This window comes from Magnetococcales bacterium (assembly GCA_015232395.1).
GTDB lineage: Bacteria > Pseudomonadota > Magnetococcia > Magnetococcales > JADFZT01 > JADFZT01.
Map to the genome: position 1 here is coordinate 1 of JADFZT010000017.1, position 57,534 is coordinate 57,534.

Below are 57,534 nucleotides of genomic sequence, written 5' to 3' on the forward strand. Positions count from 1 at the left end.
GCCGAATATGGCCACCTCTATTGGGTGATGAAGGAGATCGCCCAAGCCCCCGATCTGGCACTTCAGGTGGTGGTGACGGCGGCCCATCTGGTGAATGAATTTGGTCTGACCTGGCAGCGGATCGAAGCCGACGGCTTTGAAATAGCCGCCCGAGTGGAGATGCTTTTGGGGAGCGATACGCCGGTGGGGGTGGCGAAATCCATGGGGGTGGGGTTGATTGGCTTTGCTGAGACCTTTGCGCGGCTTAAACCAGACCTGATCGTGGTGCTGGGGGATCGGTTTGAGCTGCTTTCAATCTGCCAGGCAGCCGTCCACGCAGGCATTCCCATCGCCCACATCCATGGGGGGGAGATCACCGAGGGGTTGATCGATGAGGCGGTGCGCCATTCGGTCAGTAAAATGTCCCATCTGCACTTTACCGCCGCCGAACCCTATCGCAGGCGGGTGATTCAGATGGGGGAGAATCCAGAGCGGGTGTTTAATGTGGGGGCACCAGGGCTTGATCATTTGACCAAAACCCCGCGTCTCTCTCGGGAGGAGTGGCAGGAGGCGACAGGGTTTAGGTTGGGAGAGGTCAATCTTCTCGTCACCTACCACCCCGTCACCCTGGAGAGTCGCTATCCGGGGGAGCCGTTTTCGGAACTGTTGCAGGCTCTGGACGGTTTTCCCCAGGCCAGGATCATCTTTACCAAAGCCAATGCCGATACCCAGGGGCGGATTATCAACCGCATGATCGATGACCATGTGGCGCGTCAGCCCGAACGGTGTGGGGCTTTCACCAGCTTGGGTACCAAACTCTATTTCAGCGCCCTGCCATTGATGGATGCCGTGGTGGGGAACTCCTCCAGCGGTTTGATCGAAGTGCCTTTTTTTAAAATTCCGACGATTAACCTGGGGGATCGGCAGAAGGGGCGGCTGAAAGCAGCTTCGGTGATCGATTGTCAGGAGAGCAGAGCCGATATCACCCGGGCGATAAAAAAAACCCTCTCCGCCGATTTTCGTAGGACGCTTGCATCTGTCACCTCTCCCTATGGAGTGGGGGAGGCGGCCCGGCGGATTGTGGAGATCATCCAGGCGACACCTCTGAAAAGCCTCACGGAAAAATCTTTTTATGCTCCAAAGGAATGGGGTGACGGGGAGGGGGGCTGATGGGAGCAGGGAGGCCAGATGGCACGCTACGGGTGGTTTTTATCGGCTGTGTTCAGAGTAGTCGGGTCGCATTGACTACGCTGTTGGCCATCCCCGAGGTCGAAGTGGTGGGTGTGATCACCCGGGGTGGCTCTGATTTTAATGCTGATTTTGACTCTTTGGCAGATCTGGCTGGGGAGGGTTCGGGAATTTCGCTCTTTATGGCGGATGAAGAGCCACGGAATGAAATGGCCGGATGGATCCGTGACCTGCACCCCGATATTGTCTACTGCATCGGTTGGTCGTGGTTGCTTCCAGGGGAGATCTTGGCGATTCCACCCAAGGGAGTGGTGGGGTATCATCCGGCAGCCTTGCCTCAAAACCGGGGACGCCATCCCATCATCTGGGCGTTGGCGTTGGGTCTTGATGAAACCGCCTCCAGCTTTTTTTTGATGGATGAAGGGGCGGATAGCGGCGATATCATCAGTCAGGAAAGGGTCACCATTGACCATGACGAGGATGCCGGAACCCTCTACGCCAAGTTGATGGCCTTGCTGCCAAATCAGATCACCACCTTCACTCACCAACTGATTTCCGGTAACTTGACCCCCCAGCCTCAGGATCACAGCCAGGCCAACCATTGGCGTAAGCGCTCTCCGGCGGATGGTGAGATCGATTGGCGCATGCCCGCTCAGGGGATCTACAACCTGGTGCGGGCTCTGACCCGTCCCTATCCGGGAGCCACTTGCCAGTGGCGGGGGCAGACGATCCAGGTGTGGCAGGTAGCGGTGGTGGCGGAAGCCCCAGTCAATATCGAGCCTGGAAAGGTGCTGGCCAGGGAGGGTGAGACCGTGACGGTCAAGTGCGGAGTGGGTGCGATCCGCATTTTGGAGCACACATTTCCGGAGATTCCGGATAGAGGAGAAGATTTGACATGCCGATCATTTTAGCGATAGCCCCCCATGCGGATGATGAAACCTTGGGGTGTGGCGGGACGTTGCTGCGTCATTTGCATGAAGGGGATGAAGTACACTGGCTGATCATGACCACCCCTGGCCAGGAGTTGAAGCTCTCTCCGGAGCGGATCAAGCGGCGTCAGGAGGAGATCCGGATGGTGGCCAACGACTACGGCTTTGCCGGGGTTCACGAGCTGCGTTTTCCGGCGATTCGTCTGGATCATTTGCCGATGTCTGATATCGTCGGTGCGCTCTCCAGTTTTTTTCAGACCATTGAGCCCAACACTCTCTATCTCCCCTATCACAACGACGTTCACTCCGACCATCGGGTGACTTTCGAAGCGAGTGCGGCGTGTGCCAAATGGTTTCGTCATCCTTCCATTCGTCGGATGCTTTCGTATGAGACGCCATCGGAAACGGGTTATGGGCTTCCAGGAAATGGGGCGGCTTTCCAACCCCACGTATGGGTGGATATCGATGCTTTTCTGGAGAAAAAAATTGCCATCCTCAATCGCTTTCAGGGAGAGATCGGTGAGTTTCCATTCCCCAGAAGCGAAGAGGTGGTGAGGTCATTGGCCAAACTGCGCGGCTCCGAGTCCGGCTGCCTCGCAGCAGAAGCATTCATGATGCTAAGAGAGTTTGTCTAAGAAAAAAAAAGTGGATACGGGTCCAGGGGGATTATCCCCCTGGCGGGGCCTGGGGCAGAGCCCCAGGATTTTGAATTTGACTTAAAACCAAAAAGTTACAGCCCCAACCCCGCAAAAAAGTCATTCCCCTTATCATCCACAATGATAAACGCCGGAAAATTTTCCACCTCGATCTGGTGCACCGCTTCCATCCCCAGCTCCGGCATATCGATCACCTTCACCTCCTTGATACAGTCCTGAGCCAGACGCGCTGCCGCCCCCCCGATGGAACCGAGATAAAACCCACCATTATCCTTACACGCTTCGGTCACCTGCTTGGAGCGATTCCCCTTGGCCAGCATCACAAAGGAGCCTCCCGCCTTCTGGAAGCTGTCCACATAGCTATCCATCCGCCCGGCAGTGGTGGGACCGAACGAACCTGACGGCATCCCATCCGGTTTTTTTGCAGGCCCCGCATAATAGACCATGTGATTCTGAAAATAGTCCGGCATGCCTTCGCCCCGGTCCAGGCGCTCTTGGATTTGGGCGTGGGCGATATCCCGTGCCACGACGATGGGGCCTGAGAGCATCACCCGGGTTTTGATGGGATATTTGGTGAGTTCCGCCCGAATTTCCGACATGGGCCGGTTGAGGTCGAGATGGACCACGTCCCCCCCATCTCCGGCGGGCTCCACTTCCGGCAGATATTTGGCCGGATCCCGCTCCAGGGCTTCCAGCCAGATACCCTCCTTGTTGATTTTGGCGGTGACGTTACGGTCGGCTGAGCAGGAGACGCCGATGCCTACCGGACACGATGCCCCATGGCGGGGAAGGCGGATGACCCGCACATCGTGGGCAAAGTAACGTCCGCCAAACTGCGCACCCAGCCCAAGTTCCCGCGTCATCTCCAGAATTTCTTCTTCCAGCACCTTATCCCGAAACCCTTGTCCCAGATCGTTGCCTTGGTCAGGCAGGGTATCCAGATAGCGGGCGGAGGCGAGCTTGACGGTTTTGAGGTTCATATCCGGCGAGGTGCCCCCGATCACCACGGCCAGGTGGTAGGGGGGGCAGGCGGCAGTGCCGAGGCTCAGGAGCTTTTCCTTGAGGAAGCTTTTCAGCTTGTCAGGGGTCAACAGCGCCTTGGTTTGTTGCATCAGGAAGGTTTTGTTGGCAGATCCTCCCCCCTTGGCCATGAACAGAAACTTGTAGCTGTCCCCATCCACCGAATCGATATCGATCTGGGCCGGGAGGTTGGTGCCGGTATTTTTTTCGGTATACATGGTGAGGGGGGCCACCTGGGAAAAGCGCAGGTTGGACTCGCTATAGGTTTTGAAAACTCCCCGGGCGATGGCCTCACGATCCCCGCCACCGGTCCACACCTGCTCCCCCTTTTTGGCGATCACTGTAGCGGTGCCGGTATCCTGGCAGCTGGGGAGCACCATGCCAGCGGCGATGTTGGCATTTTTAAGCAGCTCAAAGGCGACATACTTATCGTTGGAGGAGCTTTTGGGGTCGTCGAGGATATCCTTCAGCTGTTGCAGATGGCTGGGCCTGAGCAGGTGGGAGACATCCCGCATGGCGGTTTCAGCCAAGAGCGTCAACCCGGCCGGATCCACTTTGAGCATCTCCCGGCCTTCAAACTCTACCGTGGAGACGTGATCCCGGGTGAGGCAGCGATATTCGGTCTGGTCCGGACCCGGATCCAGAATGTCGGCATAACGAAATTCGGGCATGGCGGGTTATGTTCCTTCAGGTGCAGGTGTTAAGGCTGAAAAAAAGCCGAAGCCCCGAATCCTAAAGAACCGCGCCGCCGGATGCAAATTCCCCTGAAATAAGCTGTAAATTCCCTGAAAAGACAGGCCAGGAAAACAGCCTGAAAAGGGGGTGTATGTCAGGGAGCGATGGAGGCGACGACATAGTCGGGACGGATGCCCCGGATCCCACAGAGCGCTTCCAGTTGATCCTCTTGCCCTGCATAGACGCCGGAGAGAGTCAGGCACGTGGCAAAGCCCATGGCCGCTCCCCCCAAAATATCGGTATCCAGGGTGTCTCCCACCATGAGCGTCCGTTTCGGGGAAAAGCCGGGGGTGTGTTCCAAGGCCAGCTGGTAAATGGGTGAGAAGGGCTTGCCCAGGCCAATCAGTGGGAGATCAAAGCGATCCACCAGGCAGGCGGCGGTATACCCCGCCACCACTTCGATCCCGTCGGCACTGTTGGGGGCCACGAGATCGGGATTGGCCAGAAGAATGGGGCATTTTTTTTCGGCCAGCAGCGACTCCAGCTGCTGTTCCTGATCTTTGCCGTAATAGTCCCGGTTGGAGCAGAAGAGAATATATTCCGCCTCGGTGAGGCTTCGGGATGAGTCGGGATGGTTGACCATCAAATGGGTCGCGTCCGGGCCATAGGCATCCCGGCTGTCAGGAGAGCCCACCAAAAAATAGGGTTTATCCCGATAGGGGGAGGTGGCCACATAGGGCTTGACGGCCATTCCGGAGGTAATGATCATTTCAGCAGGTAGAGAAAATCCCAGTCCACTATATTTTTTTTCCAGACGGAGAGGGGCTTGAGAAGCGTTGTTGGAGACCACAAGAAAGGGTTTGCCGTTTTTTTGGAGTTGGGCAAGGCTCTCTGAGGCCCCTGGAATGGCTCCCGGACCACGGTTGAGCACCCCGAAGGCATCAAAAAGAATCAGGTCAAACTGTTGGCTGAGATCCAAAAAGCGATCCACCCGGGTCATCTGCCTCGCCTTCAAACTTTGGGAGAGAGTTGGATCAAGGGCACACATCGACTCACGGTAGCGGGCATAGTAGGGGGTCAGTTCGTTCTGATCCTGGATCCGGGGTTTGTTGGACATGAGATGCCAAAGCTCCATGGGGATAGGAAAAATCAGGGGTTGGGGACGAGTTGCTTTAGAAGATTCTAAAAATTTTTCAGTACCCTTCCTGAAGGCAACCTGCAAGGGGCTTCAGGGAGAGAAAGTAATAAATGGCACTTTTTTGCTTGTGCCACCATCAATAAATTTTTTATTATCCTAAACTTTATTGAGGTGGGTAAAAAAAAATTTTTCCCTGTCCATCAACACTGCTCAGTCCGGAGGGGACAATGAGTTTTTCAGATACACGTTTGAGGGTTTTTTATGCTGTTGCCAAAAATCTTTCCTTTACCCGGGCCGCTGAAGAGCTCTATCTCACCCAGCCCGCAGTTACTTTCCAGATCCGGCAGCTGGAAGAGCATTTTAACACCCGCCTTTTTGATCGACACCACAATCGAATCTCCCTGACCGAGGCAGGCGATACCGTCTATGGCTATGCTGAACGGATTTTAGAGCTTTACCGGGAGACTGAAAAGGCCATCAACGAGATGACCGGTGTCACCCGGGGGTTGATCAAGCTCGGAGCCTCCACCACCATCGGTGAATATCTGATGCCCCGGATTCTCAGTGGGTATCACGACTTGTTCCCCAACGTCCAGGTACGTCTGACCGTGCACAATACCCGCCTGGTGGTGCGTAAGCTGGAAGATGCCACCATCGATGCCGGTATGGTGGAAGGGCCGGTGAAAAACAAAAATATCACGGTGGCCCCGTGCCTGGAGGATGAACTCATGGTCATTTTGCCCGTGGGCCATCCCTTGAGCAAGCATGATGAAATACCCCCTGAAAGCCTCAAGGACTATCCCTTCGTCTCCCGGGAAGAGGGCTCCGGTACCCGAGCGGTGATTGCCGAGCTTCTGGGCAAGGGTGGGGTTGCCTATGATGATCTGGATACCATTTTGGAGATGGGCACAACAGAGTCGGTCAAGGGCGCTGTAGAAGGCGGTATGGGATATTCCATCGTCTCCAACGTCTCCTTGCGCAAAGAACTGGACATGAAGGTCCTGATAGCCAAGCGGATCAAGGGTGTCCCCATGAAACGGCGGATCAATTTCGTCTATCAAAAACAAAAATTCCGCTCCAAAGCGGTGGAAGAATTTCTCATCTACGCCAAATCCCAGTGCCGGGCCCAAGAAGAGGACTATTGATTCTTCCCTGGAGCCACTTTGCAAGCCATGCCCAACCTGGGGCTGGCTGCTGAAGTGTGCCTGTGACCAGCTGGTGCCCTGCTGGCTGACGCAAATTTCCTTGAAATGCTTAAACCTAAATCCGGCAATTGGGCGTACGTACATGCCCCAGCCTCTTGATCCACCAAGCAAATCGGGAGAAAGTCTTGTGACCAATCAGGTGACAGCGATTTCTCCCAATTCACTATGCGAACCAATATTCTGCACCAGCCACACACGCCCAGCTGCCGGATTTAGGTTAAAAGGTGGGCACCGCTGCTGTGCCCACCCTTTCCTCACATCAGATTCAAATCTCATTTCAGCTGACTTTACAGACACCTGCCAGGCAAGCGGGCTTCCACTGTCGTTCATCATCAAACGACGTTTCAGATAATATGGTCATTCCTCTTGGGAATGGCATGTTTGGATCGTCTTTTGGAAAAACTATAAGAAAAATCAATTTATTGGAGCTGCGCCCAAAACCCGCTGGAAAATAGAAAAGATAAAATCAAGACCTTGGGGCTGCTGTCCCATACCCGCTGGAGTTGGTAATACGAATTCTGGTTCAAACGATGAGCTTAAGGCCATTGTTTGATCTTCATTCAAAACCGAAAAATCTGCCACAGAGAACACAGAAACCACAGAGGAAAAGCATGAAAAAAAGCTGAATATTTCGAACACTACCGGGCACGCGTTTTGGCTCGATTTTGGTTTTCTCTGTGTTCTCCGTGTCCTCTGTGGCTAAACGTTTTTTTTGTTCGACTCACCTGTTGAACCGGAATTGGTATAAGGCAAAGTCAAAAGATAAGATCAAGACCTTGGGGCTGCGCCCCAAACCCGCTGGAGTTGGTAAGGCAAAGTCAAAAGATAAGATCAAAAGACAAACCGTGGGCTCTGCCCACACCCGGAAGGGAGATAATCTCCCTTCACCCCTATCAGTAAAATCAAAAGAAACAAAATAAAAAAAACCCCCGCTGATCATAGCCGGGGGTTTTTTGGTTCGGAATATAGCCCTGAAACTTAGTGGACCCTGGCCCAGATACGCCGCTTCAAAGCATAAAGCATCACAGTCAACACCAAGAGATAAAGCAACACCTTGGGAGCCAATGCCTTGCGCTCAACCTGAGCAGGCTCGGAAGCCCAAGCCAAAAAGGCCGTCACATCCCGGGACATCTGCTTCAACGAACTCTCACGACCATCCAGATATTCGATAGCCCCGTCAGTCATGGGCTGAGGCATGGCGAAAAAGTGACCGGGGAAATATTTGTTGAAATTTTCACCGTTGTTGATGCGATCAATCACATGCTGTACCTCCTCCGGATGGCTGGCATCCAGATGCAAGGCAACCGCGATTTTTTTGATCTCACTGTCAGAGAGGGTTTCATCCTCCATCGCCTCTTCAATCAAGGCGCTCTCTTCGTCGTTCAGATAGCCGGTGAGAATACCGTAGGTATAGTCCTCATAGCCCTTGCGAGCTTTGGTCATGAGGGAAAGATCCGGAGGAATCACACCAAAAGAGTCCTTGGCCGACTCGTCATCCATGGCCGAAACCATATAGTCGGTCTTGGTCATGCCCTGGGTTTCAGCCAGCTGTTTGACCTCGGTTTCGGAGTAGCCAAACTGCCGCAGATAGTCAAACTTGATGTATTTGATGGAGTGACACCCCATGCAAACTTCCACCGCCACCTGGGCACCCCTCTTCAAAGAGGCGTCGTCAAAGCGACCAAAAAGTCCATGGAACTCCCAGTTTTGCTGGGGAGGTGGAACAGCCCCCACTGAGGCTTGAGCCATCTGGGGAAGAAGCGCCACCATTAAGGCAGCCATGCCGATGATTCTCAAAAATTTCATTGTATCAACCTCCCATCAGATGCTTTTCGGCACGGGCCGGGGTTTTTCGATGTTGAAGAATGTGATGAACCAAAGGGCCACAAAGTAGCCGAAGTAGATGGCTGTGGCTGTCCGACCCACCACGATCAGAGGCAGGGCCCCGTCAAATCGAGCCGCATCAGCTGGGTTATATCCCACCCATCCCAGTACAAAACAGTTAGCCAGAAAGATCCAGAAAAGCTGCTTGCTCAAGGGACGGTAACGGAAGGAACGCACCGGAGAGCGATCCAGCCAGGGCAGGATGAAGAGGATGGCAATGGCACCCGCCATGGCAATCACACCCGCCAGCTTGCTGAAGGGGCCCAAAAAGTCGATAGAGCGCAGAATGGCGTAGAAAGGCAGGAAATACCATTCAGGCACAATGTGGGCCGGGGTCTGCATGGGGTTGGCCGGGATATAGTTGTCCGGCTCCAAAAAGGCGTTGGGGGCGTAAAAAACAAACCAGAGGTAGATGATCAGAAACACCCCCAGACCGAAAAGATCCTTGATGGTGAAATAGGGGTGGAAGGGAACGGAATCCTTCTCCTCATCGATGTCGATGCCCACCGGGTTGTTGGAGTGGACCGCATGCAACGCCCAGAGATGCAAAATCACCATGCCGAAGATCAAAAACGGTAACAGGAAGTGGAGTACGAAGAAGCGGTTCAGAGTGGGGTCTCCCACAGCAAATCCGCCCCAGACCCAAATCACCAGATCCTCACCCACCCATGGAATCGCACTCATCAGGTTGGTGATCACCGCAGCCCCCCAATAGGACATCTGACCCCAAGGCAGCACATAGCCCATGAAGGCCGTACCCATGAGCATGAAAAAGATGATGATGCCGATCCACCAGAGAATTTCCCGGGGAGCGCGGTAGGAGCCATAATACATCCCCCGAAGGATATGGATGTAAATGACAATGAAGAAAAAGCTGGCCCCGTTGGCGTGGGCATAACGTAGCAGCCAGCCGTAGTTCACATCCCGCATGATGTGCTCAACGGAATCGAAGGCCATGGCAGCATCGGGTTTGTAGTGCATGGCCAGGAAGAGGCCGGTGGCCAGCATGATGATCAGAACAAAGAGCGCCAGAGACCCGAAATTCCACCAATAGTTGAGGTTTTTCGGGGTCGGGTACTCCGTCGCCTGACTTTTGATCATTTCAGTGACGGGGAGACGGGCGTCCACCCAATCCATCATCGCTTTAAACACAGGTCAATCTCCTTCTTGTGGACATCTTCAACCGAACCGGAATCATGGATCAGACCATGGCCTTCCCGATTACGAGGGTGGTGTCATCCTTGAATTCGTGGTGGGGCACGTCCATGTTGCGGGGAGCTGGCCCCTGGCGGATGCGCCCGGAGGTATCGTAGTGGGAACCGTGACAGGGGCAGAGAAAACCACCAAAGTCGCCGGTGCCGATGGTTTGAGGAACGCACCCAAGATGGGGGCAGAGGGCGATCAGGACCAGATATTGAGATTTTTTAACCCGATCGGCATCCTTTTCAGGGTCGGGTAGGCTCGCGCCATCATCAGCTTTAGCCTGTTCAATCTGCTCCGGGGTGCGGTGGAGGATGAAAACCGGTTTACCCTGCCAGGGAACGGTGATCATCTGTCCTTCCTCCAAGGCGCTGACATCCACTTCGGTGGTAGCCTGTGCCAAGACATCCGCAGAGGGGCTCCAGGAGCGGATGAATGGCCAAGCCGCGCCCGCGACACCAGCAGCGCTGACGGCGCTGGTGGCGAGCAACAGGAAATCTCGACGATTTTCTTCCGGTTGGGTAACCATGTGCTTTTCTGACCTCGCAGGGGGGGGGTGAACGACCTTATCGTTTTCGAATGATCTTCAAGGGAAAATGTATAACAAATGATCTGCCAGTTTATTAGGATTTGATGATGTTAGAATATCCACTTTTGTAACGATTCCGTCAACCCATTCTCGTAACCGAATCGGAAAAGAAATGACGAAAGAATCCCCAGCCAACCCGCCGACGACCGGAGTCACTAAAAAAAACCCCGAAAAATTTCAGGTGATTCTCTATCAACCGGAGATTCCCCCCAACACCGGCAATATTTTGCGTCTCACCGCCGCCACCGGTAGCAGCCTGCACCTGGTGGGCCCCCTGGGGTTTCGCCTGGATGCCGCTGGAGTGCGTCGCGCCGGGATGGATTACCGGGCTTTGGCCGAGGTAACCCGCCACGCTGACTGGCCTGCTTATCTGAGCCATGAGAGCCATCATCCAGGTGGCTCTCTCTATGGTGTCAGCACCCATGGAGAGCGTCTCTTTACCGACTGCGACTTCCAGCCGGGGGATCGATTTTTGTTCGGCTCCGAAGGAGCGGGGCTGCCGGAGGCGCTCCGGGAAACCTGTCAGAAAGAAAATCGTCTGATTCGCCTGCCCATGCTCCCTGGTACCCGCAGTCTCAATATCGCCAACAGTGTGGCGGTCATTCTCTACGAGGCGCTGCGGCAAAACGGTTTTCCCAGCCTCCAGTAAGCCTTCGTTCCCAAGTTGGTTTCAGATTTGTGGCTCCAGGGTTGCTTTGTTAGGAGCCCGATGGGGTTCCCCACCAAAGCACCAGGGAAACCCCACCGAAGTGGATCTGAAAAATATGATCAGGAGGGGCTATTTGGCCTCTTTTTCCAGTCGGGCCAGCTCCCCATCGATCATTTTTTGGAAAATTTCCTTGGGTTGGGATCCTTCCACCATGAGACCGTTGATGAAGAAGGCCGGGGTGCCGGTGACGCCCAGACGTTGACCTTCCTCCATGTCCTTGGCCACACGGGCGGAATAGATGCCTTGATCCAGGCAGTTGTTGAAAGCCTCAATGTCGAGCTTCAGCTCTTTGGCATGTTCTTTCAGATTTTCCAGCTCCATGGCCTTCTGATTTTCAAAGAGGAGGTCATGGTAGGGCCAGAAAGCCCCTTGGTCAGCGGCACATTGTGAGGCTTCGCTCGCTTTGGGGGCTTTTTTGTGGAAGGGCAGGGGATAGTGGCGAAAAATCAGACGTATCTTGTCGCCATATTGTTTCGAAAGCTCCTCCAGAGCTGGCTGAACCCGCTGGCAGTAGGGGCACTCAAAATCGGAAAATTCGATAATGGTGATAGGCGCATCGGGGTTGCCTTTGGCCAGATCTTCAGGGCCTCGGACATGGAAGCGGTGGGGCTCGGGGGCGGTCAAGTCGATCTTGGCATCATACTTTCGGGCCAGCCCCATGAGATAATTGGCCAAGGCAGCCTCCGACTGCTGTTCTTGCAGATATTCCTGTACCCGCTTTTCCATGCCTTTGCCCTTGTTGGGCAGGCGCTTGCTGTTTTTCTTGATGAAGGCGGAGACGTCGGCTTCACTGACCTGGGGGGTTTTTTTGGTGACCTTTTCTTCAAGAAGCTGGTCAACGCTCAACCCTTCGGCATCCGCTTCCAGGGTGAGGAGGCGATCTTCAACCATGACTTGAATTTGTTCCAGGCGCAGGGTGTAGAGCTGCTCTTGAATCTTTTGCAGTTTGCCCGCCAGGGATTTGTCCACTTCAGGCAGGGTTACCTTCCAGCTGCCGATGGAGGCGACGGCTGCCTTCTCTTCCGCCTGCCCGGGGGCAGCCAGTAAAAACAGACCTAAAAAGAGGATTGCCGTTCGTTTGATCACCCGAGTCTCCTTAAAACTACAATTGATAGATAGCTTGTGCCCGATTGCGAAACGCCGCCACCATCTGTTTGGAGGCTTGGGCAAACAGAGGGCCCAAGGTGACGTTCATCAGGGTGTTTGAAAACAGAAAATCGATGGTAAAATCGACCCGGGCTCCACCACCGCTCACCGGGCTGAAGGTCCAGACACTCTCCAGTCGTTTGAACGGGCCGGAACGGTGTTTGATTTCAACTTTTCGTCCGGGTTCCAGATAGTCAATGGTGTGAAAGGTTTGCCGGATGCCTTTGAAGGAGACGGTCATTTCCGACAAAAACTGTGTTTCGGTCTCCTCGCTCTTGGTGGCGTGAACGCACCAAGGTAAAAATTTTGGATAACTATCCATATCCACCACCAGGTCATACATCTGCTGGGGGGAATGGGGGACGGTAGCGGAGGCGGATATTTTGGGCATGAATCTCGACAAGGATGAAGATATTATTTGTAGATGACGTGAGCCCGTTTACGGAAGGCATCCAGCATCTGTTTGGATATGACCGTAAAGACCGGCCCCAGGACCATCTCCTTCAGGCGACTTTGAAACTTGAAGCGAATGAAAAATTCCACCCGTGAGCCTTTGCTGTCCGGCTTGAAGGCCCAGGTGCTGGTCAAATATTTGAACGGGCCGGAGCGCAGGGAGATATCGATCCGGCTTCCGGGGACGATTTTGTCCACGGTCTGAAAGGTTTCCCGCATCCCCTTGAAGGCCACGGTCATTTCAGCGGTAAACCCGTCCTCTTTTCGGTCGAAAACCCGGGATCCCACGCACCAGGGAAGGAACTGGGGATATTTTTCCACGTCTGCCACCAGGTCATACATCTGGGCGGCGGTGAAAGGGACTTTTTCGCTGATACGAAGCTGAGCCATATTGGGGTACCGCTGCTGTTGGCTGCTGTCAGAAATTGCCAGAGGTTCCTGAAAGGCAGGAATCGGCTGACCGAGTTGTCATTATCGATAAATTCAAATAGTCTAAAATTCGTGCCCTGGCAATGGACGCCGGTTGGAAAAAAGGAGATTTTCAACTCTTCCTCCATCAGGCAACTATGGGCTCAGTGATGTTGAGCCATTTCGTTTCTTTTTTCAAGGCGAGAGAGAACCATGACGATCCGTATCGGAATTAATGGGGCTGGACGAATCGGGCGGGCCATCTTGAGGGCTTCTCGAATGGATCCTCTTTTTGCCGATCTGGCCATCGTCGCCATCAACGATCCCGCCCCCAGGGAGGTGCTGGCCCATCTGATCAAACATGATTCGGTGATGGGGGCATTTCCAGGGGATCCAGTGCTTCTGGAGGAGGGGCTGCAACTGGCAGACCAAAATATCCTCCTCACCCATGCCCGGGAGCCGGGGGAGATCAACTGGGGGCGTGTCGGGGCCGATTATGTCATCGAGGCTTCCGGTCGATTCACCAGGCGGGATGCCGCTGAAAATCATTTTAAGGGAGGCGCCCGGCGGGTGGTGATTACCGCCCCTGCCAAGGGGGAGGTCAAGACCCTCGTCATGGGGGTCAACGAAGAGGAGTATGATCCCCGGCACCACACCATCGTTTCCAACGCCTCTTGCACCACCAACTGTCTGGCGCCCATGGCCCGGGTGGTGATGGAACGGTTTGGTCTGGAGCGTGGCTTGATGACCACCGTCCATGCGGTCACCAACGACCAGCGGCTCCTGGATGCTCCCCACACCGACCTGCGTCGTGCCCGGGCTGCCGGGGTTTCCATCATTCCCACCAGTACCGGGGCTGCTGCGGCCATTGGTTTGGTGATCCCCGCCTTGACCGGTCGTTTTGATGGTCTCTCGGTACGGGTGCCCACCCCCAATGTGTCCCTGGTGGATGCGGTTATGGAGTTGGGGCGTGATGTGAGCGTTGATGAACTGAACCAAGCTTTCCGGGAGGCTCAAAATCGCTATCTTGGCTATTGCGACGAACCTCTTGTTTCGGTGGATTATCAGGGTAATCCTCACTCCGGGGTGGTGGATGGTGATTCCACTCGGGCCATTGGCTCCACGGTCAAGGTGCTCACCTGGTATGACAACGAATGGGGTTATGCCAACCGGGTTCTCGACCTCATCCGTCACATGGATCGGGCTGCGATCTGACTGTCCCTGTCAGGGAAGCGCCCCCAGGGGGTCAAATACGAGTTGTCCAAGCTCAACATTCAGCCCTGGGATGGCTAAAACCAATAGGTATTCCCCTGGCCAACATTCACTCCCCTGACATTATAATAGGCTGCCGTGAATCGTCACCCTTCCAAACAGTCCCAAACCCCACCCCACCAATCCAGCGCCCTGGCGGCCAATCTTCTGGAGACCGCCGTGGAGCGGGTCACCATCGACCCTCGCCAGGAGACCCTGCGCCTGGTGGTGCGGGAGTATGCCGGTATTCTCAATGTTTTGGATCGGCTGCTGCTGGAGATCAATCACCCCTATCGCAACTGGCGGCTTATTTTGCCGGAGCTGCGGGGGTTCGTGCTCAAAAATGCCTCCCGCTTCGTCAACCACGAGCAGGGGCCTGAATGTTTTTCCCTCTTTTTTGATCTTTTTCAACAAGCCTGGTCGGTGCCGGGGCGGGATGGCCCTTCGTCAGCGGCCCTGGAGGGAGTTACAGCGGTACTCGATAAATGGACCAGCCAGCTGCAGCCTTGGCTGCTGCATCGCTACATGCCGGTTTATAACCGAATCTTCAGTGTGTTGTCCCAGCTTCCCCCCACCCACCTGCTGCATCTTTCCCAGAGTCGCCATCCCCTGAAACGAACCCTCTCCCAGGTTTTGGCCAAATGGACCAAATCGGGGGAAGAGAATGGGCTTGACCCTCAGTCGGTGAAAGCGCTTTTTGTCCAATCCCTGCGGGTGACCTACCGCCACTGGCTGGAGCAGACCGATCCGATTGTATATGCCTGTCCTCATGGAGAGGAGGCCTTCGAGGTGATCTCCCATGGGACTCTTGGCGCTTCGTTGCAAGTGGTGGAGGAGATTGCCGAGGTAGCTGCCCCGGGGATTGGAGAGCTGACCCGTTTAAGCCAGCTTCCTTCATTTCTCGATATTGTCCGAGGCTATCGATTGGCGGCTGAGCGGTTGGGGCAGCAGACCAATGGCGAAGGTTCCGCCGCCCAGTGGCGGGAGTTGGAAAGTCGTAAATTACGCTTCATGTTTCACATCATGGAGACCGATGGCCTGGTGTTGATCCATGAGGAGACCCTGCGGGAGATCAATCGCAGCCTGGTGCATTTGGTACAGCTTAAACAGGGATTCGAGGAGATCGAGGCCTTTTTGCTCAGGACCTTCGAATTTTTAAACGCCAACGTGGTGAAATATCCCCACACCGCGCTCCAGTGCATCGAGGTGTTGGGGCGGGAGGTGTTTGATCGCAACAACAGCCTTTTGGTGGAAGCCTTTCTGGGGCAGGTGGTGGGGTTTGGATTTCAATACCGGTTGGTCAAGGGGGTGGGGGAGGATTGGCAGCCTATCTGTAATCCGGCCCATCTTTATAACATTCGGGTGTGGTTGAACCTGATCACCCTGAACCCCAAATGGTGCTCCACGCTGATTTCGGCCCTGATCATCAATCTGCGCCTGAGTGGCACCCTCATTCGGGATACGGACCTGTTCCAAAAAGAGGTCACCCGGCTGCTCAACTCCAATCACCAGCCGGTCTACAACCTGGTCAAGCAGTTTACCCGCATTCTGCCGGTCTATTTTAACGAGATCGGTGCCGAAGGGGAGCTGCGGGATGTCTCTACCGAGCTGGATGAAATCTGGAAGCGTCATGACCGGGTGATCCACTTTTTGCGCAAGCAGTGCCATGTGGAGTCCACCAACCTGATTGTGGAGATGGTTCGGGCGATTCTCCACTATTGGCGCACTGGGGAGACCCGGGGATTGACTCCTTTTTTAGTGGAGTCGGTGTTGAAGGAGGCCCGGGGGGAGGGACCCTGTTTTGATGATGTCCACCGGGTGATGGTGCGGCTTTTCGAAGTGGCCGGGATCAAACAGGAAGAGACGCTGCTCAACACCCCTTTGGCGGAGATTGAGGGGTGGATCATGTCCCAGGAGGAGGTGCCCGAAACCGAACGCCGACGGGTCTTTCTCCTGATTCGCCTCTACCAGTTGTTAAATCTCAAATATAATCTGGGCCACCACGGCATTTTGGAGCATCTGCGCTGGGTCAAGGGGCAGGGGTTTGCCGGGCTTTCCTCCCTGATCAAGTCCTTGGAACGGGGCGATTCGGGCTATAGCCTGTTGCGGGCGCTGCTCAAGGCTCTGGAGGCGTTGAAGGAGATCATCCATTCCGACGAGGTGTTTCCAGCTCGGGAGGAAATTTATCAGAAGCGCCATATTGCTGTGGATATTCCCTCGGTTTATGGGCGTTACCAGGAAAAAAAATTCGATGCCCTGTCGTTGACCTTCCGTCTGGAAAATCTTGCCCGGGTCCAACTGGAGGGGCTGGTTACCAAAATTCCCGATGGTTTTATCACCCAGGCGGCCTTTTATAAAGTAGCTAAATATCTGGGGATTTTCATGCGGGCGCTGGCGTTGGACGGCATCGCCTCCCGACGCTTGCGCAATCTCCAGGCGGTGCTGGAACGCTCCCTGGAGCTGAATCAATTTTCCTACCACCAGTATGTGGATATTTTTCGGGGCTTTTCCCAGGGGGTGAAAAATATCATCTCCACCTATTATGTCAGCCACCACCGGGACAACCTGGCCCGTATCGTTCCCGGCTTTACCGAGGAGACGCTGCTACCCAAATATCAGGCGATGTGGGATGGGGAGGATGGCAATGCTTCCCTTGAGCGGATCAGTGAAACCTTCATGCGGGATCTGATTGCCGAAACCCTGGGGCTGCAACCCTTTGATAACTTTATCACCCGTATTTTTCAGACCCTCTCCCAGCAGGAGGAGGGCCAGCTGCCCGCCCGGCTCCTGGATCAGCTGATGACTTATGATCCGGCCAAGCTTTTTTGCTCGTTGCAGCAGCCGGACAAGCGCACCCGCAATGTGATTCATCTGGGCTACAAGGGGTACAATCTGGAACAGCTTCTGGCGTTTGGTGCGCCGGTGCCCGCCGGGGTGGTGGTCACCACGGAATATTTCCGCTGCCAGGAGGTGATTCGTACCCATGAGCCCGCCAAAGCCGATTTTTTGGAGCAGATGCGGGAGAATGTGGCTCACATTGAGGAGCAGACCGGGCTCGCCTTTGGGGTGGCGGAAAATCCGCTGCTTCTCTCCGTGCGCTCCGGGGCTCTGATCTCCATGCCGGGGATGATGCAAACCATCCACAATGTGGGGATCAACGAGGAGATCGTCAAAGGGTTGATCAAGCAGTCCGGGCACTCCTTTTTTGCCTGGGACAACTATCGCCGCTTTATCCAATCCTGGTCCATGGCCTATTCGGTGGGGCGCAGCACCTTCAGTGATCTGATGTGGGCTGCCAAGCGGCGTTATGGGGTGAAAAAAAAGCGGCATTTTACCTCGGAGCAGATGGAAGAGCTGGCGATAACCTACAAAAAAAAGGCCCTCTCGGTGGGTATTCCCATTCCGGAGGATCCCTGGGAGCAGTTGGATCTGGCGATTGAGCGGGTGGCGGACTCCTGGAATGCCCTCAAGGCCAAGGAGTATCGCAAGATCATGAATATCTCCAACGATTGGGGGACCGCTGTGGTGTTGCAGCGCATGGTCTATGGCAACATCCATGGTGCGGCTGGCAGCGGTGTGCTTTTTACGGCTCATCCCCATCGCAAGCTGGACCGGGTGGTGTTGTGGGGGGATTATACCGCTGGCAATCAGGGGGAGGATATTGTCGGGGGGCTGGTTTCCACCAACCCCATCTCCCTGGAGCAGTGTCAGTATGACAAGCGCGACCCCGATACCGCCCTGGAGCGCTGTTTTCCAGAGGTCTATCAGGCCCTGCTCAAATATGCCCAGCTTTTGGTCTATGATCTGGGCTGGACTCCCCAGGAGATTGAGTTTACCTATGACGGCCCCCAGTCGGACAATCTCTTTATCCTCCAGAGTCGGGATATGGTGACCGGGGGGATGGATCAGCACGAGGGAGGGGTTTTTCAGGATAGCGAGGAACTGGATCAAAATCGTCTGGCCAAAGGCATCGGGGTGAGCGGTGGAGCGCTCTGTGGCCGAGCGGTGTTTAACCTGGAGCAGATTGAGCGCGCCAGAGTTGAATTTGGGGCGGACCTGTTGATCCTGATCCGCTATGATACGGTGCCTGACGACATTCGGGAAATTTCCATGGCGGAAGGATTGCTCACCGCCCGTGGCGGGCAAACCTCCCATGCGGCGATTGTTGCGGCCCGCCTCAATCGTACCTGTGTGGTGGGGTGTGAGGCGATGACCGTACGGGAAAATCCCGGGCGCTGTGAAGTGAATGGCCAAGTGATCCACTATGGTGACCCCATCAGCATTGAGGGGCATCACGGTCAGCTCTACAAGGGGTGGCATCCTTTGGCTACCCAGAGATGGGTTCCGGCGGCAGGGATTGCATCGGATGCGGGTTAGGTGACCTTCGAAGTGTGGGCCAGGTGGTTTTAACCTGAATCCGGCGGTTGGGTGTGTGGGGCGGCTGTCGTGTGAGGAAAGCTGTATCATTTGGCGGTTTCAGTGGGATTGAACGTCAGCCTGGACTGGGCTGGTGAGGATGAATATAAAATTGGCGGCTCTGGCCAGGACCGGCCTGAAGCCCGGAACCGGTGGTTTGGTTTTTAACGAGAGAGAGGAATTCTCATGATACTCGGCATCAACAGCATGGGCCGTATCGGTAAATTGACCCTGTGGCACCATGTGGCCCGCAAACATTTTTCCGGCTTGGTGGTCAACCTGGGTCGGGATGTTGGTAAAAGCCTGGAAGATGTGGCGCAGGTGGTGGAAAAAGATTCCAGCTATGGTCGCTTGGGGCAGTTTATCCACGGCTTCAATGGCGGAAGAGTGATCGAAAATCTGGATGAACAAGCCGGGACCATGACCATCGACGGCATGCCGGTCAAATTTTTGCGGGAACACCGCAATCCAAGGGAGATTCAATGGCGCAGCCACAAGGCCCGTCTGGTGGTGGATTGTACCGGGGTGTTCAACGACCCCACGGTGCCTGCCGATGCGCCCGGGGGAGCCTTGCGGGGGCATCTGGAGGGGGGGGCTGAAAAAGTCGTGCTCTCAGCCCCTTTCAAGATCAAAAACAAAGGTCTCTCCATGCCCGACGATGCTGTCACCACGGTGATGGGCATCAACGATGAGGTGTTTGAAACCGACCGCCACACCGTCATTTCAGCGGCCTCCTGCACCACCACCTGTCTCAGCTATATGATGAAGCCGCTGCTGGACCGCTTTGGTACCGAGCGCTTGCTGTCGGCCTCCATGGTGACGGTCCATGCCGCTACCGGCAGCCAAAAGGTGCTGGATGCCATGCCCAAGGCCGGGGCCAAGGATTTGCGTAAAAATCGCAGCATTCTCAACAATATTATCCTCACCACCACCGGAGCGGCCAAGGCCTTGCCTCTGGTGATTCCGGAAATGTCCAAGATCGGTTTCATGGCGGAATCGGTCCGGGTACCCACTGCCACCGGTTCTCTGACCATCCTCACCTTGAATCTCCAGCCCAAGGTAGCCACCAATGGGGAGAGTCGCAGTGATATCAATCGGGAGGTGATCAACCAAATCTATCGGGAGGCTGCCGAAGGCCCCTATAGCGGTCACCTGGTTTATACCAGCGAACAAAACGTCTCCTCCGATATGATCGGCTATCCTCGGGCGGCCACGGTGATTGAGGGGCAGGAGACCCACACCCGTACCGCTTTCATTCATGTCAATACCAGTGAAGTGGCCAATATTTCTGAAGAGGCGCGCACCTTGCTGGCTAATGCTCCCCTGGAAGTGCCGGTCACCCAGGCGGTGATCTATGGTTGGTATGACAATGAGCTGGGCAGCTATGCCAGCATGTTGGGGGATCTGGTGGTCTCTATTTCGGAAAAGATGTTCTAAAGCGTTTTCCTCTCTTCCCCGGCGGTTGGAAGCGTCGGGGAAGAGAGGGTAACTTTGGCGCTCATCCGGGGTGTCAGGATGGGGGAGGGGGCTTGCGTTCGGTTTTGCCCTGGCCCGTCAAGGTGGGAGGAGGGCGGGCGGTCAATATTCCGGTTGGGTGACGGTGAGGCCAAAGATCTGCCACATCTGCATGCCTCCCCGATAGTAGAAGATTTTTTCTGTGGGATAGCCCAGCTCCAATAGTCCCCGGATGGCTGCCGGGGATTGTCCACACCAGGGGCCGTTACACCATACCGCCAGGGAGTTGGCCGACGAAAAATCCCAGCCATGATCTGTTTGCACCGCACCAAAAAGTTCCAGGTTGTCAGCAATGGTAATGGGATCCGCCCCCATGGAGAGGTTGATGTCGATATAGGGGACGTTAACCGAGCCGGGGATGGTGCCTCGGGCGTGCCAGTTCGGAGAGCGGGCATCCACCAGCAGGCCGGTACCATCCTGGAGATGGGTGAGCATGAAGGCTACCAACTCCACCTCTCCGATGGTTTTTACTCCGGGGGCGACTTCCATGGGTTGGGCGCAGTAGGGGGGGCAGCGGCGCCCGGTTTTGGCAAAGGCGCTATGCAGGGTAGCGTTGGGGTCGGCTTGTCGTTTGACTTCGACGGTTTTGGAGCCGTGCTTGACGGTAAAGCTGCCGATGTTGTCGGTGATGTTGGTGGAAAATGCCCAACTTTCCCAGGAGATGCCTGTAATCAGCAAGGCCGCGATGGCCATCCATACGGATTTGATCCTCATAACCGTCCCCTGAAGGTTGTCAGCTCATGGTTGAGTTTGATTTTCCATCATGCCAAGGATGATCTGGAAATGACTGAAGAGGAAGAGAAAAAAGGATTTTTTGCTTATTTTTATTGTCACCTCAGAATATAATAGCAAATGTGGCCTGCCAAAATAAAGTTTGCCACCATCTCTTTGCTGGCGCTCTTATCAACTCTGGAAGAGAGGTTCAGGCGCACCTTGCCAACCTTTTGGCTCAATTTGTGAATTATCGTCCGTGTCGGTCGGTTGTGTGATGGGTGTTGATCCAGGGAAGCTCTCTTTGGCCTGTTTGGGAGTGGCCGCTGATGGAGCGTTGTTGAACTTGGATTCGTTAAGGTGGATGTGTCTGTTTTCAGGGAAGATATCTGGTGAAACTGCAGGAAAATGATCGAATTGCCGTCATCGGTGGTGGGCCTGCCGGTGCCATGACCGGCTTTTTTCTCCTGGAGCTGGCCAGTCGCATCGGGCTCACCCTCCAGGTGGATATCTATGAACCCAGGGATTTCAGCCTGCACGGCCCCAAAGGGTGCAACATGTGTGCGGGGGTGGTTTCCGAATCCCTGGTGCAGACCCTGGCAGCCGAGGGGATCAACTTGCCCCCCATGGTCGTTCAACGGGGAATCGACTCCTATGTTTTGCACACCAGTGATCTAAAACCGGTCTCCATCGACACCCCGGCAGATGATCTGCGCATTGCCACGGTTTTTCGTGGAGGTGGTCCCCGTCAGCCCACAGGGGATCAGCAGTGGGGGGGATTTGATCACTATCTGTTGGAGTTGGCCAGTGAGAGGGGTGCTCGGGTAGTCCCTGAAAAGGTATCGGATCTCACCTTCGACAAAGACCGTCCCCAGGTGGTGATCCGTTCGGGGGAGCGAGTTACCTATGACTTTTTGGTAGGGGCGGTGGGGGTCAATGCGCCTATCCTGAAAAAATTTGAAAACCTCACCGGCCCGGAGTTTAAACCGCCGCCGGTCACCCGGGGGTTTGTCTCGGAAATCTATCTGGGATCCGAGGTGGTTCAGGAATATCTGGGCAGCTCCATGCATATCTTTTTGTTGGATATCAAAGGGCTGAAGTTTGCCGCCATCATCCCCAAGGTGGAATATGTCACGGTCTGCCTCATGGGGGATGATATCGACAAGGAGCTGGTCCGGCAGTTTATGACCTCTGCGGAAGTGCGAAGCTGTTTTCCCCCTGATTTTGAGTGGAAAAAGGGGATGAGCAATGTGTGCGAGGTGGGGGAGCAGGTCTGCACATGTGCCCCCAAGCTCAATGTCGGGCCTGCGGTTCAGCCCTTTGCCGACCGGGTGGTGATGGTTGGGGACAGTGCGGTTTCCCGTCTCTATAAGGATGGCATTGGTGCCGCTTATCTCACAGCCAAGGCGGTGGCGGTGACCTCTGTCTTTTTTGGGATCTCCAAAAACGATTTTGAGGCCCAATACAAACCGGTCTATGGACGGGTCGCCTTCGATAACCGCATCGGCACGGTGATTTTTTTGATCACGCTGCTCTATCAAAAGCTGCGCTTCATGCGCCGGGGCATGGTGCGGATGGTGATGGATGAAGAGTCCATGACCTTTCAACGACGGATCATGAGTCGGGTGTTGTGGGATACCTTCACCGGAAGCGCCACCTATCGGGAAATCTTTTTGCGTACCCTGACCCCGATTTTCTTTTTGCGTCTGGTGGGGGCCACGATCAAATCCTACTGGTCGACGTTGCGAGGTAAGGGGCACGATCGGGAAATAGCGGGGTAGGGGCGTGGGGCTGGATTGGATTGTGGCAGGCTTTTTCAAACAAAAGCGGCCTTCGGGAGGGATCCTGAAGGCCGCTTTTGTTTGTTTCATCCCCTTTCGAAAGGCCACATCAGCAAAGGGGGGGGCTGGTTTGTTTGATCAGGCAGAGGGACCACTCTCTCGCACCGATTCCGATACCCGATCGGCAAATTGGGTAAAGTTTTCATTGAAGCGTCCTGCCAGATAACCCGCTTTTTCATCGTAGGCAGAGGGATCCTGCCAGGTGGAGCGGGGTTCCAACAGGCTGCTGGATACCCCTTCGATGGCTTTGGGGATCTCCAGGCCAAACACCGAATCACTCCGGGTTTCGACCCCGTTCAATTCATTGGCCAAAATCCGGTCGATGATGGTGCGGGTATCCCGGATGGGCATGCGGTGTCCCTCGCCGTGGGGGCCACCGGTCCAGCCGGTGTTGACCAGCCAGCAGCGGGCGCCGGTTTCATCCAAAATGTTGCCCAGCATGTTGGCATAGACCACCGGATCGAGAATCATGAAGGGGGCCCCAAAGCAGGCGGAAAAGGTGGCCTTGGGAGAGGTGAGACCCCGCTCGGTACCGGCCAGCTTGGCGGTATAGCCTGAGAGAAAGTGATACATCGCCTGATCCCGGGAGAGGGCGGCGACGGGTGGTAGAATGCCAAAGGCGTCGGCGGTGAGCAGGATGACGTGTTTGGGGTGGCCTCCCTGGCCGCTGGGCTGGATGTTGGAGAGGGAGGTCAGGGGATAGGCTGCCCGGGTGTTTTCGGTGAGCTGGTCGTCGTCCAGATCCACCTTGCGGCTGGTGGAGTCGATGATGACATTCTCCAGCACAGTGCCGAATTTACGGGTACAGGTGAAAATTTCCGGTTCGGCCTCCTGGGAGAGGTGGATCACCTTGGCGTAACAGCCCCCTTCAAAGTTAAAGACGCCGTTTTTGGACCAGCCGTGCTCATCATCACCGATCATGCGCCGGCGGGGGTCGGTGGAGAGGGTGGTTTTACCGGTTCCGGAGAGGCCGAAAAAGATCGCCACATCATCCTGTTCGCCAATATTGGCCGAGCAGTGCATGGGCAGGACATCTTCTTCCGGGAGGAGATAATTCATCACCGTAAAGATCGATTTTTTAATCTCACCGGCATAACCCGTGCCCCCGATCAGGATTTCCCTGCGGGCGGGGTGGAGTACGATGAAGGCCTCGCTGCGGGTGCCGTCGATGGCGGGGTCGGCTTTAAAACCGGGAGCGCCGATCACCGTATAGTTGGGCTCGATGATGGCTTGATCGAATTCCCGGGGATGAATAAACAGGTTGCGGGCAAAGAGCGCCTGCCAGGCCCAGGTGGTCACCACCCGTACCCGTCGCTGATGGTTGGCATCGGCTCCCACCCGGCACTCCTGGACAAACAGATCCCGGTTTTGCAGATAAGCGGTGAGCCGGTTGCGCAATCGATCGTATTGTTTCTCCTCGAAGGGCCGGTTAACCTCACCCCAGGCGATTTTGTCACGGCTTTCGGGTTCGTTGACAATAAACTTATCGTTGGCCGAGCGACCGGTATAGACACCGGTTTCCACCACGGCGGCACCCCCGTAGGCCAGATGTCCCTCTTTACGGGCAATGATCTGTTCGTAGAGTTCCGGAGTTGAGAGGTCCAGGAAAACACTCTTGGGATTGACCACGCCACAGGCGGCCAGTTGCTGGGTGACGGTGTCGATGCGTTCCTGGGGGTTGTTGGAGGTGGGCATGAGACTGGTTACCTTTTCAAGCTGGGGATGATGTATCCGATCCGACAGATTGCGATGGGTGTGTTCGCAACTGTTTGATCAAAGTCAAGAACCCACATCTTGCCACAATTGACCTCTCCACTTCCAGTTGAATGGAATGGAAAAATAACCGTTTATGGCCCCAACTTGCATCCCATCTCACAGGGAGAGAGAGAGGACGGGGGGCTTGTTTGGGAGGGTGCAATCCGGAAGTCTGGGCTGGTTTGGCCGCTGATTCAGGGGGGATAAAATCAGTGTGGCAGGTGTTTCAGTGGATTTAAGGGCTTGATGGAGTAGCGTAGCTCAAAATGCAGGCGGGGGGTTTCGGCGTGGCCGGATTGGCCCGAGAGAGCGATTTTTTGCCCGGCTTTGACGATCTCTCCCCGGGAGACCAACAATTTTTGGTTGTAGGCATAGGCGGTCATGTAGGAGCCGCCGTGGCGTAAAATGATCAAATTACCCAAACCGGGCAGGCCACTGTCGGCATAGGCCACCTCCCCGGCAGCCGATGCCAGCACCGGTGTGCCCACCTTGGCTTGGATGTCGATACCGTTGTTGCGGCCCTGTCCCCGCTTGCCAAAGCGGCTTAAAATTTTACCCTTGAGAGGCCATCTCCAACGGGTGGGGGGCTTGGATTTGTCAAAGGCCGATTTACCATATTTTTTTCTGGAAGAATTCGAGGCACTGTTGGCTGAAGCCTTCCGGATAGAGCGTTTTTTGGGTTTGGCAGTGGGGGCTGGAGGGGGATTTTCCCAGACCGAAGCCCGTTGATTTCCAGAGAGAGTCCGGCTGGTGCTCAGTTGTGGCGGTGGGGAGATGGTCTCCTTTTTGACGGGGCTTGAAAGGGCACTGGACGACCCGCTGAGTGATGGGTTGTTATAGTTGGGTATGGGCAGAGTCGTGCTCATCCGGGGAGAGCCGGGTGGGGTGCTCACCAGGGGTCTTGTTGGCTGTGTGGCTGTCAGAGATTTTGTCGGTGGCGTTACCAGAGGCTTTGTGGGGGTACTCACCAGAGGCTTTGTGGGGGTACTCACCAGAGGCTTTGTGGGGGTACTCACCAAAGGTTTGGTGGAGGCTGTGCTTTTTTTGGCAGAGGGGGCGGTTTTGGGCTGGGGAGGGGTCAGCCGCAATCTTTGCCCCACATAGAGCATGTCGGGGTTGTCGATTTTATTCCAGGCCGCCAGATCTTCCACATCCAGACCGTGAACCACGGCGATGGCCCAGAGGGCGTCTCCCGGGGCGATGGTATAATAGCCCGACTGGGAGCGATTGATGCTGGGAGCGGTGGGCTTCTGTTTCCAGGAGATGGCCGGACCTTCGGCGATGCGAATTTTGGCAGGTTCCATCTGCGCACAGCCCGTCACAGCAAGCATCGCCAGCGCCACCAGCCAGGGCCGGGATCGGTGATTCAGGCGGTTGTGATTTGAGCTGTTCATCAGGCAGTCGAAACCTAAACCATTCATCATAGGATCAGCTTAACCGCAATGATCGCTACGACCACCATCACCATGATGATTGCTGTCAGCAGCCCCAGGTGGCGTTCCACCAACAGCCGCAAGCGCTCTCCACCCCACATCAAAAGCCCCGCCACCAGGAAAAAACGCGCCCCTCGGGAGAGGATGGAAACCACCATGAACACCGCAAAGTTGGAATGCAGCGCACCAGCGGTGATGGTGAACAGCTTATAGGGAATGGGGGAAAATCCGGCAATACCCACAATCCAGACGTCATACTGGCGGAAGAGTTCGGAAACGTGCTGATATTTTTCTGCGGCACCATAAAACTGAATGATCGGCTCGCCAATCCATTGCCAAAAGTGATAGCCGATCAGATAGCCGAATCCTCCCCCCAAAGCCGAACCCAGCGTACACACCCCAGCAATCACCAAACCCCGTTTGGGGGCGGCCATCACCATGGGAATCAGCAGGATGTCCGGTGGTATGGGAAAAAAAGAGGACTCCACAAAGGCGATGAAAAAGATGGCGGGCAGGGCCTGGGGGGAGCTGGCCCACTGCATGGTCCAGTCATAAAGCTTGCGAATCATGAGACCCCTTCCCAGCCCGCTTTTCCCACCAGGGGGACAAAGCAGCACGCTTCCAGCTCTTCCCGGATGATCTGGCTTGGGGAACGCCCCCCTTTTATTTTGACCAACAGCTGGCCGGAAAGCCCCCCTTCAGGAACCATCAAGGTGCCGCCGTCCTGCAACTGGCGGGTCAGATTTTCCGGAATGACCGGTGCCCCGGCGGTCACCAGGATGCGATCAAATTGTCGTTTCATGGGCCAGCCCAGACTACCATCTCCCACTCGGAAAACGATATTGGTCATGCCCATTTCCGTGAGGCGACGCTTGGCATTTTCAGCGAGTTTTGGCAGGCGTTCGATGGTATAGACCCGGCGGCAGAGGCGAGAGAGCACAGCGGTTTGATATCCCGATCCGGTGCCGATCTCCAATACTTCTTCACGACCGGTCAACCCCAGGGCTTCGGTCATGCGGGCTACGGTATAGGGTTGGGAGAGTGTCTGGCCTTCACCGATGGGCAGAGTCGCATCGCTATAGGCGCGTCCAGCAAGGGCTTCGTCGACAAATTGGTGTCGGGGAATCTCTCCCATCACCTTGAGAACCCGTGGATCGCTGATCCCTTGGGATTTCAGTTGGGTTTCCACCATGCGTTGTCTGGGGCGGACAAAGACCCTTTCCCGAACCGGAGAGGGGGGCGGCTTGGGGGTCGCTGAGCGAAAACGGCTCGCCAGACGTTTCCGGTCGGTGAAGGGAAAAAGAGAGGCTGTGGAGTTTCTGGCAGACACCGTTATCCCTTTAGACTGTCGTTAGGTCAAACCACTGGTGGAGGAAATGGGACAGGTTTGAGCAGGCGCTCCGGTTCAGTGGCGCGATTCTTCTCTTGCCGTGGACTGATATGGTCATGACCATCTGGAACGTCAACCCCCCAACCCCTTTGGACTTCGATTACTGTTTATTATTGACGCGGGTTCTGAGAATTTGGCTCGGCTTGAAGGTTAAAACCTTCCGGGCGGTGATTTCAATCTCTTCGCCGGTTTTGGGATTGCGTCCCCGGCGGGGGGATTTTTGACGGATGTTGAAATTGCCGAACCCCGAAATTTTGACCTCTTCACTCTCTTCCAGGTTTTCCCGGATGATTTCAAAAATATCGTCAACGATTTCAGCGGTTTCTTTCTTGGGACGGCCAAGACGCCGGTAGACGGCTTCCACAATGTCGGCTTTGGTCATGAAACGCTTCCCCGGTAGTCAGGATGCTCTATTCTTAAGTGTTGGGCTCTCTGTAGGAGAGGGCCCTCGGCGGTTTGATTTTTTTTGTAGCCGACACCGGGATGCGATGGTTTGCGGGATGGTGGCAGCTGCGTGGGTGTTTTAATTCACAAACCCTGCCAACATGTTCAGCCGTGTGGAAAATTCCTCGTTTTTTCTGATCAGTAGGAAGGAGAGGGGGCTTCTGGAGATATCTTGGAAGGGGCGTATATCATCCTAAATCCGGCAGTTGGGCGTACGTACATGCCCCAGCCTCTTGATCCACCAAGCAAATCGGGAGAAAGTCTTGTGACCAATCAGGTGACAGCGATTTCTCCCAATTCACTATGCGAACCAATATTCTGCACCAGCCATACACGCCCAACTGCCGGATTTAGGATCATGAACACAGGCCGCTACAGCCATCCTTTTGCAGCCCCTCCATAAAAGGGGCTTTCCTGCCTATCAGATAAAAGGATAGGCGGGTGGATGGCTGCTGTTAACGACGGGAAATCAACGCAGGGTGGCAGAAAACCGTTCAGCCATGCGGGTGGTGATGCGTTGGGCCAGCTCCTGGCTTTCGGCATCTTTGAGGGTTCGGTCGGGGGCTTGAAAAACCACTCCCAGTGCCAGACTTTTCTGTCCTTCGGGCACATGTTTGCCGGTATAGAGGTCGAAGAGGGTCACCTCTTTGATAAGACTGGGATCCACTGAGGCGATCTCCTCCAGAAAATCCCGGGCCGGGACTTCTTGGGGTACCAGAAAGGCAAAATCCCGATCCACCGCTGGAAAACGGCTCATTTCTTCTTTGCCACGCTCCTGGGTGGGAGTGAGAAGGGGGGAGCAATCCAGTTCAAAGATGAAAAGCGGCTGTGAGGCGTCCAGGCTTTCCTGGAGACGGGGGTGGAGTTGACCGATCCAGCCGATGCTTTTTTGATTCTTTTTAGGGCCTTTTTTGCCAGCGAGCACCAGCTCGGCTTTCTGACCTGGATGGAGAAAATCGGGGCCTCCAGGGGTAAAGTGGGGGGAGGGGTGGGAGAGAGCCGTCAGCAGCGCCTCCAGATCCCCCTTCAAATCAAAAAAATCGCAGTCACGGGCAGGGGTGTGCCAGTTGCGCCCAGTGGCTGAGCCGCTGACAAGCCCGGCCAGCCGTTCCACCTCTACCAGGTTGCCTTGGGCGTCCGGTAGAAAAATCCGGCCCATCTCAAACAGATGCAGATCGTGATTCCCCCGGCTCAGGTTACGCGCCGCTGTTTCCAGCAGACCCGCAATCAAGGTGGTACGCATCACCCCTTGTTCTTCGGAGATGGGATTTTGCAGGGGAATGGGGGTGTGGTCAGGATCGAATTGTCCCTGCCGCTCAGCACTGATAAAGGCATAGTTGATGGTTTCCAGATAGCCCATGCCCGATAACACCCGTCGGGTGCGCTGGGCCTGCTCCTTCAGGGGATCGGCAGGCATCGATTCCGCTGCTCCCACCGGCAGCTTGGAAGGAACCTGGTCATAGCCGTAGAGACGCACGATCTCTTCCACCAGATCCTCTTCCCGCTTGAGATCGTGACGGAAGGGGGGGGCTTGATAGTAGGCAACACCGGCAGAATCCTGGGCCTTGCCACTGTTTTCCACCAAACGACAGCCCAAGCGATCCAGCATGCCCTGTATCCGCTCAGCCGTCAGGTCAATGCCCCCCAGCTGATTGGCCCGTTCATAGCGAAAGGGGATGGGGGGGGTGGGTTGCCACTGGCCGCTATCGACCAGGGTCGCAGGTTGGATCTCACCTCCTGCCAGCTCCACAATCAGGGCTGTCGCCCGATCCATGGCTTTTTTGAGGCCTTCGGGATCAATTCCCCGCTCAAAGCGATGGCGGGAGTCGGAGTGGATGCCCAGTTTTCGTCCGGTGCGTGCGGTGCGGATGGGATTGAAATAGGCCGCTTCCAGAAAAATATCGGTGGTCTTTTCAACCACACCGCTCTCCTCACCCCCCAGGATGCCCGCCAGGGCCAGGGGGCGTTTTTGATCGGCGATCAAGGTCATCTGATCGGTGAGCGTGCGCTTTTCCCCATCCAGGGTGGTGAGGGTCTCTCCGGCAACTGCGCGACGTACCACGATGGGCAGGGAAAGCTGGTTGAGATCAAAGGCGTGCATCGGATGGTTCATGTCCAGCAGAATAAAATTGGTCACATCCACCACATTATTGATGGCCCGCAACCCTACCGATTCCAATCTTTGCTGCAACCACTCCGGGCTGGGGCCGACTTTGACCCCCCGGATGATGCGCCCGGCATAGCGGGGGCAACCTTCTGAATCGTCGATCACCACATCAGCGCCGTCCTCATTCCAGGGGCCTGGGGCAATGTCGAGGGGCCTCATTTTTCCAGCTTCCAGCGCCGCCAGCTCCCGAGCCACCCCTCGCACGCCCAGACAATCGCCGCGATTGGGGGTGAGATCCAGCTCGAAGAGCACATCGTTGCGCCCCAGAGCGTCGGCAATCGGGCTGCCCACCGGCGTCTCTTCCGGCAATATCAGAATGCCCTCGGCGCTTTCAGCCAATCCCAACTCCGCGACCGAGCAGAGCATGCCTTCGGAGACTTCCCCACGGATTTTACCTTTTTTGATCTTGAGGCCGTTGGGGAGCTTGGCTCCAACACCAGCCACGGCCACTTTATCGCCGATTTTGTGGTTGGTCGCGCCACAAACGATGGGTAGCGTCTCACCGTCACCCTCTCCCACCCGCACCCGGCAGAGGGTCAAGCGGTCGGCATTGGGATGGCGCTCCACTGATTCGAGCTGTCCCACCTGGACTTTTTCCAGGCCTTGGGCCAAATCAACCAGGCTATCGAGTTCAAGCCCCGCCATGGTGAGTTTATCTCCAATCTCCCGGGGAGAGAGATCGGAATCCAGATGGGTGAGGAGCCAGTGGTGGGTCAACTTCATGGCGGTTTCTCTTCAAAGGTCCATCAGGCGGATTGTCGGGCCTGAATGAGGGTTTTCGGGAGGCTGTTTTACGCGCCTCGAAACGGGTTCAGCGAATCAACAGGCTATCGGGAGAGTCTTTTATCCAGACAGCAGGCCATCAGGCCATCAGGGCGTGGCGGTTTAAAAAGCGGATGTCATTATCAAAAAAGGTTCTGAGATCGCCGATGCCGTGTTTGAGCATGGCGAGTCGCTCAACCCCCATGCCAAAGGCAAAGCCGGAGTGGCTCTCTCGATCAATGCCAACATTTTCCAGGACGGCCGGATGGATCATGCCGCAGCCCAAGACTTCCAGCCAACCAGTCCCCTTGCATACCCGGCACCCCTTGCCGTTACAAAACAGGCAGCCCATATCCACCTCTGCCGAAGGCTCGGTAAAGGGGAAGAACGAGGGGCGAAAGCGCACCGGCAGCTCCCGCTCGAAATAGCGCACCAAAAAGGCTTCCAGCAACCCCTTGAGTTCGCCGAAGTGGACCCCTTCATCCACCATGAATCCCTCCACCTGATGAAACATCGGGGTGTGGGTCAGGTCCGAGTCGCAGCGAAATACCTTGCCAGGGGCGATAATACGTAGAGGCGGCTTGCGGTTTTCCATCACCCGGATCTGAACCGGGGAGGTGTGGGTTCTCAGCACCCTCGGCTTGCCGTCGGGATCCGGGGGCAGATAAAAAGTATCGTGCATCTCCCGGGCGGGGTGGTCCGAGGGAATGTTCAGGGCTTCAAAGTTATGCCAGTCACTCTCCACCTCGGGCCCCGAGGCCTCGGAAAATCCCATCTGGGCAAAAATAGCGGCAATCTCCCCCAGGGTGCGGGTGATGGGGTGTAGGCCACCAGGGGGACGGGCGCGTCCGGGGAGGGTGATATCCAGGGCCTCTTGGGCGAGTTTGGCATCCAGGGCCTGGGACTTGAGCACCTGAAGGCGGGCATCCAGGGCTTGGGCAAAATCGGCTTTGAGTTCATTGGCGATCCCCCCCAGGATGGGCCGCTCCTCGGCAGAAACCTTGCCCAACCCCCGTAGCAGTTGAGTAAGCCTGCCCTTGCGTCCCAAAATGGTGACCCGAACCAGCTCCATCGTTTCGACTGAATCCGCTGCTGCCACGGCGGCCAGGGCTTCGGCCTTGAGTTCGTTGAGTTGTTCACGCATGGTTTTCTAGGCTTTCCCGGATAGGTCTGGATGGGGGAGAGTTGGGGAGGGCAGGTCTGACGTTACAGTTGAAATGGCGATAGCCAAGCACGGATCTGAAGACGAAGCCCCCGATTTTCACCAAAGGCCGACCGCTGTTTTTTTAACGGAGGGCTCTACGGTCACGGGTCCGGAAGGTAAAACCCTCCGGACCCGTGAAAAAATCGATGTAGCTTGAACGACTTGAATGATCAGTGGGGTCTGATGCCGATCAGAGAGCTGCTTTGGCGGTATCCACCAACTTGGCAAAATCTTCAGGCTTGTTCACCGCCAGATCCGCCAGCACCTTGCGGTCGAGTTCCAGCCCGCTTTTGGTCATGCCATTCATGAACTGGCTGTAGGAGAGTCCACTCAGGCGAGCGGCGGCGTTGATGCGGGTGATCCAGAGGCGGCGGAATTCACGTTTCCGGGTTTTGCGATCCCGGTAGGCGTATTGCAGCCCTTTTTCCACCTTTTCCAGGGCGATGCGATAGCAGGAGCCGTTGCGCCCCCGGTAGCCCTTGGCAAGTTTGATGATTTTTTTATGCCGCGCATGCGCGGTCACACCCCGTTTGACTCTTGGCATGATGAAATGCCTCCCTGCATGTGTGTTGATCTATTTCGGTGGGACTGCCCTCGGTGTCAGGTCGTCCACACGCTTTGGTGTTTCGAATGTCGTCTGCGCTGGCTGAAGCCTGCGGCCACAACTTTTTATAAACCGGGCAGCATCTGCCTGATCTGATCGGTGTTGTGGTCGGAGATAAAGCCCCCTTGGCGCAGATTGCGCTTACGCTTGGTGCTTTTTTTGGTCAAGATGTGGCGCTTGTAGGCTTTGCTCCGTTTGATCTTACCGGTACCGGTCGCCTTGAACCGTTTGGCGGCACCTCGATGGGTTTTGATTTTCGGCATGACTCAATCCACTGTTCTTTTGCATGTTTGACGGGCGTTATCGGCATCACTTGCCCATAACGCCACTCACTATCCCTCACCACGATCCGCCGTTCGACGACTACTCTTCTTTGTCCCGTTCCCGGGGTTGCAGCGTCGGGGCAACAACCATGGTCAACTGTCGGCCCAGGAGTTTGGGTGACTGCTCCACTTTTCCCAACTCCCCCAGGTCGGCTTCCACCCGCCGCAACAGAGCCAGCCCCAATTGCTGATGGGCCATCTCCCGTCCACGGAAGCGGATGGTACACTTGACCTTATCCCCGGAATCAAGAAACTTTTTGATTTTCCGAAGCTTGACTTCATAGTCGTGGGTATCGGTACCGGGTCGGAATTTAATCTCTTTGATCTCAATGCGCGTTTGTTTCTTGCGCGCCTGTCTCTCCCGGACTGATTTTTGATACTTGAACTTGGTAAAGTCCATGATCTTGCAAACCGGAGGTTTGGCATTGGGTGCCACCTCCACAAGATCCAGTCCAGCCTCAATGGCGCGTGAGAGCGCAATGTGCCGAGGGACAATTCCGACTTGCTGTGCATTTTCGTCGATCAGGCGAACCTCAGGTACCCGAATCTGTTCGTTGACTCGGGTGGAATCATCGGTCTGAGGGTTTGACCTGTCTCGCATCATGGGTCTGATTATGGTTTCTCCTCCCCCCTGTTAATGGCCTCATCTGCCGCTTTTCGTGATTCATTCTCTTGAATCAGAAAAGTTTTCACCTGCTCAAGCGACAGGGCTCCCAAATCCTGGCCAGCCCGATTGCGCAGGCTGACCCCTTTTTCCTGCTGTTCCCGTTCACCTACAATCAAAAGATAGGGTACTTTTTTCAGGGTGTGCTCCCGGATTTTGTACCCGACTTTCTCATTACGCAAGTCTGCATCCACACGCAAGCCCGATTTGACCAGGGCGTCGCGCACTTCACTGGCCCACTCATTATGAGCCTCTGTGATCGTCAAGACAACCGCTTGTACCGGTGCAAGCCATAATGGAAAATTTCCGGCATAGTGTTCAATGAGAATTCCCAGGAATCTTTCCAGGGATCCCATGAGCGCCCGGTGGATCATGATGGGGCGATGACGCTCGCCGTCAGCTCCCACATAGGTGATATCAAACCGCTCCGGAAGATTAAAGTCCAGCTGAATCGTCGAACACTGCCATTTTCGACCGATGGCATCGGTTATTTTGACGTCGATTTTGGGTCCGTAGAAGGCCCCACCCCCCTCATCCACGATACAATCCAATCCCCGCTGGGTGATGGCCCCTTTGAGTGCGGTGGTGGCTTTTTCCCAAATGGCATCAGAGCCGACCGATTTGGCCGGACGGGTGGAGAGAAAGATTTCAAAATCGCTGAAGCCAAAAGTGGAGAGGGTATCCAGGGTGAGATTCAGAATTGCGGTGATCTCGGATTCGATCTGGGTCTCTTCACAGAAAATATGGGCATCGTCCTGAGTGAAGCCCCGAACCCGGAAGAGGCCGTGGAGTACACCGGACATTTCATAGCGGTAGACCGTGCCCAACTCCCCCCAACGTAAGGGAAATTCACGATAGGAACGCAGTCGATCCTTGTAGATCAGAATGTGGAACGGGCAGTTCATGGGGCGGATCTGATAGGGCTGCTCGTCCACCTCCATGGGTTGAAACATCGATTCGCCGTAAAAATCAAGATGACCCGAAGTGCGCCACAACTCCAGATTGGCGATGTGGGGGGTATAGAGAAACTCATAACCCGCCTCACGATGTTGCTGTTTCCAATAATCCTCAATGGTTTGTCGCATGCGGGCACCCATGGGATGCCAAAAAACCATTCCCCCGCCAGCCTCTTCCTGGAGGGAAAAAAGATCCAATACCTGGCCCAAGCGGCGATGATCCCGTTTGGACGCCTCTTCCAGCTGTCTAAGATAGGCCTTGAGAGATTTTTTGTCTGCCCAAGCGGTGCCGTAGATGCGTTGGAGCTGTTTGTTTCTGGCATCTCCCCGCCAATAGGCTCCCGCTACCCGCAGCAGCTTGAAGGCGCCTAGGCGGTTGGTGGAGGGCACATGGGGCCCCCGGCAGAGATCGATAAAATCTCCTTGGGAATAAAGGGAAATATCCTCCCCTTCCGGCAGCTCACTGATGATTTCAGCCTTGTAGACCTCCCCTTGTTCCCTGAAAAAAGCGACCGCCTTATCCCGCTCCATCAGTTTGCGGGTGACAGCAAGATTGCGCTTGACGATCTCCTTCATCCGCTTTTCAATGGCGTTGAGATCCTGAGGGGTGAAGGGGCGCTCATAATCGAAATCGTAGTAAAAGCCATTTTCCACCGACGGACCAATCGTCACCTGGGCTGCGGGAAAAAGCTCCTTGACCGCCTGGGCCATCAGATGGCTGGTGGAGTGGCGTAAAATATCCAGACCGGCATCCGATTTGGGCGTGACGATGGAAATCTCAATGTTGCTCTCGATCCGGGTAGAGAGATCCACCTGCTCACCGTCGATGGTGCCCGCCAAGGCCGCTTTGGCCAGGCCGGGACCGATGGCCGCAGCCACCTCCAGTACCGTTACCGGTTCGGGAAATTCTTTCAGACTGCCGTCAGGCAGTGTCACTTGAATCATGTTCGGGTTCCGCCGCTTGATGTCTCGATGGTTTCACAAATGTCGTCAACCAGTTCTGCAATCCGCTCCGGGGAATCCCCCTCGATCATGACCCGGACCTTGGGCTCGGTGCCTGATTTGCGAACCAGAATGCGTCCGGAATCTCCCAACTCCATTTCAGCCCGGGAAATGGCATCCTTGACCTTTTTCAGGTTCATGGGGTTGCTGCCAGGACGAATGACCACGTTTTTTAACAGTTGGGGCACCAGTTCCAGACCGGCGTCCAGTTCCGACAGGGGCTTCTGGGAGGAGGCCATCAGTTCCAAAATTTTCAGACCGGAGACCAGACCGTCACCCGTGGTGTTGTGATCCAGAAACAGAATATGCCCCGACTGCTCCCCCCCCAGGTTGAAACCGTTGGCCCGCATATGCTCCAACACATAGCGGTCCCCCACCTGGGTACGGATCAACTTGAGATCGTGGCTCTTTAAAAAACGCTCCAGACCCAGGTTGGACATCACCGTGGCAACAACACCTCCCCCTTTGAGGCGTTCCTGTTTTTTCATCTCCACGGCACACATGGCCAGCACATGGTCGCCATCCAAAATTTTGCCGTGCTCGTCACACACCACCAAACGATCCGCATCGCCATCAAAGGCGATCCCGATATCCGCCCGCACCTCCCGGACCTTTGCCTGAATTTTTTCCGGATGGAGGGAGCCGTAGCCGTCGTTGATGTTCAAGCCGTTGGGGGCGTTGCCGATGGTGATGACTTCTGCCCCCAGCTCCCACAAAATCGCCGGGGCCACCTTGTAGGCCGCTCCATGGGCGCAATCCACCACCACCCGCAAGCCATCCAGACGCAGCTCTTTGGGGAAGGTGTTTTTGCAAAATTCGATATAGCGGCCCAGAGCGTCGTCGATGCGCCAGGCGCGGCCCACCTTGTCCGGTTCGGGCTGATGCTGTTCCATCTCCCCTTCCAGCAACACCCGCTCGATCTCCTGCTCTACCGCATCGGGTAGCTTGTTGCCGCTGGGACCAAAAAACTTGATGCCGTTATCGTGGAAGGCATTATGGGAGGCGGAAATCATCACCCCCGCATCCGCCCGCAAGGCCCGGGTCAAAAAAGCGATGGCCGGTGTGGGAATAGGCCCTACCTGGAGGCAGTGGATCCCCATGGAGGTGAGTCCGGCTCTTAAGGCGGACTCGAAAAGATAGCCCGAAAGCCGGGTATCCTTGCCAATCACCACCCGATGACGATGCTCGCCGGTACGGAAAACCAAGCCCGCCGCCCGCCCCAGTTTCAAAACCAACTCCGGGGTCATGGGGTGTTGATTGGCTTCACCGCGAATGCCGTCGGTGCCGAAAAATTGTCGAGCTGAATCTTTTTTTGGGCTCATTATGCCGCAGCCTCCAAACCTTCCGACCAACCGAGGGCGGTGTCCAGTGCCTGACGGGTCCCAGCCACGTCATGTACCCGCACCATATCCGCTCCCCCCCAAAGAGCCCCCAGAGCGGCCAAAACGTGGCTGCCCACATCCCGCTTTTCCGGTTTGGCTTCCCCTGTCAGCGCCCCCACCACCCGTTTGCGTGAAACCCCCAAAAGCAGAGGCACCCCGAGACCTTTCAACACCGGCAGATGACGCAGGAGTGTGAGATTGTGTTGGGTGGACTTGCCAAAACCAATCCCGGGGTCGGCGATCAAACGTTTTGGATCAATGCCGTGTTTTTGGCAAAGAGTGATGCGTTCCTCTAAAAATTCAAATACCTCCACCACCACATCCTGATAGTGGGGAGCCTCCTGCATGGTGGCCGGTGTGCCGCCCATGTGCATGAGAATAATGGGATGATCAGTGGCAGCCAGCAGTTCCAATGCTTCGGGGTTGATCCCATCCCGGTTGGAAGAGGGGCCAGTGCTGTCCCCAGTGTTCATCCCCCCTCCCAGGGCGGTGACATCGTTGATCATCCCGGCTCCCACCGCCAGGGCTTTTTTCATCACCCCCGCCTTGGAGGTGTCCACCGATATGGGAATTTTAACCCGCTGGGCCAAGGCTTCCACTACCGGCAAAACCCGTTGGCACTCTTGTTCAAGAGAGACCGGTGTGGCTCCTGGACGGGTGGACTCTCCCCCCACATCCAGAATATCCGCACCCGCTTCAGCCAGTGCAACACCCTGGGCCACGGCTTCGTCCACACTCTCAAGACGCCCCCCATCGGAAAATGAATCCGGGGTGACGTTGAGGATGCCCATGATCAGAGGCCGACTAAAATCCAGCTGCCAGCGTGGATTATCCCCCCAGCCATAGCGATGAGGGGGGGCGGTATGGTTTGCGAGTGCGGTACGGATTTTTTCGCCAGCCCCTTTGGCTGCGCTGCGATCCAGTTGGGTGAGCCAAGCCAGCAGCCCCCCTTGGGAGAGCAGGCCCTTTATTTCACTCCGGTCACCCTCCGCCAACACGGTCATCCCCGGCGGCGGCAGGTCGTGCCACTGGGGCAACCACCCCAAAATACGCAACTGCCAGAGGCGTTCGTTGGGGGGCAGGGCAGGGGCCGTGAGGCTGCGCCCGGCAAAAGCTCCCCCGGTCAGCGGCTCCAAAAAGACGCGGACGGTCATGGATCGTTGGCAGGCCTGGATGGGGAGTCGGGATCCTCAGGGGAGGTATCGTTCCCTGAATCATCCTGGGAGGCCGGTGTGTCGACCGAGCTGTCGGCGCTATCCAGGCTGCTGTCATCATCAGAGGAGCTCTCTGCTGCAGATGGGCTGTCGGTGGCGGCGTCCGTGTTGGCGGCGTCACCGTCGCTCTCTGTGGCGTTTTTGGGCTTGCTCGGAATCACCGGTTTCAGGGCTTCTTCCGGGGGCAGTCCCTTCATCAGGGCCGCAACCTCTTCACCGTCCAGGGATTCCTTGTCCAGGAGAGCCTGGGACATGGTGCGGAGAATGTCCGCCTGGTCGATGATGATCTGTTTGGCCTTGAGATAGTTGCGGTTGATGATGGCGTGGACTTCTTCATCAATGGTGCGGGCAGTGGTTTCGGAAATGGTTCGGTTTTGGGTGATCTCCCGGCCCAGAAAAATTTCCTCCTCTTTGTCGCCAAAGGTGAGGGGACCCAGGGTTTCACTCATGCCGAATTCGCACACCATGGAGCGGGCGATGTCGGTGGCCCGTTTGATGTCGTTACCGGCACCGGTGGTGAGCTGGTTGAGTTCCAACTCTTCAGCCAGTCGTCCACCCATCAGGATGGCAATGTTGTTTTCCAGCTGGGATTTGGAGTAGGTGTGGCGATCTTCGGTGGGGAGCTGCATGGTAAGCCCCAACGCCCGGCCCCGGGGGATAATGGTCACTTTATGGACCGGGTCAGTATCCGGCAGCACGCAGGCAACCACGGTGTGTCCGGCTTCGTGGAAGGCGGTGGTACGGCGTTCGGAGTCGGAAATGATAGCAGATTTGCGGGGCTTGCCCATCATGACCTTGTCTTTGGCTGTCTCAAAGTCTTCCATATCCACCAGTTTTTTGTCGAGCTGCGCTGCCCCCAGAGCGGCTTCGTTGACCAGGTTGGCCAGGTCGGCCCCGGAAAAGCCCGGCGTACCCCGTGCAATCACCTCAGGATTGACGCTTTCAGCGATCGGCACTTTGCTCATGTGCACTCGGAGAATCTGGGTGCGGCCCAAAATATCCGGATTGGGTACCGCCACCTGACGGTCAAAGCGGCCCGGTCTCAGAAGGGCGGGATCCAGCACATCCGGGCGGTTGGTGGCGGCTACCAGGATCACGCCATCAGCAGATTCAAAGCCATCCATCTCCACCAGGAGTTGATTGAGGGTCTGCTCACGCTCGTCGTGTCCACCCCCCAAGCCCGCGCCACGATGACGGCCTACCGCGTCGATTTCATCGATAAAGATAATGCAGGGGGCGTTTTTCTTGCCCTGTTCAAACATATCCCGCACCCGGGCAGCACCTACACCCACAAACATTTCCACAAAGTCCGAGCCGGATAGATTGTAGAAAGGCACGTTGGCCTCCCCGGCAATAGCCCGGGCGAGCAGGGTTTTACCCGTTCCCGGAGGCCCGATCAGCAGCACTCCCTTGGGAATTTTCCCCCCGAGGCGTTGGAATTTTTGCGGATTTTTGAGGAATTGGATCACCTCTTGAAGCTCTTCCTTGGCCTCGTCGATACCCGCTACATCGGCAAAGGTGACCTTGGTGTGCTGGTCGGAGAGCATGCGTGCCTTGGATTTGCCGAAGGACATCGCTCCGCGTCCCCCCCCGGATTGCATCTGCCGCATGAAAAATATCCAGACACCGATGAGTAATAACATCGGAAACCAGGAGATGAGCAGCGTCAGGAGGATGGGGGTCTCTTCCGGAGGCCGTGCGGTGATGTTGACCTTTTTTTCCCGCAGCATGCGCATCAGGTCGGGATCATCCGGGGTATAGGTCGCAAAGGGGGTGCCATTGGTATATATACCGCTCAGATGGCGCCCTTGGACTGTGACATCGGTTATTTCACCCTGATCCAGTTGATACAGAAAATCGGAAAAGGTGATGGGTTGATTCCGGGCGGTGGGCTGATTAAAAAGATTGAACAACATGATCAGCAGCAGGCCGATCACCAGCCAGAGGGACAGGTTTTTATAAAATCCGTTCAACAAACGACTCCCGGAGATTTTTTTTGACAGTGAGGGATGGCAAGAACCCATCCCGGTGAGCATTTGGTATCAACCTTACAAGATAGGAAATTCCTATAAAAAGTTCAACGGTTCCCATCTTCTTTCCGTAAGGCCGGCGTTTAAAAGCGTCACGATGTCCACTTTATTTCCGTGGGGCTTGCCGGGTTGGGTGAAAGCGGATCACCGATCCCAGTCGTTGGATGGCCAAGCCCTGCATGCGCATGGACCAACGCTTGCGAGGGTCATCAAGCAGGTGCAAAAATCCCTCTCTGGCTCGCAATCCCGGGGGATGAGGGGCTTGGGTGAGCTGTTTATGAGAGCGAATAAGGGCTCTTAAAATCAGCTCCGGGGGCCACTTTTTCAGACCATCATAGCTGATTTCAAGGCTGCCATCCGGGTGAATTTTCGGCTCCAGTTGTGGCCAAAGGCTCTGCAACATCCATTCCAGGGCCTGGTCCGCCCGTCCCATGGCCGTGGCGACGCTGGCCAGGGTGGCATTGGGATGGGGCATGCCGGTTTTTTCCAGGGCAGGAATCAACTCCTGGCGAATACGGTTACGGCGGTAGGTGGTCTCCCGGTTGCTGGGATCTTCCCGCCAGGGGTGGGGGTGGCTCTGCAACCATCGAATCAGTGCCTTTTTGGTAAAACCCAGCAATGGCCGGATCAGGTCGATGCCAGGAGCCAGGGTGCGCCGGGTGGGCATGGCCGACAGACCGGTGACACCGCCCCCCCGCATCAAGCGGTCGAGAAAGGTCTCCCCCTGATCGTCCTGATGGTGGCCGGTAGCGATACAGGGCGCGTTGAAGTGGCGGGCCGTGGTCACTAAAAAACGATACCGGGCCTCCCGAGCCTGGGCTTGCAGGTTGCCGGGTGGGGTGTTCCCCTGCCACCTTTCAATCAGGCAGCGCACCCCGAGGTCGGCTGCACTCTTGGCCACAAATTCGGCCTCTTGGGCAGATTCCGCCCGCAGTCCATGATCAAAATGGGCTACCAGGCTCTCATCCGGGGTTACCAGACCGCTTTGGATCACCAGATGGAGCAGGGCCATGGAATCGCTCCCCCCGGACACCCCCATCACCAGTCGGGGCGGGGAGCCCAGCAGCGGTTTGGCAGTCTTGAAAAAATGGCGCTCCAGGGCGGCGACCTCTTTGGGGGTTAGAGTCCGGGGGGCGACTGGGAGTTCCTGGGGGGAGTGGTTCTTATCGGTCCCGGGAAAGTGCTTCTCAGAACCAGATGCTTCCTGTTGAGGTCGGTCGTCACTCTCCCCGGCGTTCAGCTCATCCGGCATCGGGAAGGGTCCGATAGGGAGCCGGATCGGGAATTCCAAGGGTGTGGAAGGCGGCCAGGCGCAGTCGGCAGCTATCGCACAAACCGCAGGCCGCTCCCCCAACATCCGGATCGTAGCAGGAGCGGGTGAGGCCATAATCGACCCCCAGGGCGAGACCCCGCTCGATAATTTGCGCTTTGGTGAGCTGGATCAATGGGGCATGAATCCGAAAGGGGCGGCCACTGATCCCCTCACGGGTGGCCAGATTGGCCAATTTTTCGAAGGCTTCGATAAAAGCCGGGCGGCAATCCGGATAGCCGGAATAGTCTACGGCATTGACCCCGATAAACAGATCGTAAGCCCCTAATATTTCCGCTCGGGCCAGGGCCATGGAGAGAAAAACCGTGTTGCGGGCCGGGACATAGGTTACTGGGATTCCCTCGGACAACCCCTCTTTGGGAACGCCAGGGCCACCGGTCAAAGCCGAGCCTGCCAGGAGTTCCGGGTTGAGATCCAGGATGAGGTGGGAGGTCGCCCCGATGCGTTGAGCCAACCGGGAGGCGGCTGCAATCTCCCCAAGGTGGCGCTGGCCGTAGCGAAAGCTCAAGGTGTGGATTTCAAATCCATCCGCCTGGGCGATGTGCAGGCAGGTGGCGGAATCCAGACCCCCTGAAACCAACACGACGGCCTTTTTGTCGGCCCATTTTGGCATGGATGCCCTTTAAGCCTTTGACCTGTTTTGGAGCGTGCCGGAAAGCCGTACGACAGCCTGATTAGTTGCCCATTTTGGCATCAATGAGCTTGAGCCTTTGCTTGGCTTTGGGCACCGCCGGGGAGCTGGGATAATCCTTGACCAGGAGGTCCAGGGTGGCCCGGGAGTTGGCCACGTCGTTCAGCTCATAGAAGGAAAAGCCGATTTTGAGCAGGCTTCCAGGCACCTTGTCGCTGGCAGGCCAGCGGGTGAGCACTTCACCGAAGGCTTTCAAGGCGTCTTGAAAGTGGCCCTGAACATAATAGATCTCTCCCACCCAGTATTGGGCGTTATCGGTCAGGGGATCATCAGGATACCACTTGAGGAAAGAGTTGAACTCCACCAATGCCTGATCGTATTGCAGGCTTTTGATGCGGGAAAAGGCTTGGTCATACACCTCCCGGGGGGTGGTCGTGGCCGGTGGCGTATCTGGAATGGGTGGCAGGGCCGGGGCTTTTTGGACGGTTTTGGCTGGCTGCTTCGACTGGACCGGTGTGGTGGTTCGTGTGTTTTGCTGGGCAGGTATGGGTGTGGTGACCATCACCGATTGGGTCGGTTGGGTGGTGTCGCCTATGATGACGGGCTGTGTGGGTTCACTATAGCGGGTGGAGGGGGGTGGGGAGCTTGAACGCTCCTCTTCCAGATCAGCCAGGTTTTCGGTCAGGCGCTTGTTATCGTGCTGCACCACTTCCAGGCTGCCCCGTAACTGATCCACCTCCTTGCCCAGATTGACAAGCTGCTGGTTGAGCCCGGCGAGCTGTTTGCGGTCGGCTTCGTTTTTACGTTTCAGATCCGTGACCTGGCGGTCGAGCTGCACCACCTTGCGCTCGAGAGGGGAGAGGGGGGGAGGCTGTTTTTTGGCCGCAGGGGCTGGGTCAGCGGCCTCCTCAGGGGGAGGTGCCCCCACGCAGCTGGTCAGCATCAACCCCAAAGGCAACACCATGAGAGTCAATACCAGCTGCCGTGGGATGAAAGCCAGCCAGCCTCTGCCCGTCGTTGCAGGGGAGATTGTCACCATTCCATCCTGAATTGCCTTTTTCTCGGGCAGCAGAGAGGCCTCGTTGCCACCCTTCGACATCAATCGACCCGGATTTGCCATGGACCTCTCCAAACCCGGTTAAACTATTGCAGGACGATTTCAGCCCGGCGGTTTTTATCCCAGGCGAATTCGTTGTGATCGTGCATCAGAGGCCGCTCCTTGCCGTAGGAGATGGTCTGGATACGGGTTTCATCCACTCCCAGGGCAACCAGCGCCCGCTTGACGGATTCGGCGCGCTCCTGCCCCAGGGCCAGGTTGTATTCCCGGGTGCCCCGCTCATCGCAGTGCCCCTCGACGATCACTTTTTCCACCTGCTGCCCGGCGATCCACTGAACGTTCAGGCTCAGAATGGCCTGGGCTTCAGGTGTGACCTGGGAAGAGTTGAAATCAAAGTGGATCCGATGTTCCGGCTCAGAGGTGAGGGGTTCCCCATAGCCCAGCCCCCCTTCGGCATAGGTGCCGCCGGTACCGTCAGGACCATCGATGTTTGATTCGCTACCCGAGTAGGGATCGATGGGGTGGCCATCCTGGTCATACTGTTGACTGCCGTCATAGCGATCCATCGAGGTGCCACCGCTCTCTTCCCAGCCACCCTCGCCAGAGGGTTGTGGGGCCGGGTCGGGTCCCTTTTTCGGAATGTCTCCGCACCCGCCCAAGACTCCCAGGGATAATACGGCTGCCAGCAAAAATCCCGTACGATTCATTCCGAACGCTCCCAAATTAAGGTGATACTGAAATCATTCTGACAGTTTGACATCATCGAGTCCGATGCTCCCATAGCCTTCTTTTGAAGGAACCAAACCGGTATTGCAACCCGTTGGGTCGAGCATCTGGTGTTATTGTAAATCCAAGGTGACAAAGCGGCCACCGGGTGTCGTTAACGCATCCATGGTGACATGCTCTCACCGCTGGTCATCAGCGGATCAAGGGTGACCAGGAGGGGTCTGACCCATCCAGGCCTTTTTCCAATGGCACCAGCCTCTCATTATGGCCCGTGAGATCGATGGTGTAAAGTCGAGTGTGGTTGCCATTTTGTCGGGAGAAGAGGATCACCCGACCATTGGGGGACCAGGTGGGGGATTCATCCATCCAGGAGTTGGTCAATACTTTGGTGTGGCGGCCTTCGGGATCGGTGGTGGCGATGCGAAAATGGCCGCTGCCCCCTTTGACAAAGGCGATTTTATCTCCCCGGGGAGACCAGGAGGGGGCGGCGTTGTAGCGGCCATCAAAGGTGATCCGTTGGGGGTTGCCGCCATCGGAGTCCATCACATAAAGCTGGGGAGAGCCCGCCCGATTGGAGTTGAAGACGATTCGGGATCCTTTCGGAGACCAGGAGGGAGAGGTATCGATGCCCCGGTGTTTGGTGAGGCGGGTGAGCCGTTTGTTTTTAAGATCCCGAATATAAATTTCGGAGTTGCCGTCCTTGGTGAGGGTCATGGCCATCTTGCGACCGTCCGGAGACCAGGAGGGGGCGCTGTTGAGCCCTTTATAGTTGCCCTGTTGATAGCGCTTGCCGGTATAAAGATCCCAACGAAAAATCCGGGGCATGCCGGTTTCGTAGGAGAGATAAAAAAGCCGCTTGCCATCCGGAGAAAAGCGGGGAGTCAACACCAGGGATTTGCCCTTGGTCAAATCAATCCGGTTGGCCCCGTCCTGATCCATCAACGCCAGCCATTTGTTTTGACCCTTCTGGGCGATAAAGGCGATTCGGGAGGTAAAATAGGGCTTTTCCCCCGTCACCCGGGTATAGATTTCATCCGCCACCCGGTGGGCCACGTGGCGCCAATCCTCCAGGGGAGCTGTAAAGCGTTTGCCCTTGCCCAGCATATTTCCCTGAAAGACATCGTGGATGAAAAAATTGACCGCAAGCTGCTTGTTTTCCTTCTTGATTGCCCCATAAATCAGCACTTCGGAGCCGATCAGCCGCCAATCCCGGTAGCGGGGCCCCATGCGCCACAGGGAGGTGGAATCCTGGAGAAATCCCCCCGGATCCTTCAGCTGAAAGAGCCCGGAATGGCCCAGATCGTCGGCAATCACCTGGGTGATGGCGCGGCTTTTTTGATCAGCGGCCTGGGGGGTTCCGTCAGCCCCCAGGTTGATGATCACCGGCAGGGCAATGGGAATCGCCTGCTGCCCCCCCTTGGTGATATCGATCTGTAACCCCGCCTGAGCGGGATGGATGGCTCCAAGAACGGCACACATCACCATCAACCGGAAGAGTATCCCGCTTAGCCGGGTAGTGGATCCTGGTCGGGTGGTGTGCCCTGGAAATGGATAAAAATGGACCATTTTTCCTCAACTTTTCGAGTGAGCAATCACACAAGAGACCTGGTAACGATAGCCCACCAAGCCCAAGGGAGCCAAGGCGCTTTCAGGGAAATCCGCCCTCTTTTTGCTGCTGAACGGTGGCCGGTATGGGAAAAGGGAGAGCCCATCGGTTTGATTCATGGGTGACATCAAACTCAGTCGGGTTCGGGACGGAAGGTGAAAACCAGCTCCCGACACTCCATGCACCCCCGGGGAGGGGCGGATAAATTGGTGGTTTTGCGAATGGCGCGCAGCACCGAGGCATCGAAGGTTTTGTTGCCCGAAGAGCCCACCACCCGGGGAGATTTCAAGGTGCCGTCCGGCCCCACCCGTACATGGACCGTCACCGCCAGATCCGCTTCATTTAAAAATCCCCCCTTTTTGTTCCAGTTGTCCCGCACCCGGGTCTGGATGGTCTTTTGCCACATGGCGATCTCCAGCCGGGAGGCCCGGGGGGCACTCAAGGGGAGGGAGGTGGCATTGGTGGCGCTGGTGGTCTTGGCTCCCGGGGTATGCTTGGCAATGGCCTTGGCCAGATCAAAGCCGGAAGGCTCTTTTTTCTTGGGCTTCGGCTTTTGAGCGGCTGTTTCCACTTTGGGCGCTGGTGGATCCGGTTTTTTGGCGACCTCTTTGGGTTTCGCTTTGGGCTTGGCCTTGGGCTTGGCTTTGGGCGTGGCCTTGGGGGCTGGCGCAGGCTTGGCCTTGGCCTTTGGCTTGGGCTTTTCAACCGGTTTGATTTTTTTGGGCTCCGGCTTGGAAGGCGGTGGCGGTATCGCTTCTGGCCGGGCGATGGGCTCGGGTGGAGGCGGCGGGGGAGGGGCCTTGGCCGCAGGCGGAGGCTCAACCTTCTTGGGCGCTGGGGGGTCCACCTTGGGGGCAGGAACCGGGGCTTGTGCCTGAGGTGGGGGTTTGTCCGGCAGAGGGCCCAGACTCACCGTCATCACCGGGGTGATTTCCGGCTTGAAATGGGGCGCAGGCGCGAAAAAGGCCACAGCCAGAAAAAGGGTGTGGGCAGCCAGGGACCAGATCAATGTGGAGCGGGCAAACATGCCGTCAGCGTTCGGGCTCGGTAACCAGTCCGACCTTATCCACGCCGGCCTGTTGCAGTTGGGACATCACGGTCATGATCGTACCATAGGAGACCTGATCGTCTCCCCGGACATACACCAGCAGATTGGGGTTGTTGCCTCGGATCAGTTTGATCTTGGCAGCCAGCTCCTGGGCCGATACGGGGCGCTCCTCGATATAGGTGCTGCCGTCCCGCTTGACCGAAACCACCAGAGGCTCCACTTCCGAAGGCAGCGGTTTGGCCTCGGCATCGGGGAGATCCACCTCCACCCCCTGGGTCATGAGGGGGGCCGCCACCATAAAGATGATCAGCAGCACCAGCATGATGTCTACCAGGGGGGTGACGTTGATCTCCCCCATGACCCGAAAACGGTCGGATCCCTGGCCACTCAGATTGGTTCCCATACCCATCAGGATCGTCCTTTGCCACGGGAGGTTTGCCGCTCCAAAATATTTAAAAATTCCGCACCGAAGTTATCGAGTTTTTGATGTACCCGGCGCAGGTCGGCGGCAAATTTGTTGTAGGCGATCACCGCCGGAATGGCGGCAACCAGCCCCATGGCGGTGGCGATCAAGGCCTCGGCGATACCGGGTGCCACCATGGTCAGCGTGGTGGTTTTGGCTCCGGCAAGCCCCCTGAAAGCGTTCATGATGCCCCAAACCGTCCCAAACAGGCCGATGAAGGGGCTGGTGGAGCCTACCGTAGCGAGAAAAGTCAGCCCCCGCTCCAGAATGTCGATCTCCCGGTTCAGGGCCACGGTCATGGCCCGGCGGACATTGGGTAGGAGATCGCCATTCCCCCCCAGGCGCGGGGTGAGAATGCGCTCGCCGCTCTCCCACCGCTTCCACTCCTGATAGCCGGTGGTAAAAACCGTCACTACAGGGGAGTTGGGCCACTCCCGACCGGCGGTTTTGAACAGCTGGGCAACGCTGCCGCCGCTCCAAAACCGCTCTTCGAAAGCTTCGGCTTCCCGGGTGACCCGGCGAAAGCGTCGCCATTTGTCGAGAATGATCGCCCAGCAGACGATGGAGGCCACCAGCAGGGAGAGCATCACCAGCTGGACGACGGGTCCGGCCTGGGCAATAAGATCCCATATGGAGTGTGTATTCAGGGCTTCGTTCATGGGGTTTCCCGTTGGTTGGTGATTCGGGATAAAAGCGCCGGGGGAAAACGGGTGGGACGGAAATCCCCATCCACCACGGCAATACGCACCTCGGCCTGGGTAATTATCTCATCGCTGCCTTCCTTATGGATCAGCTGTTCCAAGGTGAGGCTGGCTCCCCCCAGGCGGATGACCTGGGCGGTGACGATGAGATGATCGTCGAGACGTGCCGGGGCTTTGAAGGCGATATCCACATGGGTGATGGTAAAGCGAACGCCGGTTTCCTGAAATCCCGACTCCTGCTCCCAGCCCCGATGCCGCAGCCATTCGGTGCGGGCACGCTCCATGTATTTCAGATAATTGCCATGATAAACCACCCCCGCCGTATCGGTATCTTCATAATAGACACGAACGGGCCAAAGAAAAGGTGTTTTGGTCGTGTTTGTTTCGGTCATAAAAAGGTTCCTTGCTGCATGGGGGCTTCCCGACCCAGATGGAGGTAGGCTCCACGGGTGGCTCGACGCCCCCGGGGGGTGCGGTCGAGCAGCCCTTCCTGAAGTAAATAGGGTTCGATGACATCTTCGATGGTATCCCGCTCTTCACCGATGGCGGCGGAAAGGGTGTCGAGACCCACGGGACCGCCACCAAATTTGTCGATAATGGTGGTGAGCAGACGCCGGTCCATATGGTCCAGACCAATCTCATCCACTTCCAACAGCCCCAACGCCTTGTCCGCCAGCGCCCGGTCGATTTTACCCGGCCCCAACACCTGGGCAAAATCCCTGACCCGCTTGAGCAGCCGATTGGCGATGCGGGGGGTGCCCCTGGAGCGGCGGGCGATCTCTCCGGCTCCGGAATCGTCCAGTTCGACGTTGAGAATCACCGCCGAGCGCCTGACAATTTCGGCCAGCTCCTCCGAGGTATAAAATTCCATCCGGGAGAGAATGCCGAAACGATCCCGCAGGGGGCTGGTCAACATGCCCGCCCGGGTGGTGGCCCCCACCAGGGTAAAGGAGGGCAGGTCGATCTTGATGGAGCGGGCCGATGGCCCTTCGCCAATCATGATGTCCAGCTGATAATCCTCCATGGCTGGATAGAGAATCTCCTCCACGGCCGGGCTCAAACGGTGGATCTCATCGACAAACAGCACATCCCTCTGATCCAGGTTGGTGAGAAGGGCGGCCAGATCCCCGGCTTTTTCGATAATGGGGCCGGAAGTGGTGCGCAACCCCACCCCCATCTCCATGGCGATGATCTGGGCCAGGGTGGTTTTGCCGAGGCCTGGTGGGCCATAGAGGAGGGTATGATCCAACGCCTCTCCCCGGGCCTTGGCGGCATTGAGAAAGACAGTCAGATTGGCCTTGAGTTTTATCTGGCCGATAAATTCATCCAGCTCCCGGGGGCGTAGCCCCTTTTCGATGAGTTGTTCACCGGGCTCTGGTTCAGCATCGATCAGGCGATCTTGATCCCTATCCATCCGGGCTTGGCCTTGCTCCTTAAGGTTTGGGCCGTTCCGGTTTGTTGAAGATGTTGATACCGGTCTGGCGAATTCCTGGCCGATCCGTGGTCCAGGAGGGCGTTACATGTTCTTTGGGTGGCTATGGTGGGCTATTTGTTCTTTTTGCCTTTTTTCTTATGGGCGATTTTGGCTGGTACCTCAATGCGTTCTGCCATGATGGTTCGGGCCGCCTCTTGGGCTGCGGCGTGGAGGGCCTGTTCGCTTAAAGCTTCCAGACGCGCTTCCAGGGCGCTGATGCGAGCGGTCATTTCCGATTCAGACTTGATCCGCTCCCGCTCCAGGCGGTTGATTTTATCATCCTGGCGTTCCAAAAGACGCTGGAAGGCGGCGATGGATTCCCGGGTGTGCTCTCTCAAGCCGTCAAAACGGGTGGCATTGGCCACCAGGGCCTTGTAAAGATCGGCCATCTTTTGGGCCAGATCAGCCAGATTTTCCCTTACCCCTTGGGACATGGATCGCTCCCGCTATCGTTCATGCTGAAAAAGAGGTCGCCCAACGTCGATAGCCGTCCAGATCCCCGGAATAGCGATCAATGGCATCGGTGAGTCGGTCTTCTTCGGTTTGGACCTGATTGAGTTCCTGCTCCAGTTGATCGAGCAGACCACTGATATCGCTCATTTCCCGGAAGCTGGCAGCCTCAAAGCTCGCCCGCAAAAAGGCCTGAAGCTCGGGGGCTTGGCGGGAGCGGAAGGAAAAGGCACTCAAAAACCGATCCCAGGCTGCCGTGACTGTTTCGGGATCGAAAGAGCTGTCGATATCTTCTGGCAGTATCTGGAAAAAAAAGGCTGTGAGGGTCGGCTTGTCGATGATCTCAAGTCCGGGATCCAGGAGCTTGGAAATTTCCGCGACACTTTCCGGGGCTGACAGGTAGGCGGATAAAAATTTTTTGAGTTTTTGCGGATTTTTGGGTGTTTCGGCGAGACCACCCACAAAGGCCAGCGCCCCTCCAGCCAAGGCTCCCCCCAGCTGTTTCATCAGCTCGTAACTCAGCTCCGGCACGCCCACGGCGTGTCGTTTTCCCAAAGCTTCCAATACCCCACGCAGGATTTCCCGGGTCAGGCTGGATGTGATGACTTGATCGGCTAACATGTATCAGGAGGCCCCCGAACACCCCTTGAAGGAAGGAGAATCCACAAAAACTCTAACACAATCAAAGGCACGCAAGCAAAGGGGATATTGCATTCCAAAAAGGTGTGGAATAAGGGAAAAAGTGAGGGGATGGGGCATGATCCTGGATCCGGCAGTTGGGCGTGCACACGATCCGCAGCCTCTTGATCCGTTCAAGCAAATCGGGAAAAAGCCTCATGACCAATCAGATCACCACGACTCCCAAAAATTCACCATACAAACCAACAGCCTACAGCAGCTACATATGCCCAACCGCCGGATCTGGGATGATTGATTGGCAGGGGTTCAATGGGAGTGGGAAGGGGGCCATGATCTTTTTTATTTGGTGGGGCAGGGCAGGGTGGTGAGGATTTTTTCTACCTGAGCCATGATTTTACTGCTGCTGCTGACGACATGACGGGCTTCGTTCAGGAGATGCTCCCGGTCGAGATCATAATCTGCTTCATGCCGTTTGCTAATAAGGGGAGAGAGTTGTTTTCCAGCATTTCTGATTTGATTGATCTGTTTGGGTTCAATGGCAGAATTGTTGGCAACAGTGAAACCAAACAAGGCGTTGACCAAGGCGCGATGGCTTCCCATGCCGCCACTGCCACGGATATCCAGGCCCAATCTGCGTGCCAGGTTACGGCAGGCGTGAAAGGCCCCATAATAGGCCCGACTGGTTGCGTTACGGTGGTCGACTTCCTCTTTTTTTTGCAGGAGAATCCGGCCACTTTCAAGAAATTCTTCAGGCGTTATTCCCATTATCCGGCACCACCCCCACAAAATCTGGTGTCACATAGCGAAAAATTTTTTCTGATCTTTCATCCAGCCCCAATCTGTTGTTGGCTTCCCATCCCAGTTCGACCGATTCCTCCACTGTGGCTCTGAGAACATACTTCAGGCTGACCCAGCCTTCATTTTCCTCAAAATGGAGCGTGGGACGGACATCAAAAACCAAGACCCCCCGCTCCCAGAACAAGGAAAAAATGGGGGAGAGGTAGTGCTCCACATCCTGGTCAGTGATGTCGTGAGATGTGAGAAAATCAATAATTTCGTGATGTGTTTCAATTCCGTGTATAGATTTATCCGGATTCAGGGCTTGCCATTGCTGGCCAAAGCGGAGGCTTTCCTGAAAACGACCGGCACCCAAGGCCGTTAGCAGGCATCCTTGCAAAAACAGCGGGTTGGAGTTGTCCAGGGCCAGGAGTTGTTTGGTGAGGGCCAATCCTTTGGGAAAAGCACCAAACTGGGAGAGTGCGGCGAGATAGTTGTAATGGTTGGATCCCGTGGTGTGGTCGTGATGCAGTGCCTGGGAATAACAGCGCATCATGGTTTTGGGATCCCGCCTGAGGACAGCCACTCCCCCCAAAAGGGCGTTGGCCTGGCCAGGATCGTTTTTCAGGGCTTTTTGGGCTTCTCTTTCAAACAGCCGCAGCTCAAACTCGGAGGGAATATAGCCGGGATCGTCCCAGAATTGACCCCAAATTTCGGCAAATCGTTCGATCGCCCGATCCAGGCTTTTTTGAGGAACCTGACTCATACGGAACTCCCACAGGTCAATTTACCAGCGGACCAGGGCAGACCCCCAGGTGAAGCCACCGCCAAAGGCTTCCAGAAGCAGGAGTTGTCCCGGTTGGATGCGACCATCCCGAACAGCCGTGTCCAAGGCCAGAGGGACGCTCGCAGCCGACGTGTTGCCGTGTTGATTGACTGTCACCACCACCTGAGCCATGGACATCCCCAAGCGTTTGGCGGTGCTTTCGATAATGCGAATGTTGGCTTGATGGGGAACCAGCCAGTCCAGGTCTGATTTATCCAGGCCATTGGCCGAGAGGGTCTGATCCACCAACCCTTCCAACACCTTGACCGCCTGTTTATAGACCTCGTTGCCCTTCATCTGTACGGAGGCGACGCCACTCACCCGGGGATCGATTTCAGGCCCCCGACCAGCCGAGACGCCACCAGAGGATTTTAAAAGATCCCGATAAGCCCCATCCGCATGAATATGGGTGGAGAGAATACCGTGACCCGTTTCACCTCCTCCTTCCAGGATAACAGCACCAGCCCCATCTCCAAAGAGAATACAGGTGCCCCGGTCGGTCCAGTCGACAATACGGGAAAATGTTTCGGCGCCAATCACCAATACCCGCTTGCAAGTGCCGGAGAGAATAAATTTTTCGCCAACGCTCAAGGCATAGATAAAACCGGAGCAGACCGCTTGAATGTCAAAAGCAGGTATCTGACTTTTGTTTGCCCCCAATTTTTCCTGGACGATGGTTGCTGTCGCTGGAAAAACCAAATCCGGGGTGGCGGTAGCGACCAGAATGAGATCGAGATCGTTGGGAGTGAGACCCGCCGCTTCCAGGGCGGCCTCAGAGGCCTTGACCGCCAGATCCGAAGTAAACTCCCCCTCCGCCGCAATGCGTCGCTCGCTGATGCCGGTGCGGGTGCGGATCCACTGGTCGGAAGTATCTACCATTTTCGCCAGTTCCTGGTTGGTCAGGCGCTTTTCAGGCAGGTAGGAGCCGGTGCCGATGATGCGGACAGGAATTCGATCCATTATTTTTTTTCCGCCTCTTGCATGGGAATGACGTTTTGCCGGATTTTATCGGTCACTTGATGGGTGGCCAGTTTGACGGCCGTCTGAATGGCTGTGGAAAAAGCCAAACCATCCGCTCCACCGTGGCTTTTGACCACCACCCCGTTCAGCCCCAAAAGCAGCGCGCCATTGTACTCTCGGGGGTCTACCCGGGAGCGAAATTTTTTCAGAGCCGGGGCAGCAAAAAGATAGCCGATTTTGGAGAGCAGGGATTGACCGAAGGCCTCTTTCAAAAAATGGCTCAGCATCTTGGCGACACCTTCAGCGGTCTTGAGGCTGACGTTGCCGACAAAGCCGTCGCACACCACCACATCCACCCCACCCAGAAAAACATCGGTGGCTTCGACGTTACCGATAAAAAATTTTTCCGTCTGCTTCAATATTTCACCTGCCTGGCGCACCACCTCGTTGCCCTTCATCTCCTCTTCACCAATATTGAGCAGCCCGATACGGGGGTTATCCATTCCCCAATAGGATTCAGCAAACACTCGGCCCATGAGGGTAAACTGACAGAGATGGTCAACGCTGCAATCAACGTTGGCACCCAGATCCAGCATCAGGGTTTTACCGGGAATGGAGGGTACGATGGAGGCGATGGCAGGGCGATCAATGCCGGGGAGGGTCTTTAAAACATATCTGGCGATGGCCATCAAAGCGCCGGTATTGCCGGATGAGACCAACGCATCCACCTCCCGGCTTTTGACCATGTTGGCCCCCACCCGAATGGAGGAGTCCCGTTTGGTGCGCATGGCCGTGGCCGGTTTTTCATCCATGGCCACCACTTGGCTTGCGTGGCGAATGCCGAACCGGTCCCGGGCAACGCCAGCCTGATCCAGCTCTTTATGGATGGCCTCTTCCTGACCCACCAGGATAAATTGCACCTTTGGGTTGCGTTTTTCAGCCAGGAGCGCGCCGTCAATCACAGCACGGGGGGCGTGATCCCCGCCCATGGCATCCAGGGCGATGGTGATCGTCACGGCAAGGGGGTCCTGAATATCACGCGTTCAACCTTTATCCGTTACCCATTCCTAATAAAGAGCCCCCATCCTGTTCCGGCTCATCTGGAGGGTGCTCCTTGATTCTTCTGCCGACTCTAATTGCGGTCACTCTATCCGGACGCTTGGCAGCCCAGCATCGGGCAGCAGAAGATCTTGCCGTTCAAAGGGCGACGGCAGTTGAAATAGTCCTCATGCCAGCCGGTATGCTTTCCGGGTCCAGCCGGCAGGCTTGCCAACGTCAGTCGATAGAGCGTCCATATCCAGCCCGATATATTTCAGGCTGGAATGCCGGTCAATCTTCCAGTTCCACCACTTCGCGGTTGTTGTACCAGCCACATTTGGGGCAGACCCGGTGGGGCATGCGGGGCTCCTGACAGTTGGAGCAGGTGGAAAGGCTGGGGGCCTTCAAGGCGTTGTGGGAGCGGCGGCTCATGGTTTTGGCTTTGGCTATTTTTTTCTTGGGGACTGCCATGGTTCTAAAAACCTCTTCTATTTCGGGTCGTTTTGTTGGTCGGACCCTTGTTTGTCGGAAATCAGCTTTTTAAGCCCAGCGAATGGCCCGCTGGCTTCGGCAGGGGTCGCACAACCACACCCCTGGTGGTTCAGATTGATCCCGCACCCTGGACAGAGTCCATGACAATCGGCCTGACACAGAGGGGTGATGGGCATATCCAGCAGCAACTCTTCAGCCACCAATCGTTGCAGGACCAGGCGGCCATCGGTCAAAAAAACCGTATCATCTTCTATCTGGCGCTCCCCCGGGGTGATGTTTGGATCCAGACCCAGTCGATAGTCACAGGTCACATCCACCTCAAGAGGATGAGCAAAACTTTCCAGGCAGCGGCTGCAAGGTGTCCGCACCCTGCTTTCCAGCTTGCCGCGCACCCTTACCAGGTTATCCAGCCGATTGGCGGTGAGATCCACCTCCACCATTTCAGCCTCGGGTACATTTTCGAGCTTGCCAGCGGGAATCATGCCCACTATCCGCCACGATTTGGCCCGCTTACCTTCCACTTCCAGGGTCAGATCCGATAGATCCCGACTGTTGTTTTGTTCCATCAGCTCGGTTGTGGATTCGCTCACGTCCCCTATCCCCTGGCTAGATAAACCACCACAAGACCCAGGAACATAAGGGCGAAACCGGTTCTCTGCAACAGATGATCCGGCAATTCGGCGATTTTGATCACCCATTGGCGCATCTGGCCTGGTGCGAGAAAGTAGGGAATCCCCTCCAAAATGAGCACCAGGCCCAAAGCGGTTATAAAATCTGTCACCTGTTTTTATACTCTATCCCTGGGGGTATGGAAGCTTTGTTTTTTCGGATATGGAAGCATCCTTACTCCCCCCAGGAGTGTGTCGACCTGGGGGGAGAGGTGTTTTTATTCTGGCTTCAAGGGGGAGCTGCGCCAGGGCTGTTGAGATATTGGAGAAAGCCTTTGGGCTCCAACACCACGGTGGTGTCTTTGGCCAGGGCCTTGCCATACGCTTCCAAGGTGCGCCTGAACTGATAAAATTCAGGGTTTTGGCGATAGGCGTGGGCATAGATTCCCGCGGACTCGGCATCACCGGCACCGCGAATCTGCTGAGCTTCCTTGTAGGCTTCGGCGAGAATGATCTCCCGTTCCCGGTCAGCCCGGGAGCGAATCTTCACACCCTCTTCTTCACCCTGGGCGCGGTATTGCTTGGCTTGCCGCTCACGCTCGGTCTGCATGCGGCGAAAGACCGCCTTGGAGTTTTCCACTGGCAGGTCGGTGCGCTTGATGCGAACATCCATGATCTCGATGCCATACTGCTGCGCCTGCTGATTGGCCCCGTCCCGCATCATCACCATCAGGTCCGACCGGGCTCCGGCGACGATCTCCATCATGGTGTATTGACCCAGAACCTCCCGCAGGTTCGAATAGATGATGTCGTTGAGGCGGGAGATGGCCCCGGTTTCGTTGCGCACGGTTTGATAGAGTTTCAGGGGGTCGACGATGCGCCAGCGGGCATAGTTGTCCACTTTCAGGTTTTTCTTGTCCGAGGAGAGCACCTCTTGTGGATCCTGGTCAAAGACCAGCAACCGGTTGTCGAAGGTGTAGACCTCTTCAAAGAGGGGGATTTTAAAGTGCAGTCCCGGCTCAACGACCACCCGGCGGGGATTACCCCAGAGCACCACCAGAGCCTGCTCTACCTGATGGACGGTGTAGACGGACATGGAGAGGACCATGATAACGGCGACAGCCAGCAGCCCCAGGGCTTTGGTTTTGTCGGGACTGGGTCCAGCGGAATTGACGACGCGCATATTCATCGCACACCTCCCTTACCAACAAATCCGGGTAGCCCGGTGGCCTGCTGACCCACGGGCATCAGGGGGAGCAAGCCGTTGGAGGAATTGGGGGAAATGATCACTTTGTTCACGTCGGCCAGCACCTCTTCCATGGTTTCCAGATAGAGTCGGGTCCAGGTGACGTGTTTGGCTTTGTTGTATTCGGTCAAAAGTGCCAGGAAGCGGTTAACGTCACCTTCGGCCCGGGCCACTTTACTGGCTTTGTAACCTTCAGCCTGCTGGATCTGCTGGGCCGCCTCACCCTTGGCTTTGGGCAGAATGTCGTTGGCGTAACCTTGGGATTCGTTGATGGTTCTTTCCCGGTCTTCCCGGGCGCTCGCCACATCCTTGAAGGCTTTGACCACTTCTTGAGGGGGCGCCACCTGCTGGAGCTGCACCGCCATGATCTGAATGCCGCTCTTATAGGCATCGAGAGTCGCCTGCATGGTGGTTTTGGTGGCGTTTTGGATCTTTTCCTTACCCGTGGTCAGGGCCTCGTCGATGGAGTTGCGTCCCACCACCTGCCGGATGGCGGATTCGGTGGCGTTGCGGACCACGAGGTGGGGATCCCGGGGAGGATTGCGGACGTTAAAGAGAAAATTGGCTGCGTCCTTGATGCGATATTGCACGCTGAGATCGATATCGATGATATTTTCATCACCGGTCAGCATCAGGGATTCAGCTTCCACATCCACGGAATTACGACCCCGGGTGCGATATCCAATTTCGATACGCTGTACCTGGGTCACCTTGGGGCGGTAGACGTTTTCGATGGGGTAGGGGAGCTTAAAGTGCAGCCCTGGCCCGGTGGTATCGACAAACTTACCGAATCGGATCACCACCCCCTGCTCGTCGGGGCCGACGATATAGAGAGAAGAGAAGCCCATCCAGACCAAAAGGACGACCAATATCAGCAGGGACCATATTTTTTTTCCGTCGGGTACCTTCCCCCCAAACCGTTCCCGGGCCATCTGAATGACCTTTTCCATATCCGGCGGTTGGGGTTGTGGACCTTGTCCCCAAGGTCCTTGTCCGCCCCCGTTGTGATTCATGGGCATTTCGTCCTCCTCCAAAGTCGCTAACCACTTAAGCCAAAACAGTACCAATATTCTTACAGCTTTATCCCTGAGTAAAGGCTCCATCCGCTGCCATCATCAGGGCAAGGGCTCCCAGAGCCGCCGTTTCAGTGCGGAGCAGGCGAAAACCGAGGGAAACCCCGATCCCGCCAGCTTTCCGTAAACTATCGGTTTCTTCAGGA

56 protein-coding genes (1 of these 56 only partly in view) are annotated in these 57,534 nt (G+C 56.2%); 11 read left to right on the forward strand and 45 right to left on the reverse strand.

Annotated features, from left to right (window positions below; translation table 11 throughout):
- The 3 genes from neuC to HQL52_06825 form a co-directional block, all read left to right on the forward strand.
- On the forward strand, positions 1–1,149 hold a 1,149-nt coding region (gene neuC, locus HQL52_06815; GenBank protein ID MBF0369152.1), incomplete at its 5' end, for a UDP-N-acetylglucosamine 2-epimerase (hydrolyzing).
- Positions 1,149–2,078 carry a formyl transferase gene (locus tag HQL52_06820; GenBank protein MBF0369153.1) on the forward strand — a complete coding sequence of 310 codons (930 nt, stop codon included), beginning with the start codon at positions 1,149–1,151 and terminating at the stop codon, positions 2,076–2,078. The genes neuC and HQL52_06820, both read left to right, overlap by 1 nt.
- Positions 2,063–2,731, forward strand: a complete 669-nt coding sequence (locus tag HQL52_06825; protein ID MBF0369154.1) for a PIG-L family deacetylase — start codon at positions 2,063–2,065, stop codon at positions 2,729–2,731. The genes HQL52_06820 and HQL52_06825 overlap by 16 nt, the downstream gene beginning before the upstream one ends.
- A gap of 95 nt (positions 2,732–2,826) precedes the next feature.
- Here HQL52_06825 and HQL52_06830 read toward each other — a convergent pair whose 3' ends face one another.
- Both HQL52_06830 and HQL52_06835 read right to left on the reverse strand, forming a co-directional pair.
- Entirely contained in the window at positions 2,827–4,443 is a 1,617-nt protein-coding gene (locus HQL52_06830) for a fumarate hydratase (protein ID MBF0369155.1), read from the reverse strand.
- A 158-nt stretch (positions 4,444–4,601) separates the two neighbouring features.
- Positions 4,602–5,564, reverse strand: a complete 963-nt coding sequence (locus tag HQL52_06835; GenBank protein MBF0369156.1) for an HAD-IIA family hydrolase — start codon at positions 5,562–5,564, stop codon at positions 4,602–4,604.
- 248 nt (positions 5,565–5,812) lie between these two features.
- On the opposite strand from HQL52_06835, the gene HQL52_06840 reads away from it, so the two are divergent.
- Complete coding sequence (locus HQL52_06840) at positions 5,813–6,730, forward strand: LysR family transcriptional regulator (protein ID MBF0369157.1); 918 nt, start codon at positions 5,813–5,815, stop codon at positions 6,728–6,730.
- 1,038 nt (positions 6,731–7,768) lie between these two features.
- Here the strand turns inward: HQL52_06840 and HQL52_06845 are convergent.
- The 3 genes from HQL52_06845 to petA all read right to left on the reverse strand — a co-directional run bounded on the left by HQL52_06845 (position 7,769) and on the right by petA (position 10,403).
- Complete coding sequence (locus HQL52_06845) at positions 7,769–8,596, reverse strand: hypothetical protein (protein MBF0369158.1); 828 nt, start codon at positions 8,594–8,596, stop codon at positions 7,769–7,771.
- 15 nt (positions 8,597–8,611) lie between these two features.
- Positions 8,612–9,814, reverse strand: coding sequence for a cytochrome b N-terminal domain-containing protein (locus tag HQL52_06850; protein MBF0369159.1), 1,203 nt, complete (start codon positions 9,812–9,814; stop codon positions 8,612–8,614).
- A gap of 61 nt (positions 9,815–9,875) precedes the next feature.
- On the reverse strand, positions 9,876–10,403 hold the full coding sequence (petA, locus tag HQL52_06855; GenBank protein ID MBF0369160.1) for a ubiquinol-cytochrome c reductase iron-sulfur subunit: 528 nt from the start codon (positions 10,401–10,403) through the stop codon (positions 9,876–9,878).
- A gap of 172 nt (positions 10,404–10,575) precedes the next feature.
- Between petA and HQL52_06860 the strand changes: the two genes are divergently transcribed.
- Positions 10,576–11,112 (forward strand): tRNA (cytidine(34)-2'-O)-methyltransferase, encoded by a 537-nt coding sequence (locus HQL52_06860; protein ID MBF0369161.1) that lies wholly within the window; start codon positions 10,576–10,578, stop codon positions 11,110–11,112.
- A 129-nt stretch (positions 11,113–11,241) separates the two neighbouring features.
- Here HQL52_06860 and HQL52_06865 read toward each other — a convergent pair whose 3' ends face one another.
- Genes HQL52_06865 through HQL52_06875 form a run of 3 tightly spaced genes read right to left on the reverse strand, consistent with a single transcriptional unit; the run spans position 11,242 to position 13,161 of the window.
- Positions 11,242–12,258: a DsbA family protein gene (locus tag HQL52_06865; GenBank protein MBF0369162.1), complete on the reverse strand. Its 1,017-nt coding sequence runs from the start codon at positions 12,256–12,258 to the stop codon at positions 11,242–11,244.
- 16 nt (positions 12,259–12,274) lie between these two features.
- Positions 12,275–12,709, reverse strand: coding sequence for a type II toxin-antitoxin system RatA family toxin (locus HQL52_06870; GenBank protein ID MBF0369163.1), 435 nt, complete (start codon positions 12,707–12,709; stop codon positions 12,275–12,277).
- A 23-nt stretch (positions 12,710–12,732) separates the two neighbouring features.
- A complete protein-coding gene (locus HQL52_06875; protein ID MBF0369164.1) occupies positions 12,733–13,161 on the reverse strand; it encodes a type II toxin-antitoxin system RatA family toxin in 429 nt (142 codons plus the stop codon).
- 231 nt (positions 13,162–13,392) lie between these two features.
- On the opposite strand from HQL52_06875, the gene gap reads away from it, so the two are divergent.
- The 3 genes from gap (at position 13,393) to HQL52_06890 (ending at position 20,283) form a co-directional block, all read left to right on the forward strand.
- Complete coding sequence (gene gap, locus HQL52_06880) at positions 13,393–14,394, forward strand: type I glyceraldehyde-3-phosphate dehydrogenase (GenBank protein ID MBF0369165.1); 1,002 nt, start codon at positions 13,393–13,395, stop codon at positions 14,392–14,394.
- A 135-nt stretch (positions 14,395–14,529) separates the two neighbouring features.
- Positions 14,530–18,807, forward strand: a complete 4,278-nt coding sequence (locus HQL52_06885; protein ID MBF0369166.1) for a phosphoenolpyruvate synthase — start codon at positions 14,530–14,532, stop codon at positions 18,805–18,807.
- 225 nt (positions 18,808–19,032) lie between these two features.
- Positions 19,033–20,283 carry a glyceraldehyde-3-phosphate dehydrogenase gene (locus HQL52_06890; protein ID MBF0369167.1) on the forward strand — a complete coding sequence of 417 codons (1,251 nt, stop codon included), beginning with the start codon at positions 19,033–19,035 and terminating at the stop codon, positions 20,281–20,283.
- Between the two features lie 141 nt (positions 20,284–20,424).
- Here HQL52_06890 and HQL52_06895 read toward each other — a convergent pair whose 3' ends face one another.
- Positions 20,425–21,075 carry a rhodanese-like domain-containing protein gene (locus HQL52_06895; protein MBF0369168.1) on the reverse strand — a complete coding sequence of 217 codons (651 nt, stop codon included), beginning with the start codon at positions 21,073–21,075 and terminating at the stop codon, positions 20,425–20,427.
- 389 nt (positions 21,076–21,464) lie between these two features.
- Between HQL52_06895 and HQL52_06900 the strand changes: the two genes are divergently transcribed.
- Positions 21,465–22,853 carry a hypothetical protein gene (locus HQL52_06900; protein ID MBF0369169.1) on the forward strand — a complete coding sequence of 463 codons (1,389 nt, stop codon included), beginning with the start codon at positions 21,465–21,467 and terminating at the stop codon, positions 22,851–22,853.
- 138 nt (positions 22,854–22,991) lie between these two features.
- Here the strand turns inward: HQL52_06900 and pckA are convergent, their stop codons facing one another.
- The 18 genes from pckA to pal all read right to left on the reverse strand — a co-directional run bounded on the left by pckA (position 22,992) and on the right by pal (position 43,827).
- Positions 22,992–24,608, reverse strand: a complete 1,617-nt coding sequence (pckA, locus tag HQL52_06905) for a phosphoenolpyruvate carboxykinase (ATP) (GenBank protein ID MBF0369170.1) — start codon at positions 24,606–24,608, stop codon at positions 22,992–22,994.
- Positions 24,609–24,877: 269 nt separating this feature from the next.
- On the reverse strand, positions 24,878–26,062 hold the full coding sequence (locus HQL52_06910) for a peptidoglycan DD-metalloendopeptidase family protein (protein MBF0369171.1): 1,185 nt from the start codon (positions 26,060–26,062) through the stop codon (positions 24,878–24,880).
- A gap of 26 nt (positions 26,063–26,088) precedes the next feature.
- A complete protein-coding gene (locus HQL52_06915) occupies positions 26,089–26,667 on the reverse strand; it encodes a DedA family protein (protein MBF0369172.1) in 579 nt (192 codons plus the stop codon).
- Positions 26,667–27,293 (reverse strand): protein-L-isoaspartate(D-aspartate) O-methyltransferase, encoded by a 627-nt coding sequence (locus HQL52_06920; protein ID MBF0369173.1) that lies wholly within the window; start codon positions 27,291–27,293, stop codon positions 26,667–26,669. The genes HQL52_06915 and HQL52_06920 overlap by 1 nt, the downstream gene beginning before the upstream one ends.
- Positions 27,294–27,591: 298 nt before the next feature.
- Positions 27,592–27,873, reverse strand: coding sequence for an integration host factor subunit alpha (locus HQL52_06925; GenBank protein MBF0369174.1), 282 nt, complete (start codon positions 27,871–27,873; stop codon positions 27,592–27,594).
- A 531-nt stretch (positions 27,874–28,404) separates the two neighbouring features.
- A complete protein-coding gene (locus tag HQL52_06930; GenBank protein ID MBF0369175.1) occupies positions 28,405–30,825 on the reverse strand; it encodes a phenylalanine--tRNA ligase subunit beta in 2,421 nt (806 codons plus the stop codon).
- 139 nt (positions 30,826–30,964) lie between these two features.
- A complete protein-coding gene (gene pheS, locus HQL52_06935) occupies positions 30,965–32,008 on the reverse strand; it encodes a phenylalanine--tRNA ligase subunit alpha (GenBank protein MBF0369176.1) in 1,044 nt (347 codons plus the stop codon).
- Positions 32,009–32,258: 250 nt separating this feature from the next.
- Positions 32,259–32,612 (reverse strand): 50S ribosomal protein L20, encoded by a 354-nt coding sequence (gene rplT / locus HQL52_06940; protein MBF0369177.1) that lies wholly within the window; start codon positions 32,610–32,612, stop codon positions 32,259–32,261.
- A 125-nt stretch (positions 32,613–32,737) separates the two neighbouring features.
- Positions 32,738–32,935, reverse strand: coding sequence for a 50S ribosomal protein L35 (gene rpmI / locus HQL52_06945; protein MBF0369178.1), 198 nt, complete (start codon positions 32,933–32,935; stop codon positions 32,738–32,740).
- Positions 32,936–33,035: 100 nt separating this feature from the next.
- Positions 33,036–33,599 carry a translation initiation factor IF-3 gene (locus tag HQL52_06950; GenBank protein MBF0369179.1) on the reverse strand — a complete coding sequence of 188 codons (564 nt, stop codon included), beginning with the start codon at positions 33,597–33,599 and terminating at the stop codon, positions 33,036–33,038.
- An 8-nt stretch (positions 33,600–33,607) separates the two neighbouring features.
- Positions 33,608–35,560: a threonine--tRNA ligase gene (gene thrS, locus HQL52_06955; GenBank protein ID MBF0369180.1), complete on the reverse strand. Its 1,953-nt coding sequence runs from the start codon at positions 35,558–35,560 to the stop codon at positions 33,608–33,610.
- Positions 35,557–36,939 carry a phosphoglucosamine mutase gene (locus HQL52_06960; protein MBF0369181.1) on the reverse strand — a complete coding sequence of 461 codons (1,383 nt, stop codon included), beginning with the start codon at positions 36,937–36,939 and terminating at the stop codon, positions 35,557–35,559. Before HQL52_06960 ends, thrS begins: the two co-directional genes overlap by 4 nt.
- On the reverse strand, positions 36,939–37,790 hold the full coding sequence (locus HQL52_06965) for a dihydropteroate synthase family protein (protein MBF0369182.1): 852 nt from the start codon (positions 37,788–37,790) through the stop codon (positions 36,939–36,941). The genes HQL52_06960 and HQL52_06965 overlap by 1 nt, the downstream gene beginning before the upstream one ends.
- Before the next feature lie 359 nt (positions 37,791–38,149).
- Positions 38,150–40,237 carry an ATP-dependent zinc metalloprotease FtsH gene (gene ftsH / locus HQL52_06970; protein MBF0369183.1) on the reverse strand — a complete coding sequence of 696 codons (2,088 nt, stop codon included), beginning with the start codon at positions 40,235–40,237 and terminating at the stop codon, positions 38,150–38,152.
- A 112-nt stretch (positions 40,238–40,349) separates the two neighbouring features.
- The gene (gene tilS / locus HQL52_06975; protein ID MBF0369184.1) at positions 40,350–41,495 is read right to left on the reverse strand and encodes a tRNA lysidine(34) synthetase TilS; all 1,146 of its coding nucleotides are present in this window, start codon (positions 41,493–41,495) and stop codon (positions 40,350–40,352) included.
- Positions 41,485–42,186: a 7-cyano-7-deazaguanine synthase QueC gene (gene queC, locus HQL52_06980; protein ID MBF0369185.1), complete on the reverse strand. Its 702-nt coding sequence runs from the start codon at positions 42,184–42,186 to the stop codon at positions 41,485–41,487. Before queC ends, tilS begins: the two co-directional genes overlap by 11 nt.
- 61 nt (positions 42,187–42,247) lie before the next feature.
- Positions 42,248–43,324, reverse strand: coding sequence for a tol-pal system protein YbgF (gene ybgF, locus HQL52_06985; GenBank protein ID MBF0369186.1), 1,077 nt, complete (start codon positions 43,322–43,324; stop codon positions 42,248–42,250).
- Positions 43,325–43,347: 23 nt separating this feature from the next.
- Positions 43,348–43,827 (reverse strand): peptidoglycan-associated lipoprotein Pal, encoded by a 480-nt coding sequence (gene pal / locus HQL52_06990; GenBank protein ID MBF0369187.1) that lies wholly within the window; start codon positions 43,825–43,827, stop codon positions 43,348–43,350.
- Here pal and HQL52_06995 point away from each other — a divergent pair.
- Positions 43,804–43,935 (forward strand): hypothetical protein, encoded by a 132-nt coding sequence (locus HQL52_06995; protein MBF0369188.1) that lies wholly within the window; start codon positions 43,804–43,806, stop codon positions 43,933–43,935. The two genes, pal and HQL52_06995, sit on opposite strands and share 24 nt — an antisense overlap.
- Positions 43,936–44,179: 244 nt before the next feature.
- Here HQL52_06995 and tolB read toward each other — a convergent pair whose 3' ends face one another.
- The 8 genes from tolB to HQL52_07035 form a co-directional block, all read right to left on the reverse strand.
- Positions 44,180–45,466, reverse strand: a complete 1,287-nt coding sequence (gene tolB, locus HQL52_07000) for a Tol-Pal system protein TolB (GenBank protein ID MBF0369189.1) — start codon at positions 45,464–45,466, stop codon at positions 44,180–44,182.
- Positions 45,467–45,726: 260 nt separating this feature from the next.
- On the reverse strand, positions 45,727–46,620 hold the full coding sequence (locus tag HQL52_07005) for a TonB C-terminal domain-containing protein (GenBank protein MBF0369190.1): 894 nt from the start codon (positions 46,618–46,620) through the stop codon (positions 45,727–45,729).
- A gap of 4 nt (positions 46,621–46,624) precedes the next feature.
- The gene (tolR, locus tag HQL52_07010; GenBank protein MBF0369191.1) at positions 46,625–47,050 is read right to left on the reverse strand and encodes a protein TolR; all 426 of its coding nucleotides are present in this window, start codon (positions 47,048–47,050) and stop codon (positions 46,625–46,627) included.
- On the reverse strand, positions 47,050–47,763 hold the full coding sequence (tolQ, locus tag HQL52_07015) for a protein TolQ (protein MBF0369192.1): 714 nt from the start codon (positions 47,761–47,763) through the stop codon (positions 47,050–47,052). Before tolQ ends, tolR begins: the two co-directional genes overlap by 1 nt.
- Positions 47,760–48,197: a tol-pal system-associated acyl-CoA thioesterase gene (ybgC, locus tag HQL52_07020; GenBank protein ID MBF0369193.1), complete on the reverse strand. Its 438-nt coding sequence runs from the start codon at positions 48,195–48,197 to the stop codon at positions 47,760–47,762. The genes tolQ and ybgC overlap by 4 nt, the downstream gene beginning before the upstream one ends.
- A complete protein-coding gene (gene ruvB, locus HQL52_07025; GenBank protein ID MBF0369194.1) occupies positions 48,194–49,219 on the reverse strand; it encodes a Holliday junction branch migration DNA helicase RuvB in 1,026 nt (341 codons plus the stop codon). The genes ybgC and ruvB overlap by 4 nt, the downstream gene beginning before the upstream one ends.
- Before the next feature lie 131 nt (positions 49,220–49,350).
- Positions 49,351–49,713 (reverse strand): hypothetical protein, encoded by a 363-nt coding sequence (locus HQL52_07030; protein ID MBF0369195.1) that lies wholly within the window; start codon positions 49,711–49,713, stop codon positions 49,351–49,353.
- 19 nt (positions 49,714–49,732) lie between these two features.
- Positions 49,733–50,350 (reverse strand): hypothetical protein, encoded by a 618-nt coding sequence (locus HQL52_07035; GenBank protein MBF0369196.1) that lies wholly within the window; start codon positions 50,348–50,350, stop codon positions 49,733–49,735.
- A gap of 136 nt (positions 50,351–50,486) precedes the next feature.
- Between HQL52_07035 and HQL52_07040 the strand changes: the two genes are divergently transcribed.
- A complete protein-coding gene (locus HQL52_07040) occupies positions 50,487–50,663 on the forward strand; it encodes a hypothetical protein (protein MBF0369197.1) in 177 nt (58 codons plus the stop codon).
- Between the two features lie 44 nt (positions 50,664–50,707).
- On the opposite strand, the gene HQL52_07045 is transcribed toward HQL52_07040, so the two are convergent.
- The 10 genes from HQL52_07045 to HQL52_07090 all read right to left on the reverse strand — a co-directional run.
- Positions 50,708–51,133, reverse strand: a complete 426-nt coding sequence (locus HQL52_07045; GenBank protein ID MBF0369198.1) for a hypothetical protein — start codon at positions 51,131–51,133, stop codon at positions 50,708–50,710.
- Positions 51,117–51,911 carry a hypothetical protein gene (locus HQL52_07050; protein MBF0369199.1) on the reverse strand — a complete coding sequence of 265 codons (795 nt, stop codon included), beginning with the start codon at positions 51,909–51,911 and terminating at the stop codon, positions 51,117–51,119. Before HQL52_07050 ends, HQL52_07045 begins: the two co-directional genes overlap by 17 nt.
- A 21-nt stretch (positions 51,912–51,932) precedes the next feature.
- The gene (locus HQL52_07055; GenBank protein ID MBF0369200.1) at positions 51,933–52,922 is read right to left on the reverse strand and encodes a ketoacyl-ACP synthase III; all 990 of its coding nucleotides are present in this window, start codon (positions 52,920–52,922) and stop codon (positions 51,933–51,935) included.
- Positions 52,923–52,930: 8 nt separating this feature from the next.
- Entirely contained in the window at positions 52,931–53,947 is a 1,017-nt protein-coding gene (plsX, locus tag HQL52_07060; GenBank protein ID MBF0369201.1) for a phosphate acyltransferase PlsX, read from the reverse strand.
- Positions 53,948–54,260: 313 nt separating this feature from the next.
- Entirely contained in the window at positions 54,261–54,440 is a 180-nt protein-coding gene (gene rpmF / locus HQL52_07065; GenBank protein MBF0369202.1) for a 50S ribosomal protein L32, read from the reverse strand.
- Between the two features lie 17 nt (positions 54,441–54,457).
- Positions 54,458–55,051: a DUF177 domain-containing protein gene (locus HQL52_07070; protein MBF0369203.1), complete on the reverse strand. Its 594-nt coding sequence runs from the start codon at positions 55,049–55,051 to the stop codon at positions 54,458–54,460.
- A gap of 5 nt (positions 55,052–55,056) precedes the next feature.
- Positions 55,057–55,242, reverse strand: a complete 186-nt coding sequence (locus HQL52_07075) for a DUF2065 domain-containing protein (GenBank protein ID MBF0369204.1) — start codon at positions 55,240–55,242, stop codon at positions 55,057–55,059.
- 116 nt (positions 55,243–55,358) lie between these two features.
- Positions 55,359–56,252, reverse strand: coding sequence for a protease modulator HflC (locus HQL52_07080; protein ID MBF0369205.1), 894 nt, complete (start codon positions 56,250–56,252; stop codon positions 55,359–55,361).
- A gap of 2 nt (positions 56,253–56,254) precedes the next feature.
- The gene (hflK, locus tag HQL52_07085) at positions 56,255–57,418 is read right to left on the reverse strand and encodes an FtsH protease activity modulator HflK (GenBank protein ID MBF0369206.1); all 1,164 of its coding nucleotides are present in this window, start codon (positions 57,416–57,418) and stop codon (positions 56,255–56,257) included.
- Positions 57,396–57,534 carry the 3' end of a 16S rRNA (uracil(1498)-N(3))-methyltransferase gene (locus HQL52_07090; GenBank protein MBF0369207.1) on the reverse strand. It continues 617 nt past the right edge of the window, so 139 of the gene's 756 nt are visible here — the last part of the coding sequence; its start codon lies beyond the right edge, outside the window — the gene reads right to left on this strand; its stop codon occupies positions 57,396–57,398. The genes hflK and HQL52_07090 overlap by 23 nt, the downstream gene beginning before the upstream one ends.

Coding starts and splice junctions, on each gene's coding strand:
- rpmI (MBF0369178.1), bottom strand. CDS start 32,935: ATGCCGAAAATCAAAACCCATCGAGGTGCCGCCAAACGGTTCAAGGCG.
- pckA (MBF0369170.1), bottom strand. CDS start 24,608: ATGCCCACCTCCAACAACCCCCAGGAACGCATCGACACCGTCACCCAG.
- queC (MBF0369185.1), bottom strand. CDS start 42,186: ATGCCAAAATGGGCCGACAAAAAGGCCGTCGTGTTGGTTTCAGGGGGT.
- hflK (MBF0369206.1), bottom strand. CDS start 57,418: ATGGAGCCTTTACTCAGGGATAAAGCTGTAAGAATATTGGTACTGTTT.
- HQL52_07035 (MBF0369196.1), bottom strand. CDS start 50,350: ATGTTAGCCGATCAAGTCATCACATCCAGCCTGACCCGGGAAATCCTG.
- HQL52_06830 (MBF0369155.1), bottom strand. CDS start 4,443: ATGCCCGAATTTCGTTATGCCGACATTCTGGATCCGGGTCCGGACCAG.
- HQL52_06840 (MBF0369157.1), top strand. CDS start 5,813: ATGAGTTTTTCAGATACACGTTTGAGGGTTTTTTATGCTGTTGCCAAA.
- petA (MBF0369160.1), bottom strand. CDS start 10,403: ATGGTTACCCAACCGGAAGAAAATCGTCGAGATTTCCTGTTGCTCGCC.
- HQL52_07080 (MBF0369205.1), bottom strand. CDS start 56,252: ATGCGCGTCGTCAATTCCGCTGGACCCAGTCCCGACAAAACCAAAGCC.
- HQL52_06965 (MBF0369182.1), bottom strand. CDS start 37,790: ATGGGCATCCTCAACGTCACCCCGGATTCATTTTCCGATGGGGGGCGT.
- tolR (MBF0369191.1), bottom strand. CDS start 47,050: ATGGGTATGGGAACCAATCTGAGTGGCCAGGGATCCGACCGTTTTCGG.
- HQL52_06845 (MBF0369158.1), bottom strand. CDS start 8,596: ATGAAATTTTTGAGAATCATCGGCATGGCTGCCTTAATGGTGGCGCTT.
- HQL52_06910 (MBF0369171.1), bottom strand. CDS start 26,062: ATGAACAGCTCAAATCACAACCGCCTGAATCACCGATCCCGGCCCTGG.
- HQL52_06875 (MBF0369164.1), bottom strand. CDS start 13,161: ATGGCTCAGCTTCGTATCAGCGAAAAAGTCCCTTTCACCGCCGCCCAG.
- HQL52_06890 (MBF0369167.1), top strand. CDS start 19,033: ATGATACTCGGCATCAACAGCATGGGCCGTATCGGTAAATTGACCCTG.
- HQL52_07040 (MBF0369197.1), top strand. CDS start 50,487: ATGATCCTGGATCCGGCAGTTGGGCGTGCACACGATCCGCAGCCTCTT.
- gap (MBF0369165.1), top strand. CDS start 13,393: ATGACGATCCGTATCGGAATTAATGGGGCTGGACGAATCGGGCGGGCC.
- HQL52_06950 (MBF0369179.1), bottom strand. CDS start 33,599: ATGATGCGAGACAGGTCAAACCCTCAGACCGATGATTCCACCCGAGTC.
- HQL52_07005 (MBF0369190.1), bottom strand. CDS start 46,620: ATGTTTGCCCGCTCCACATTGATCTGGTCCCTGGCTGCCCACACCCTT.
- HQL52_07045 (MBF0369198.1), bottom strand. CDS start 51,133: ATGGGAATAACGCCTGAAGAATTTCTTGAAAGTGGCCGGATTCTCCTG.
- pheS (MBF0369176.1), bottom strand. CDS start 32,008: ATGCGTGAACAACTCAACGAACTCAAGGCCGAAGCCCTGGCCGCCGTG.
- ybgF (MBF0369186.1), bottom strand. CDS start 43,324: ATGGCAAATCCGGGTCGATTGATGTCGAAGGGTGGCAACGAGGCCTCT.
- HQL52_06820 (MBF0369153.1), top strand. CDS start 1,149: ATGGGAGCAGGGAGGCCAGATGGCACGCTACGGGTGGTTTTTATCGGC.
- HQL52_06850 (MBF0369159.1), bottom strand. CDS start 9,814: ATGATGGATTGGGTGGACGCCCGTCTCCCCGTCACTGAAATGATCAAA.
- HQL52_06925 (MBF0369174.1), bottom strand. CDS start 27,873: ATGACCAAAGCCGACATTGTGGAAGCCGTCTACCGGCGTCTTGGCCGT.
- HQL52_06835 (MBF0369156.1), bottom strand. CDS start 5,564: ATGTCCAACAAACCCCGGATCCAGGATCAGAACGAACTGACCCCCTAC.
- pal (MBF0369187.1), bottom strand. CDS start 43,827: ATGGATCGCTATGACGGCAGTCAACAGTATGACCAGGATGGCCACCCC.
- HQL52_06920 (MBF0369173.1), bottom strand. CDS start 27,293: ATGGTGGAAACCCAACTGAAATCCCAAGGGATCAGCGATCCACGGGTT.
- HQL52_06895 (MBF0369168.1), bottom strand. CDS start 21,075: ATGAGGATCAAATCCGTATGGATGGCCATCGCGGCCTTGCTGATTACA.
- tolB (MBF0369189.1), bottom strand. CDS start 45,466: ATGTGTGCCGTTCTTGGAGCCATCCATCCCGCTCAGGCGGGGTTACAG.
- rplT (MBF0369177.1), bottom strand. CDS start 32,612: ATGCCAAGAGTCAAACGGGGTGTGACCGCGCATGCGCGGCATAAAAAA.
- ybgC (MBF0369193.1), bottom strand. CDS start 48,197: ATGACCGAAACAAACACGACCAAAACACCTTTTCTTTGGCCCGTTCGT.
- tolQ (MBF0369192.1), bottom strand. CDS start 47,763: ATGAACGAAGCCCTGAATACACACTCCATATGGGATCTTATTGCCCAG.
- HQL52_06825 (MBF0369154.1), top strand. CDS start 2,063: ATGCCGATCATTTTAGCGATAGCCCCCCATGCGGATGATGAAACCTTG.
- HQL52_06960 (MBF0369181.1), bottom strand. CDS start 36,939: ATGAGCCCAAAAAAAGATTCAGCTCGACAATTTTTCGGCACCGACGGC.
- HQL52_06870 (MBF0369163.1), bottom strand. CDS start 12,709: ATGCCCAAAATATCCGCCTCCGCTACCGTCCCCCATTCCCCCCAGCAG.
- tilS (MBF0369184.1), bottom strand. CDS start 41,495: ATGCCGGATGAGCTGAACGCCGGGGAGAGTGACGACCGACCTCAACAG.
- ruvB (MBF0369194.1), bottom strand. CDS start 49,219: ATGGATAGGGATCAAGATCGCCTGATCGATGCTGAACCAGAGCCCGGT.
- HQL52_07030 (MBF0369195.1), bottom strand. CDS start 49,713: ATGTCCCAAGGGGTAAGGGAAAATCTGGCTGATCTGGCCCAAAAGATG.
- HQL52_07050 (MBF0369199.1), bottom strand. CDS start 51,911: ATGAGTCAGGTTCCTCAAAAAAGCCTGGATCGGGCGATCGAACGATTT.
- ftsH (MBF0369183.1), bottom strand. CDS start 40,237: ATGGGTTCTTGCCATCCCTCACTGTCAAAAAAAATCTCCGGGAGTCGT.
- HQL52_06860 (MBF0369161.1), top strand. CDS start 10,576: ATGACGAAAGAATCCCCAGCCAACCCGCCGACGACCGGAGTCACTAAA.
- rpmF (MBF0369202.1), bottom strand. CDS start 54,440: ATGGCAGTCCCCAAGAAAAAAATAGCCAAAGCCAAAACCATGAGCCGC.
- HQL52_06930 (MBF0369175.1), bottom strand. CDS start 30,825: ATGAAGTTGACCCACCACTGGCTCCTCACCCATCTGGATTCCGATCTC.
- thrS (MBF0369180.1), bottom strand. CDS start 35,560: ATGATTCAAGTGACACTGCCTGACGGCAGTCTGAAAGAATTTCCCGAA.